The organism is Nocardia sp. NRRL WC-3656, from assembly GCF_000720265.1.
Classification (GTDB): domain Bacteria; phylum Actinomycetota; class Actinomycetes; order Mycobacteriales; family Mycobacteriaceae; genus Nocardia; species Nocardia nova.
Genome location: NZ_JOJF01000027.1, coordinates 1 through 57460, shown reverse-complemented (window position 1 = coordinate 57460; position 57460 = coordinate 1). Strand labels below are relative to the sequence as shown.

General features: G+C 67.7%; 52 protein-coding genes and 3 tRNA genes (1 of these 55 cut by a window edge). 34 read left to right on the top strand and 21 right to left on the bottom strand.

What is annotated here, in order from left to right:
- A protein-coding gene (locus IG65_RS0127590; RefSeq protein WP_030517871.1) for an amidohydrolase family protein crosses the window boundary here: on the bottom strand, positions 1–1406 show its 5' portion. The gene continues 235 nt to the left of window position 1, outside the view; 1406 of the gene's 1641 nt are visible here — the first part of the coding sequence; it begins with the start codon at positions 1404–1406; the stop codon falls past the left edge of the window.
- Between the two features lie 44 nt (positions 1407–1450).
- Entirely contained in the window at positions 1451–2608 is a 1158-nt protein-coding gene (locus tag IG65_RS0127585) for an aromatic ring-hydroxylating dioxygenase subunit alpha (protein WP_030517870.1), read from the bottom strand.
- 220 nt (positions 2609–2828) lie between these two features.
- On the opposite strand from IG65_RS0127585, the gene IG65_RS0127580 reads away from it, so the two are divergent.
- Both IG65_RS0127580 and IG65_RS0127575 read left to right on the top strand, forming a co-directional pair.
- Positions 2829–3539: a TetR/AcrR family transcriptional regulator gene (locus tag IG65_RS0127580; protein WP_231509467.1), complete on the top strand. Its 711-nt coding sequence runs from the start codon at positions 2829–2831 to the stop codon at positions 3537–3539.
- Positions 3523–3951 (top strand): nuclear transport factor 2 family protein, encoded by a 429-nt coding sequence (locus IG65_RS0127575; RefSeq protein WP_051756977.1) that lies wholly within the window; start codon positions 3523–3525, stop codon positions 3949–3951. Before IG65_RS0127580 ends, IG65_RS0127575 begins: the two co-directional genes overlap by 17 nt.
- 44 nt (positions 3952–3995) lie before the next feature.
- Here IG65_RS0127575 and IG65_RS0127570 read toward each other — a convergent pair whose 3' ends face one another.
- Both IG65_RS0127570 and IG65_RS0127565 read right to left on the bottom strand, forming a co-directional pair.
- Entirely contained in the window at positions 3996–5174 is a 1179-nt protein-coding gene (locus tag IG65_RS0127570; RefSeq protein WP_030517867.1) for a thiolase family protein, read from the bottom strand.
- Positions 5175–5292: 118 nt separating this feature from the next.
- Positions 5293–6999 carry an amidohydrolase family protein gene (locus IG65_RS0127565; protein WP_030517866.1) on the bottom strand — a complete coding sequence of 569 codons (1707 nt, stop codon included), beginning with the start codon at positions 6997–6999 and terminating at the stop codon, positions 5293–5295.
- 178 nt (positions 7000–7177) lie between these two features.
- On the opposite strand from IG65_RS0127565, the gene IG65_RS0127560 reads away from it, so the two are divergent.
- Positions 7178–7978: an SDR family NAD(P)-dependent oxidoreductase gene (locus IG65_RS0127560; protein WP_197039945.1), complete on the top strand. Its 801-nt coding sequence runs from the start codon at positions 7178–7180 to the stop codon at positions 7976–7978.
- A 24-nt stretch (positions 7979–8002) separates the two neighbouring features.
- On the top strand, positions 8003–8191 hold the full coding sequence (locus tag IG65_RS0127555; protein ID WP_030517864.1) for a ferredoxin: 189 nt from the start codon (positions 8003–8005) through the stop codon (positions 8189–8191).
- 116 nt (positions 8192–8307) lie between these two features.
- Here IG65_RS0127555 and IG65_RS0127550 read toward each other — a convergent pair whose 3' ends face one another.
- Both IG65_RS0127550 and IG65_RS0127545 read right to left on the bottom strand, forming a co-directional pair.
- The gene (locus IG65_RS0127550) at positions 8308–9516 is read right to left on the bottom strand and encodes an amidohydrolase family protein (protein WP_030517863.1); all 1209 of its coding nucleotides are present in this window, start codon (positions 9514–9516) and stop codon (positions 8308–8310) included.
- Positions 9517–9620: 104 nt separating this feature from the next.
- Entirely contained in the window at positions 9621–10697 is a 1077-nt protein-coding gene (locus tag IG65_RS0127545) for a Zn-dependent alcohol dehydrogenase (protein WP_030517862.1), read from the bottom strand.
- A gap of 234 nt (positions 10698–10931) precedes the next feature.
- On the opposite strand from IG65_RS0127545, the gene IG65_RS0127540 reads away from it, so the two are divergent.
- Positions 10932–12134, top strand: a complete 1203-nt coding sequence (locus tag IG65_RS0127540) for an amidohydrolase family protein (RefSeq protein ID WP_231509465.1) — start codon at positions 10932–10934, stop codon at positions 12132–12134.
- 165 nt (positions 12135–12299) lie between these two features.
- Here the strand turns inward: IG65_RS0127540 and IG65_RS0127535 are convergent, their stop codons facing one another.
- Together IG65_RS0127535 and IG65_RS0127530 are read right to left on the bottom strand one after the other, a co-directional pair.
- Entirely contained in the window at positions 12300–14585 is a 2286-nt protein-coding gene (locus IG65_RS0127535) for a CoA transferase (RefSeq protein ID WP_030517860.1), read from the bottom strand.
- A 132-nt stretch (positions 14586–14717) separates the two neighbouring features.
- Positions 14718–15671 carry an LLM class flavin-dependent oxidoreductase gene (locus tag IG65_RS0127530; RefSeq protein WP_036525879.1) on the bottom strand — a complete coding sequence of 318 codons (954 nt, stop codon included), beginning with the start codon at positions 15669–15671 and terminating at the stop codon, positions 14718–14720.
- A 119-nt stretch (positions 15672–15790) separates the two neighbouring features.
- On the opposite strand from IG65_RS0127530, the gene IG65_RS39355 reads away from it, so the two are divergent.
- From IG65_RS39355 to IG65_RS0127500, 6 genes are all read left to right on the top strand, one after another.
- Complete coding sequence (locus IG65_RS39355) at positions 15791–16222, top strand: Zn-ribbon domain-containing OB-fold protein (RefSeq protein WP_036525877.1); 432 nt, start codon at positions 15791–15793, stop codon at positions 16220–16222.
- A complete protein-coding gene (locus tag IG65_RS0127520) occupies positions 16219–17400 on the top strand; it encodes a ditF protein (RefSeq protein ID WP_030517857.1) in 1182 nt (393 codons plus the stop codon). Before IG65_RS39355 ends, IG65_RS0127520 begins: the two co-directional genes overlap by 4 nt.
- A 36-nt stretch (positions 17401–17436) precedes the next feature.
- The gene (locus IG65_RS0127515; protein WP_030517856.1) at positions 17437–18324 is read left to right on the top strand and encodes an SDR family NAD(P)-dependent oxidoreductase; all 888 of its coding nucleotides are present in this window, start codon (positions 17437–17439) and stop codon (positions 18322–18324) included.
- A gap of 132 nt (positions 18325–18456) precedes the next feature.
- Complete coding sequence (locus IG65_RS0127510; protein WP_030517855.1) at positions 18457–19659, top strand: amidohydrolase family protein; 1203 nt, start codon at positions 18457–18459, stop codon at positions 19657–19659.
- A 109-nt stretch (positions 19660–19768) separates the two neighbouring features.
- On the top strand, positions 19769–21229 hold the full coding sequence (locus IG65_RS0127505) for an aldehyde dehydrogenase (protein ID WP_197039944.1): 1461 nt from the start codon (positions 19769–19771) through the stop codon (positions 21227–21229).
- Positions 21230–21278: 49 nt separating this feature from the next.
- On the top strand, positions 21279–21626 hold the full coding sequence (locus IG65_RS0127500; RefSeq protein WP_156055794.1) for a hypothetical protein: 348 nt from the start codon (positions 21279–21281) through the stop codon (positions 21624–21626).
- Positions 21627–21650: 24 nt separating this feature from the next.
- Here IG65_RS0127500 and IG65_RS0127495 read toward each other — a convergent pair whose 3' ends face one another.
- From IG65_RS0127495 to IG65_RS0127485, 3 genes are read right to left on the bottom strand one after another with little or no spacing between them, the layout of a single operon-like run.
- The gene (locus tag IG65_RS0127495) at positions 21651–22343 is read right to left on the bottom strand and encodes a hypothetical protein (protein ID WP_030517852.1); all 693 of its coding nucleotides are present in this window, start codon (positions 22341–22343) and stop codon (positions 21651–21653) included.
- Positions 22340–25813 carry an indolepyruvate ferredoxin oxidoreductase family protein gene (locus IG65_RS0127490; RefSeq protein WP_036525875.1) on the bottom strand — a complete coding sequence of 1158 codons (3474 nt, stop codon included), beginning with the start codon at positions 25811–25813 and terminating at the stop codon, positions 22340–22342. The genes IG65_RS0127495 and IG65_RS0127490 overlap by 4 nt, the downstream gene beginning before the upstream one ends.
- Positions 25810–27066, bottom strand: coding sequence for an amidohydrolase family protein (locus IG65_RS0127485; RefSeq protein WP_030517850.1), 1257 nt, complete (start codon positions 27064–27066; stop codon positions 25810–25812). The genes IG65_RS0127490 and IG65_RS0127485 overlap by 4 nt, the downstream gene beginning before the upstream one ends.
- A gap of 219 nt (positions 27067–27285) precedes the next feature.
- On the opposite strand from IG65_RS0127485, the gene IG65_RS0127480 reads away from it, so the two are divergent.
- From IG65_RS0127480 to IG65_RS0127450, 6 genes are all read left to right on the top strand, one after another.
- Positions 27286–28671: an NAD(P)/FAD-dependent oxidoreductase gene (locus IG65_RS0127480; protein WP_030517849.1), complete on the top strand. Its 1386-nt coding sequence runs from the start codon at positions 27286–27288 to the stop codon at positions 28669–28671.
- Between the two features lie 58 nt (positions 28672–28729).
- On the top strand, positions 28730–29071 hold the full coding sequence (locus IG65_RS0127475) for an MmcQ/YjbR family DNA-binding protein (RefSeq protein WP_030517848.1): 342 nt from the start codon (positions 28730–28732) through the stop codon (positions 29069–29071).
- Positions 29072–29122: 51 nt separating this feature from the next.
- A complete protein-coding gene (locus tag IG65_RS0127470) occupies positions 29123–29566 on the top strand; it encodes a nuclear transport factor 2 family protein (RefSeq protein WP_030517847.1) in 444 nt (147 codons plus the stop codon).
- 111 nt (positions 29567–29677) lie between these two features.
- A complete protein-coding gene (locus IG65_RS0127460; protein ID WP_030517846.1) occupies positions 29678–30892 on the top strand; it encodes a DUF445 domain-containing protein in 1215 nt (404 codons plus the stop codon).
- 88 nt (positions 30893–30980) lie between these two features.
- Positions 30981–31056, top strand: a tRNA-Gly gene (locus IG65_RS0127455).
- 265 nt (positions 31057–31321) lie between these two features.
- Positions 31322–32227 carry an aromatic prenyltransferase gene (locus IG65_RS0127450; protein WP_030517845.1) on the top strand — a complete coding sequence of 302 codons (906 nt, stop codon included), beginning with the start codon at positions 31322–31324 and terminating at the stop codon, positions 32225–32227.
- Positions 32228–32330: 103 nt separating this feature from the next.
- On the opposite strand, the gene ectB is transcribed toward IG65_RS0127450, so the two are convergent.
- Complete coding sequence (gene ectB, locus IG65_RS0127445) at positions 32331–33584, bottom strand: diaminobutyrate--2-oxoglutarate transaminase (RefSeq protein ID WP_030517844.1); 1254 nt, start codon at positions 33582–33584, stop codon at positions 32331–32333.
- Positions 33585–33872: 288 nt separating this feature from the next.
- Here ectB and IG65_RS0127440 point away from each other — a divergent pair, with 288 nt between their 5' ends.
- From IG65_RS0127440 to IG65_RS0127430, 3 genes are read left to right on the top strand one after another with little or no spacing between them, the layout of a single operon-like run.
- Positions 33873–34679, top strand: coding sequence for an ABC-2 family transporter protein (locus IG65_RS0127440; RefSeq protein ID WP_030517843.1), 807 nt, complete (start codon positions 33873–33875; stop codon positions 34677–34679).
- Complete coding sequence (locus IG65_RS0127435) at positions 34672–35493, top strand: ABC-2 family transporter protein (protein ID WP_030517842.1); 822 nt, start codon at positions 34672–34674, stop codon at positions 35491–35493. Before IG65_RS0127440 ends, IG65_RS0127435 begins: the two co-directional genes overlap by 8 nt.
- Positions 35490–36659 carry an ATP-binding cassette domain-containing protein gene (locus IG65_RS0127430; protein ID WP_231509464.1) on the top strand — a complete coding sequence of 390 codons (1170 nt, stop codon included), beginning with the start codon at positions 35490–35492 and terminating at the stop codon, positions 36657–36659. The genes IG65_RS0127435 and IG65_RS0127430 overlap by 4 nt, the downstream gene beginning before the upstream one ends.
- A gap of 159 nt (positions 36660–36818) precedes the next feature.
- On the opposite strand, the gene IG65_RS0127425 is transcribed toward IG65_RS0127430, so the two are convergent.
- Complete coding sequence (locus IG65_RS0127425) at positions 36819–37148, bottom strand: hypothetical protein (RefSeq protein WP_030517840.1); 330 nt, start codon at positions 37146–37148, stop codon at positions 36819–36821.
- Between the two features lie 358 nt (positions 37149–37506).
- Between IG65_RS0127425 and IG65_RS0127420 the strand changes: the two genes are divergently transcribed.
- Positions 37507–38049: a DUF4254 domain-containing protein gene (locus IG65_RS0127420; RefSeq protein WP_030517839.1), complete on the top strand. Its 543-nt coding sequence runs from the start codon at positions 37507–37509 to the stop codon at positions 38047–38049.
- Between the two features lie 6 nt (positions 38050–38055).
- On the opposite strand, the gene IG65_RS0127415 is transcribed toward IG65_RS0127420, so the two are convergent.
- The 3 genes from IG65_RS0127415 to IG65_RS0127405 are packed head-to-tail and all read right to left on the bottom strand — an operon-like array spanning position 38056 to position 40656.
- Positions 38056–38376, bottom strand: a complete 321-nt coding sequence (locus IG65_RS0127415) for a hypothetical protein (RefSeq protein ID WP_030517838.1) — start codon at positions 38374–38376, stop codon at positions 38056–38058.
- Positions 38377–39531: an acyl-CoA desaturase gene (locus IG65_RS0127410; RefSeq protein ID WP_030517837.1), complete on the bottom strand. Its 1155-nt coding sequence runs from the start codon at positions 39529–39531 to the stop codon at positions 38377–38379.
- A 15-nt stretch (positions 39532–39546) separates the two neighbouring features.
- The gene (locus IG65_RS0127405) at positions 39547–40656 is read right to left on the bottom strand and encodes a ferredoxin reductase (protein ID WP_030517836.1); all 1110 of its coding nucleotides are present in this window, start codon (positions 40654–40656) and stop codon (positions 39547–39549) included.
- Positions 40657–40825: 169 nt separating this feature from the next.
- Between IG65_RS0127405 and IG65_RS0127400 the strand changes: the two genes are divergently transcribed.
- From IG65_RS0127400 to lysA, 6 genes are all read left to right on the top strand, one after another.
- Positions 40826–41443 carry a TetR family transcriptional regulator gene (locus IG65_RS0127400; RefSeq protein ID WP_036525890.1) on the top strand — a complete coding sequence of 206 codons (618 nt, stop codon included), beginning with the start codon at positions 40826–40828 and terminating at the stop codon, positions 41441–41443.
- 199 nt (positions 41444–41642) lie between these two features.
- On the top strand, positions 41643–42245 hold the full coding sequence (locus IG65_RS0127395) for a PadR family transcriptional regulator (RefSeq protein WP_030517834.1): 603 nt from the start codon (positions 41643–41645) through the stop codon (positions 42243–42245).
- 4 nt (positions 42246–42249) lie between these two features.
- A complete protein-coding gene (locus IG65_RS0127390) occupies positions 42250–44301 on the top strand; it encodes an NADPH-dependent 2,4-dienoyl-CoA reductase (RefSeq protein WP_030517833.1) in 2052 nt (683 codons plus the stop codon).
- Entirely contained in the window at positions 44301–44924 is a 624-nt protein-coding gene (locus IG65_RS0127385) for a VOC family protein (RefSeq protein ID WP_030517832.1), read from the top strand. Before IG65_RS0127390 ends, IG65_RS0127385 begins: the two co-directional genes overlap by 1 nt.
- 11 nt (positions 44925–44935) lie before the next feature.
- Positions 44936–45727, top strand: coding sequence for a mycolate reductase (gene cmrA / locus IG65_RS0127380; protein ID WP_030517831.1), 792 nt, complete (start codon positions 44936–44938; stop codon positions 45725–45727).
- Positions 45728–45873: 146 nt separating this feature from the next.
- Positions 45874–47217, top strand: coding sequence for a diaminopimelate decarboxylase (lysA, locus tag IG65_RS0127375; protein ID WP_030517830.1), 1344 nt, complete (start codon positions 45874–45876; stop codon positions 47215–47217).
- A gap of 51 nt (positions 47218–47268) precedes the next feature.
- Here the strand turns inward: lysA and IG65_RS0127370 are convergent, their stop codons facing one another.
- Positions 47269–48951, bottom strand: a complete 1683-nt coding sequence (locus IG65_RS0127370) for a helicase HerA-like domain-containing protein (RefSeq protein WP_030517829.1) — start codon at positions 48949–48951, stop codon at positions 47269–47271.
- Between the two features lie 169 nt (positions 48952–49120).
- On the opposite strand from IG65_RS0127370, the gene orn reads away from it, so the two are divergent.
- Positions 49121–49759: an oligoribonuclease gene (orn, locus tag IG65_RS0127365; protein WP_030517828.1), complete on the top strand. Its 639-nt coding sequence runs from the start codon at positions 49121–49123 to the stop codon at positions 49757–49759.
- A 54-nt stretch (positions 49760–49813) separates the two neighbouring features.
- A tRNA-His gene (locus IG65_RS0127360) sits at positions 49814–49886 on the top strand.
- Between the two features lie 180 nt (positions 49887–50066).
- On the opposite strand, the gene IG65_RS0127355 is transcribed toward IG65_RS0127360, so the two are convergent.
- Complete coding sequence (locus IG65_RS0127355) at positions 50067–51548, bottom strand: alpha/beta fold hydrolase (protein WP_036525870.1); 1482 nt, start codon at positions 51546–51548, stop codon at positions 50067–50069.
- A gap of 341 nt (positions 51549–51889) precedes the next feature.
- Positions 51890–53074 carry an Ig-like domain-containing protein gene (locus IG65_RS0127350; RefSeq protein ID WP_030517826.1) on the bottom strand — a complete coding sequence of 395 codons (1185 nt, stop codon included), beginning with the start codon at positions 53072–53074 and terminating at the stop codon, positions 51890–51892.
- Positions 53075–53422: 348 nt separating this feature from the next.
- Here IG65_RS0127350 and IG65_RS0127345 point away from each other — a divergent pair.
- Positions 53423–53495 (top strand) — tRNA-Lys (locus IG65_RS0127345).
- A gap of 141 nt (positions 53496–53636) precedes the next feature.
- On the opposite strand, the gene IG65_RS0127340 is transcribed toward IG65_RS0127345, so the two are convergent.
- A complete protein-coding gene (locus tag IG65_RS0127340; protein WP_231509463.1) occupies positions 53637–53978 on the bottom strand; it encodes a hypothetical protein in 342 nt (113 codons plus the stop codon).
- On the opposite strand from IG65_RS0127340, the gene IG65_RS0127335 reads away from it, so the two are divergent.
- The 4 genes from IG65_RS0127335 (at position 53877) to IG65_RS0127320 (ending at position 56728) form a co-directional block, all read left to right on the top strand.
- Entirely contained in the window at positions 53877–54548 is a 672-nt protein-coding gene (locus IG65_RS0127335) for an XRE family transcriptional regulator (RefSeq protein WP_255359491.1), read from the top strand. The genes IG65_RS0127340 and IG65_RS0127335 overlap by 102 nt on opposite strands.
- A gap of 102 nt (positions 54549–54650) precedes the next feature.
- Entirely contained in the window at positions 54651–55094 is a 444-nt protein-coding gene (locus IG65_RS36140) for a YbaB/EbfC family nucleoid-associated protein (protein ID WP_156055793.1), read from the top strand.
- 148 nt (positions 55095–55242) lie between these two features.
- Positions 55243–55581, top strand: a complete 339-nt coding sequence (locus tag IG65_RS0127325; RefSeq protein WP_030517823.1) for a hypothetical protein — start codon at positions 55243–55245, stop codon at positions 55579–55581.
- 106 nt (positions 55582–55687) lie between these two features.
- A complete protein-coding gene (locus IG65_RS0127320) occupies positions 55688–56728 on the top strand; it encodes a crotonase/enoyl-CoA hydratase family protein (RefSeq protein ID WP_030517822.1) in 1041 nt (346 codons plus the stop codon).
- 96 nt (positions 56729–56824) lie between these two features.
- Here IG65_RS0127320 and IG65_RS0127315 read toward each other — a convergent pair whose 3' ends face one another.
- On the bottom strand, positions 56825–57316 hold the full coding sequence (locus tag IG65_RS0127315; protein ID WP_051756971.1) for a MarR family winged helix-turn-helix transcriptional regulator: 492 nt from the start codon (positions 57314–57316) through the stop codon (positions 56825–56827).
- Positions 57317–57460 lie beyond the last annotated feature (144 nt).

Genomic DNA, 57460 nt, shown 5'->3' with positions numbered 1-57460 from the left:
AAGGCGTGAGCGGGCTGACCGGTCAGGCGCCACACTGCGTCTTCCAGTCCGATGGCTTTGCGCTCGCGCACCCAATGTCCCAGCAGATGGGTGGAGTAGCAGGCATCGCAGAGCTGACTGGCGTGCGCGCCCGCATCGGACAGGCCCAGGATCGTGCGCTTGTCGGCGAGCAGATCACCGATCTCGTCGTCGCCGTCGTTGTCGAGAACCACGCGGAAGCGCGTCGACATCCCGTCGGCGAGCGCGACGTCGAGCATCAGGTCGAAGGCGGTGGTACCGCGCTCGGCGGCCAAGCGGTCCAAAGGGATTCCCACCGCGGCCGGATCGGCGACGGTCTCCTCCACGGCGACCTTGGGCCACCGATGCGCCCACGCGGCCAGCGTCGCCGGGCGGGCCCGCTCCCGCCATGCCACGTCCCGGTAGAGCGCGGCGCGTTCCTCCCGCGGCCGGGCGAGAACTTCCTTCCACTCGTCGATCTCCCCCAGCGGCGTGGGATCGGCGAGGCTGACCTGCATCACGATGGGCCGGCAGGCGATCTGCGGGTACACCTCACCGGGCAGCGCACCGCCGCGCTCCACCGTGCGCATGGCGGCGCCGGGTCTGTCGGCGCGCGCAACCAACGCGGTCCAGGTGACCGGAATGCCGTAGCGCACGGACAGATCCGAGAACTGATTGACGAACATGCCGGGCCCGATCGACACCTGCAGGATGCCCTTGCCCACCGCGCCCAGTTCCGCCGCCAGCGCGTCGACCTCGTCGACCTCGGCGAAGCGACTGGGCACCGGGCGGCCGAACGCACCCTGATGGGCCGGTTGGCGGGAGGTGGACAGTCCGACCGCACCGGCGGTCACCGCCTCACGGACCAGCGCGCGCATGGTGTCGAGTTCCGCGGGGGTCGCGGCGCGTTCCTCTCCGCCGAGGACGAACAGCCGCAGGGGCGTATGTCCCAGGAACGCACCGACATTGAGCCGCTTGCGGCGCAGCTCGAGGGCGTCGAGATACTGCGGGAAGGTCTCGAAGCACCAGTCGATGCCGGCATTCAGCGCCTCCATCGACATACCCTCGACGTTTTCCAGTGTGCGCACGATGATTTCGCGATGCGGCGGCCGGGTCGGCGCCACCCCGAAACCGCAATTGCCCATGATCACGGTGGTGACACCGTGCCAGCAGGAGGGCGTGAGATCGCCGTCCCAGAGGATCTGCGCGTCGTAGTGGGTGTGGATATCGATGAAACCCGGTGTGAGGGTGAGCCCGTCGAGATCGACGATGCGTGTGTCCGGTCCCGGCGTCAGCTCGCCGGGCGCGCCGACCGCGGTGATGCGGTCCCCGGTGATTCCCACCTCGGCGGCCCTGCCGGGGTCGCCACTTCCGTCCACCAGCCAGGCGCGGCGCAGCAACAGATCCATGGGTCCTCCCGGAGAGTGTGAATCGGCAAGGGGGTCGGGCATTCTCACGCCCGGCGGGCGGCGGCCAGCGCGTCCTCGAAACCGCGGTGCAGATGCTGGGGCGCGGGCTCGTTGCGGCCGAACACGATGGTGTCCAGCACGCCTGCCCGGATACCGGGCTCGGTCCGCGCCGCCACCCAGAAGTCTTCCCCGTCGACCACGGTCTCGCAGATCCAGGGGGCCATCTCCACGGCCTTGGCCCGTTCGGACTCGCTCAGACCGGGCCGCAGATATGTGCTGTGCACGACCTCGGAGGAGTCCGCGTCGACCGGCACGATCTGCCACAGCTCCACATGCCGGCTGTCGAAGGTGAGGCTGGTGTTCGGAAACAGCGCGTACTGCAGGCTGATATGGCCCATCACGTCGCCCCACTGCTCGTCGGGCACCTCGCGCAGTTCGTCGATCGAGCGCAGTGCGGAGCAATTGCGCAGATGCCGGCCGAACGGGTCGAAGGTCAGCACGCCACCGTAGGCGTATTTCGCCAGGGTCCGCCGGTGCAGAAAGCGGAAGTGATAGTTCTCGCGGAAGGTGTCGAGGGTGACCTTCCAGTTGGCCCCCACCCGGTGCACGTGCGGTTCGCCGTACAACTCCCAGTCCGCGAACTCGAGCACCGCCAGCTCGTCGGCCAGGCCGGGGCCGAGATATTCGTCGATGTCCACGGCAGGCCCCGGGCGCAGCGATCCGACGATCAGCCCGTACCCCTCGCTGACAGGCAGTTCGACAAGTCCCTTGCGCTCCAGGCACATTCCGGTGAAGGCGTCATCCACGGGCACGGCGACCAGGCGGCCGTCGAGATCGTAGGTCCACGAGTGGAACGGGCAGGCGAATCGGCTGCGGGCGCCGCCGCCGTCGACCACCCGCACGCCGCGATGGCGGCAGGCGTTGGCGAAGGCGCGGACGTGGCCTTCCTCGTTGCGGGTCAACAGGATCGGGACGCCGCACAGGTCGACGGTGCGGTAGGTGCCCGCGTGCGGAAGCGCGCCGGACAGGCACAGCACCAGAGGGTGGCCGCGAAACAGGACGTCGAATTCCTCGGTGTGCCGCTGGGTCGAATAGATATCGGTCGGCAACTCGAGGATTTCCGGCGCCAGATCGGTGGTGCCCTCGTCGATGTGGTCGAGCAATCGGCGCGCGAGGCTGTGTTCCAGCGCTTGCCTGTCCATAACACACTCCACCCGAAACTCCGGACCCGAAGGACGGTCACCTCGGAGCTTAGTAGGTGATTACTTACTCCGCAAGGAAATGTGAGAACCGGGTTCTACCTGGAGAGATCGCCGTGATCACGCCGATCGGCGGATGCCGTCGCGAGCGCATTAGGATAAAGTGTGTACCCACTAACAACGCCGATCGGCACCGGCGTCGGCCCGGAGACGAGGAGGACTCGTGGCCAGAACCACGACGACCGGAAGTTCCACGATCCCGCCCACCCCCGCCAATGGCGCACCGCCGGTACGGCGCCGGCTCACCGCCGAGGCGCGCAAGAGTTCGATCCTGGCCGCCGCACGCCGCGCCTTCAGCGAGACCGGCGATATGAACGGCACCACGGTCAAGATGATCGCCGAGCACAGCGGTATCAGCGAGGGAATCATCTACCGGCACTTCGAGAGTAAGGATCAACTGTTCTTCGAAGCGGTGGTGGAACCGCTCAAGTCGGCCGTCGACGATCTGGTCGCCGCGACCGCCGTCGTCGACCGCGATCAGCCGCTGACCCCGCAACGGCAGCTGGAGACCCTCAAAGGTCTTTACCGCCAACTGATTTCGACGCTCGACGAGGTGCTGCCGCTCCTGGGCTTGGTGCTGTTCGGCGATCCACAGGTGGCCCGGCGGTTCTACCGGGAGAATTTCGCCGTCGCCATGGACCGGCTCGCCGAGGCGTGGCGCGAGGTCGAGGATCGTTACGGATTCCCCTTCGAATCGCCCGACATCTCCGCCCGCGCGGTGATGGGCATGGCACTGATGCAGGCCCTGGAAACCCGGCACGGCACCGCCAAGAAGGCCGACCGCGACCGGGCCATCACATTGATCAGCGAGGGCACGGTCAAGGGATTCTTCCCGGTGATCGAGGGTGCCGAATCCGATGAGCCCACAGCATGATTTACCGCGCGGTACTGCGTCGCGCAACGGCTTGGAGATCGTGACGGAGTTGTCGCGCCGCTTCGCCGCCGGTGACGGCGCGGGCGCGCTGGCGCTGTTCCACCCCGACATCCGCATCGAACAACCGGCCTCACTGCCACACGGCGGCAGCTACCACGGACATGCCGGGGTGGCCGCCATGGGCGAATCGTTCGGACGGTACTGGGAGCGCAGTATCGACAATCCGCGCATCTTCGGCTCCGAGGAATCGGTGGTGCAGTTGACCACCCAGACCTGGACGGCCAAGGAATCGGGGCGGCACGCCACGGTCGACGTGGTGGAGCTGTTCTCCTTCGCCGACGGCATGGTCCGCGAGATCCGGGTGTTCCAGCAGGACACCCACGCCCTGCTGGAAACGCTCGACCCACGGTGAGAACCTCGGCAGCCGAACATCTTCCGGCTGCCGAGGGCGCGAGCTCAGGGCACGTCGACGACGACCGCGGTGCCCATCCCACCTCCCGCGCACATCGCCGCGACGCCGACCCCACCGCCGCGGCGCCGCAGTTCGTGCACGAGGCTCAACACCATCCGGGCTCCCGTCATCGCCACGGGATGTCCCAGACTGCACCCACTTCCGAGGACATTGACCTTCTCCTCGTCGAGCCCCAGCGCCCTGGTCGCGGCGACCGCGACCGAGGCGAAGGCCTCGTTGATCTCCCAGAGCGCCACATCGGCCACCGACAGTCCGGCGCGCGCGAGCACCTTCTCGATCGCGGGCGCGGGCGCCAGCCCGGTGTCCGCGGGCGCGACGCCCACCGAGGCCCAGGCCCGGACCACCGCCAGCGGCTCGATTCCGCGCTCGCGGGCCACCGCGCGGTCCGCGACCACCATCGCGCCGGCCGCGTCGTTGATGCCAGCAGCGTTCCCGGCGGTGATGCCGAAGCCCTCGATCTCGGGATGCAGCGGTTTCAAGGACGCCAGCTTCTCCAATGACGATGTGCGCCGGGGATGTTCGTCGACGGCGAAGGTGACCGTACTGCCGTCGCGACGGGTCACCTCGATCGGCACGATCTCCTCGGTGAAGCTGCCGGCGTCGATCGCGGCCACCGCGCGCTGATGGGAACGCAACGCCCACTCGTCCATCTGCGCGCGCGTTATCCCGGCCTTGACCGCGGCGTTCCACCCGACCGTGATCGACATATCGCGCACGGGTGCGTCCGGAGTTTCGCGGTGACTGGGCGCGAGCCAGTCCTCCTCCCATTCCTCGGAGCCCGGAATGCGCCGATTCACCGTCGGTGCGGTCGAACTCGACTGCACACCGCCGGCCACCACGATGCGATCCATCCCGGCGATCACCGAGGCGGCCGCGCTCTGCAGCGTGGACAGTCCGGAGGCGCAGTGCCGGTTGTGCGCGATACCGGGCGCGTTCACCAGCCCGGCCTCGATGGCGACGTACCGGCCGATCGCCCCGCCGCCGTACAGCGATTCGCCGAGGATGACGTCGTCGACGAGTTCGGGTTCGACGCCCGCTCGGCGCACTGCCTCGGCGACGGCCGCCGTTCCCAGTGTGAAGGCGTCGGTTTCGGTGAGCGACCCCTTGTATGCCGTCCCGATCGCCGTGCGCGCGCCCGAAATGATCACGGCCTCATGGCTCATAGGTGCCACCCCAATTCTCAAATAAGTAAGTGTTCTCTAACTTATGTATCGTAACGACGGCCCGGCGCAGGGGCAACGGCCCGCTTCGGCGGCAGTGCGCCACCGGCCCGCGAGATTCTCAGCGCGCGGTGACCAACCGGCCGGGAACCGCACCGGTGGTTTCGTCGTGGTCGACGAGCACGTGTCCGTTGACCAGCGTGTAGTCGTAACCGCGCGCCCGCTGCACGAATCGCTGTGCGCCCAAGGGGAAATCGGCGGCCATCTCCGGGGCGAACAGATCGAGATTCGCCAGATCGACGACGTTCACATCGGCGTACGCGCCCGGTGCGAGCACTCCGCGATCGGCGATTCCGAACAGATTCGCGGCATCGACGGTCAGTCGCCGGACGGCCGGGCCGATCCCCAGCAGTGCCCGATCCCGCACCCAGTGCCGCAAGAAGAAGGTCGAATTCCCGGCGTCCATGGTGAGCGCGACGTGCGCACCCGCATCGGCGACGCCCAGTACGACGTCGGGGTTGGTGATCATGCGCGCGACCGCGTCCAGATCCTGATTGAGCACCGGGTAGTACAGCAGTCCATGGCCGCTCGTCTCGAGCGTGTAGTCGATGAAGGCGGCCGCGGCGCCGACGCCGCGCCGCCGCGCCTCGGCGGCCAGGCTGTTGTCCGCCCCGACGTCGTAGGCGGCCGAACCCGGCGGCAGCAGATACATTTTCGCCGGATCCTTCGGCGCCAGCGGACCTGATGCCTGCGAGGGCAGCTCGGCTTCGGCGATCAGGCGGTCGCGGACATCGCCGCGGGCCAGCAGCTCGAGCCGCGCGGCCGGCGGTTCGGCCATCACCTCGGACCAGGTGGGCAGTGCGTCGTACGGGGTGCGCCCGGCGATTCCGTAGACGATCGCGCTGCCGCGCACCGCGGTCATCGGGCGCAGATCGGCACCTCGCGCACGGGCCCCGGCCGTCTGTTCCATCACCCAGGACCACAAGCCCGGACGCCGGTCGCTCTGCATGATCGAAAAGGTCAGGGGCCGAGCGGAATTCAGGCTCACCTGTTCCATCCACGCCATCTCGGCGCGGGAATTGGCACGGTCGGCGCCGTCGCGCTCGCCGATGCGCGGGACCACCTGGAAGGTGCCGCGCCCGCGTTCGGCGAGGACGCCGGCGATCGCCGACAGCTCCTCCACGTCGGCGAAGGTGCCCGGCACCGGCCGCCCGTCCGGCACGGTGTGCATGTAGGTCCGGGAGGTCGAGAAGCCCAGCGCTCCGGCGTCGACGGCCTCACCGACCAGTTCCGCCATCGCGGCGCGGTCTTCGGCGGTGGCGGGCGCCTCGTCGAGACTGCGCTCCCCCATCACGTAGTAGCGCAGGGCGGCGTGACCGATCAGCCCGCCGACGTTCACGCCGAGTTCGCGGTCGCCCAGTGTTTTCAGATAGTCGCCGTAGGTCTGCCAGCCCCAGTCCAGCCCGGCCATGATCGTGTCGGCCGGGATGTCTTCCACCGACTCCATCATCGCCGCCAAGTAGCCCTCCTGCCCCGGCCGCACCGGCGCGAAGGTGACGCCGCAATTGCCCATCACCACCGTGCTCACGCCCTGATAGCACGAGGGCGTCGCGAGCGGATCCCAGAACAGCTGGGCATCCAGATGGGTGTGCACATCGATGAACCCGGGCGTCACGAACCGGCCCGACGCGTCGATCACTCGGCGCCCGGAGCCGACCGCCGGGCCGATGTCCACGATCCGGTCCCCGTCGATCGCCACCTCCGCCCGACGCGGCGGCGCACCCGTTCCGTCGACCACGTCCCCACCGCGAATCACGATGTCATGCATGGTTTTCCATCCTTCCCGGTGCGGGCCGCCCGAGCATAAATAAGCAGGTACTCACTCAACATAACCCGGGAAACGCTCGCATATCACCGGGTACCGTGAGAAAGTAGGTACTTACTTGCTAGGCCCCTGCTCCGGATTGCCGTCCGGAGCACTCAGCGCAGGAGTCGACGTGGGATCGATGGACGGCCGGACCGCACTGGTCACCGGCGCGAGCCGCGGCATCGGCCGGCGGATCGCCGAACGCTTCGCCGCCGAGGGTGCGGCGGTGGCGGTGGTGGCTCGCACCGCCGAACCGGGCGCCTCGGTGCTTCCCGGTTCCATCGAGGAGGTCGTGGCGCACATTCGCGATCAGGGCGGCCGGGCAGCGGCGATCCGCGCCGATCTGACGGTTCCCGCGGAGGTCGAGACGGTCGTGGCACGGGCCGAAGCGCTACTCGGGCCGGTCGACATCCTCGTCAACAATGCCGGGGTGAACTTCTACGGCCCGGCCCTCGACATCCGCCCGCACCGCTACGGCCTGATGTTCCAGATGATGGTGCACACCCCGTTTCGCCTGTGCCAGTTGGCGATTCCCGGGATGATCGAACGCGGGCGCGGCTGGATCCTCAACATCACCTCCAAACAGGCGCGCCACCCCCTGGGGCCGCCCTATCCGGAGTGGGCCGCCGACGGCTGCGTGCCCTACGGCATGTGCAAATCGGCGCTCGATCGCCTGACCACCGGCCTGGCGGCCGAGGTGTACGGCACCGGCGTGCGGATCAACAGTCTGGGCACCTCCGGTCTGGTCATGACTCCCGGCGTCGCCGTCGTCTCCCCGCACACGCCGGACAACACCCCGGTCGAACCGGACGACGCCATGGCCGACGCCGCTGTGCTGCTGTGCACGTCCGCCCACGACACCGGACGCATCGTCTACAGCATGGAACTGCTCGGACGGCCCTTTCCCGACGGCCCGTGGGCCCTGTCGGCCACCTACTGAATCGCCCGACACCGGAGGACAGTCATGCACGTATCCGTCGATCCCGACCGCTGCCAGGGCCACGCCCGCTGCTGGGAGATCTGCCCGGAGGTCTTCGACCTCGACGACGAAGGGCACGGCCGCGCAACGCTTTCCGAGGTGCCGGCCGACCTTCGGGACCGGACCCGCGAAGCGGCCGACAACTGCCCCGAACGCGCGATCGTCCTGAGCTGAGCCACCCGCTCTCGGCTACCGCCGGCGCATTGCGCGCCCGGCCTATACGTAAAGGTCCGCCCACCGTCACGGGGGCGGACCTCGACATACGCGGGCCGCAGCCGGCCCGCGACATGTCAAGACTCGGGAATCGAGGCCGGATCGGCGGGGGTGAAGTTGTAGACCCGCGACGCATTGCCGACGGTGATCTTGTCCTGCACGTCCTGCGGCAGATGCCCGAGCCACTTGCCGGCCATCTGCACGGTGTCCGGCCAAGTGGAATCCGAATGCGGATAGTCGCATTCCAGCATCACGTTGTCCTCACCGATGATGTCCAGCAAGCGAATTCCCGCTTGGTCCTCGATGAAGGTGCCGTACACGTGGTCGCGGAACAACCGCCGGATATCGGTATCGAGATCGAAGGTCGCTTCGCCCTTCTGCTCGCCGCGTTCGTGCGTGGCGTTCATGCTGATATCGAACCGCGAGGCCCAGAACCGCTGTTTGTCGACCACCTGCTCGGCGCGTTCGAGGAAGTACGGAATCCAGCCGATGGACCCCTCGGAGAGGGCGATCTCGAGATTCGAGTACTTCACGAAATTACCGCTGAACAGCCAATCCAACAGTGTCCCCGCCTGATTCGCGGCCGCGGAGTAGGCCATGAAGGCCAGCGTCGGCATATCCTCGGAGGTCCGGATCATATTCGAGGACGATCCGACGTGCATCGAGATCACGAATCCGGTGTCGTCGCAGGCGCGAAAGACCGGATCCCAGAAGTCGGTGTGGATCGACGGCAGGCCGAGTTTGGTCGGATTCTCGGAAAAGGCAATGGATTTCGCTCCCAGCGCCGCGGTGCGCTCGATTTCGGCCGCGGCGGCGATCGGGTCCCACAGCGGGATGATCATCATCGGGATGAATCGGCCGGGATAGGCCTGGGCGAATTCCTCGAGAATGAAATCGTTCCAGGCCCGCACGCACAGCAGTGCGAGCTCCTTGTCCTTCGCCTCGTGGAAGATCTGGCCGCAGTAGCGCGGGAGCGAGGGAAACAGCATCGACGCCAGCACGTGCCCCTGGTTCATATCGGCGACCCGCGCCGCCGGGTCGTAGCAGCCCAGCCGCATCTCCTCGTAGGTGATCGGCTCGGGGGAGAATTCCTCGCGCTTCTTACCGGCCACGGCGTTGAGGCCGGTGGTGACGATCTGGCGATCCTCGTAGATCCAGAATTCCGACTTGTCCTCCCGGACGATCCGGGGGCCGGTCTCGCGCCACTTCTCCGGCAACCGCTCCTGCCACAGCCGCGCCGGCTCGATGAGATGGTCATCAACCGATATGAACCAGCTGAACGACATGGGATCTCCCAACTCCGGTAACAAAGCGAATACTTACATACAAGGTAGCCCGATGCCGGGGCGGGCGCCAGGGTTGCCGGCGATTCGTTGCCCGGTCAACCGGTTCACACGATGACGGTGCGCACGCCCTCGGCCCGGGAGAGCAGCTGCACGCCCTTGTTGATCTCGTCGAGCGAAATGCGATGGGTGATCATGGATCCCAGATCCAGGCGCCCCGCCTCGGCGAGCCGAATGAAGCGCGGGAAGTCGCGCAGTATCTGCGCTCCGCCGACCACCGATCCGGCGATCCGCTTGCCGGAGAACACCGTCGAGATCGCGGGCAGCGTCAGAACATCCGCGGTCGAGGGCATGCCGACCAGCGTCACCACACCCTCCACCCGGGCCATATCGATGGCTTGGGTGACGAGTTCGGGACGGCCGACCACCTCGAAGGTGAAGTCGGCGCCGCGCCCGCCGGTCAGCTCCCGCACCTGCGCGACCGGATCGCCGGCCTGCGGGTCGACGGTGTGGGTGGCGCCCACCCCGATGCTCGCATCCCGGCGGCCGGGCATCGGATCGACGGCCACGATCGTGGCGGCACCGGCGATATGCGCCCCCTGGATGACCGACTGCCCGACCCCGCCGCAGCCGATCACCGCCACCGACGAGCCCGGGGTGACACCGGCGGTATTGAGCGCGGCCCCGAGGCCCGTGGTCACCCCGCAGCCGAGCAGGGCGAGCTGTTCATCGGCCAGATCGGTCTGCACCGCGACCACCGACGCCTCGTGTACGACCATCGCCTCGGCGAAGGTTCCGCAGCCGCACACCGCAGCGGCACTGCGGCCGTCGGCGAGCCGGAAGCGTTGCCGCCGTTTGACTTCCGCGTTCAGTTCGCAATGGTTCGACATGCCGTTGACACACGACCAGCAGTGCCCGCAGGCCGGTGTCACCGAGGCGAGCACCCGATCGCCCACGCGCACCCGGCGCACCTCGGCGCCCACCTCCTCGACCACCCCGCACCCCTCGTGGCCGGGCACGATCGGCAGCGGCAGCGGCGAGAGCCCGTTGATGACGGTGAGGTCGGTATGACAGATGCCGCTGGCGCTCAGGCGCACCACCACATCGTGGGGCCCGGGTTCCGGCAGGGGCAGATCTTCGATTTCGAGCGGCTGGCCGACCTCGTAGGCGACAACGACTTTCACTGCGTACCTCTGACGATCGATTCGGATGGGCCGCGACTCCCGCCGCGCCGCCACGCTTGTCAAGCGAGTGCTTACTCATCTTAGGAGCGCGGCGAGTGTCCCGGCGCCGATTCGCCACACCGGAGCGGCGAGGCCTCCGTCCGCCGCGGAATGCGGCGCGACCTTGACATCTTCTACCGCCGGTGCGAAGTTAGTAACTGTGTGCTCACTTACTCAAGGCACACTTTCCTAACCGTGGGCGATCCCGGAGGTAGCGCAGCGATGGAATACGGGTTGATCGATGCCGACGGGCACTACTACGAGCCCGACGACTGCTTCTCGCGCCACATCGAGTCGCGCTTCGCCGATCGCACCATCCGGGTGGAACGCGGCACGGACGGACTGGGTCGCATCTTCCTGCGCGGGCAGCGCACCTTCATGAGCGTGATGCCCGGCGACTACGCCTCGGCGCCGGGTGCGCTGCAGGGACTGTTCGTCGGCGGTGTCGCCGACGGATTCACCCATCGCGAGGTGGTGACCTCGAAGGACCACCCGGAATTCGCCGAGCGCGGTGCGCGTTTGGCCGTTCTCGACCGGCAGGGCGTGGATGCCACGATCATGTTGCCGACACTGGGTGTCGCCGTGGAATACGACCTGCGAGACGACATCGAACTTACCTACGCGAGCCTGCGGGCATTCAACCGCTGGCTCGAGGAGGACTGGGGATACGGCGCCGACGGGCGACTGTTCGGCGTGCCGATGCTCTCGCTGCTCGATATCGACCAGGCCGTGCGTGAGCTGCACCGGGTGCTCGACGCCGGTGCGCGGATGGTGCATCTGTGCCCCGGCCCCGTCGCGGGCCGCTCCCCCGCCGACCCGATCTTCGATCCGTTCTGGGCCACCGTCTCCGATGCCGGAATACCGGTGGCCTTCCACGTATCCAACAGCGGCTACCAGCATTTCTACGGCACGCACTGGTCGGAGAACCCGGACAATCCGTCGCATCAGCAATCACCACTGCAATGGGCGCTGTGCAATACCGAACGCCCGGTGGTCGACACCTTGATCGCGCTCACCCTGCACAACCTCTTCGGCCGCCACCCGGGGGTAAAGATCGTCTCGATCGAGAATGGCTCGAATTGGCTTCGCCCCCTGTTCAAAACGATCGACAAGGCCGCCGCACTCGGCCGCCGCGGCCCGATGATCGGCGGTAAGTTGCCACCCCGCCCGAGCGAAGCACTGGCCGAACACCTGTGGGTCTGCCCCTTCCCCGAGGACGACGTGCACGACCTGATCGACGCCATCGGCGCCGACCACGTCCTGTTCGGCTCGGACTTCCCCCACCCCGAGGGTCTGCGCGAACCACGCGACTACCTGCCCCGGCTGGAAACCTGCGACCCCACCGTGCGCCACCAGGTATTGCGCGGGAATACAGCGGGACTACTCGGACTGAACTGAACATTCGAGCCTGCCACAACGGCAGCCGACGCCCCAGGCATTGTGCCGAACCAATCGTGCAAACCCCGCCGCATAATGCGGTTTTCTCCGATTTTCACCGAGGTTGCACGATCTGTTCGGCACCCGACCCGACCATATGGGCGTGCCGGTCGCGAACCGATCACGTCAGTCCAGCTGGCGCGCGACTTTCGTGGCGAGCAATTCGTCCACCTGAGAATCATCGAATCCCAACTCGCGCAGCACTTCCGCAGTGTGCTCGCCGACGCCCGGGATCATCAGGCGGGGGCCGCCGGTCACGTCGGGGCCGGTGCGCAGCAGGGGGCCGATCTGTTCGAAATAGCCCCAGTCGGCGGTGCGATAGCCGACGATCCGGCCGAGTTGGTGGTTCACGGGGTCGTCGAGGATGGCGTGGCGGAAGCGGTTGCGGTCCATCGGCTCGATGAGTTCGGCGAGGATGCCGAGTTCGCGTAGCCGGCGCACCCAGTCGGCGGCGGGGGCGGTCGCGAAGGTGAATTCGAGTGTCGCCTCGGCCGCACGGGCGGCGCTGTCGTCGTCGCTGCGTAGCGGGACGTAGTCACCTAAGCCCGAGCTCGGGCCACCGGCGGCGGCAGCGACGAATCCGTCCAGCTTCCGCCAGGATTCGGCGTCGGCGACCACGAGCGCGAACCACTCGCCGTCCGAGCCCTCGTATATTCGATAGCCGGGACCGTACCCGGTCTGCCGCTCGTCCAGTGCCGGGCCGGCGACGAGTTCGCCGTCGCGCACGAAAACGCCGCAGTGCATGAGCATTCCGGCGCCGAGCAGACTGGTGATCACCTGCTGACCGTGCTGCTGGGTGGCTCGGGCGTAGAGGCCCAGCGCGATGCCGGCGGCCGCGACCCAGCCGCCCGCCATATCGATCGGTATCCAGGTCGCGGCCAGCGGCTCGTTGCCCGCGCCGCCGATCGCCCGCTCGAAACCGGTCAGCGCCTGCATCAAGGCGTCGTTGCCCGGGTAGGCCGCCCGCGGGCCGGTGGCGCCGAAGGCACTGGCGTGGCAGTACACCGCGTTCGGGTTCAGGCGTGCCACGGTGTCCGCGTCGATGCCGAGCCGTTCCGCGACGCCGACGCGGAAGTTGTGCAGCACCACATCGGCGCAGGTGAGCAGCTTCTGAACCACCGGCCGCGCCTCGGGAGCGTTGATATCCAGTGCGAGACTGCGCTTTCCGCGTTGGCAGGCCGCCACCGCATAGGCGGCGGCCCGCATGGCCTCGCCACTCGGCGGCTCCACCTTGATCACATCGGCGCCCAGGTCCGCCAGCACCTCGGCGGCCAGCGGCCCGGCGACGAACGCCGAGAAGTCCACCACGCGTAAGTCCTCGAAAAGCCCTGCGGCAGGGCGCGTTCGCGAGGCGCGAGGCAAACCCGAGGCCGGACGCAGCGGGTGGATCTCGAACGGCGAGCCGATCATCAGATCCTCGTGTCCGTGGTCGGAGCGGGTGACGGCCAAACCGGTTGCGGCGGTGTGCGGATCGCGCAGCACCTCCCCCGGCCCGAGCACCGGCTCGCAGGCCACCCCGGCGGCGCGCAGCCGCTCGACCCACTCCTCGCGCGGTCGTGTGGCGAAGAACGACGTCCACCGCTGCGCGCGCGCCCGCAGTTTGCCGGTGGTCTGGTCGGTGTAGTACCCGTCCGGACTGGGTTCGTCGCCGAGGACCTCGATCACCGCCTGATACATGCCCTTACCGCCGAACCACACCTGCAGCAGTTCGCCGTCGGCGCAGCGGTAGAGGAAGTTCGGAAAGGTCGAGCCGTGTTCCCAATACGATTCGACTTCGGGCGCGGCGCGTTCGGACCGGCCGATCATGCAGCCGAGGGTGGCCAGCATCCCGTCGTAGAGCGAGGTTTCGCTCCAGCCGCCCGTACCGGTGCCGACACGGCGACGCAGCAGCGCGAACACCGAGGTGAGCAGCAGGAAGGCAGCCCCCATGCCGGACGCGCGCACCTCGGCGAAGATCGGCCCGGGACGATGACCCCGCAATTGCGTGCAGAAGCCGGCCCGCGCCTCGACCAGGAGTCCGAAATCCTCGACCGTTCCGGCTGCGGTGCGACTCGGCCGGCAGCGTGCGTACACGAGCGCGGGATTACTTGCGGCACACTCACGAAACCCCAGTCCGCGCGCCTCGACGAGCTCCTCCGGTCCGTAGGCCAGCGCGATGTCGGCCGTCCGCAGCAACTCGGAAATTTCCGCCGCCTCGTTGGTGGTGACGATGCGCTTGTCGCGATGCCAGACGCGGCCCCACGGCACCGCGGCGTCGATCGGCGCATCCTCGCCGACCACCCGCACCACACCTGCCCCGAGATCGGCCAGCAGCATTCCCGGCAGCCCACCGGCCAACCCCAGCCCGAGATCGCTGACCCCCACCGCGATCTCGACCACCGTCAAACCCGTGCAGGGACCTTCGCCACTCATATCAGAGCCCTTTCGAACAACCATCCGACGTCGCCGGGACCGCCGGACAGGCCGGTGAACCGAGAGCCGGCGCACTCTTCGCGAGCACCCTTGCCGGAGCCGAAATGCTCTCGGCACCAGCACATTCGGTGTTCACCGCCCGACCCGAACGGGCAGTTCCAATCTCGGCAGCACCTCTTCGGTGGCCAGCCGAACCACGTCCAGCGTGTCCGATCGCGTCGCCGGCGCGATCACAAAATGCCGCACGCCCGCGTCGACGTATTCCTGCAGCCGCACCGCGACCTCGTCGGGTGTACCGGCCGGCGCGATTCGCTGCAGCATGTCGCCCGGTTTGCCGCCGTAGGCGCCACCGAGGAAATCGGCCACCTCGGCGCGGGCGCGGTCACCGTCGCGGCGGATCGAGCAGTACAGATACATCGTCCACTCGAAGCCGGTGAGGTCGCGGCCGATCGTCGCCGCTTCCTGCCGAATCGCGGCGACCGAGCGGGCATACGCCGACGGCGACACGAGATACGGCATCCAGCCGTCTCCCCGGCGTGCGGCGCGACGCATCGCCGGAGCTTTGCGCCCGGACACGATCAACGGCGGGCCGCCGGGCCGCATGGTGGAGCCGTCGGGGCTGCGGACCGGGCGCAGATGCAGATCGCGGAATCGGAAGAACCGGCCCTCGTGATCGACCGGTTCGTCGCGCCACAGTGCGCGCAGCACATCCATCGCCTCGTCGGTGCGGGGGCCGCGTTCGGACAGCGGCACAGCGACGGCCTCGAATTCGTGCCGGAACTCCCCGCCGACCCCGAGCCCCACCGACACCCGCCCGCCGGAACGGGCATCCAGATCGGCGAGTTGTTTGGCCACGATCACCGGCGGATAGAGCGGCAACAGCAGCGTCGCCGTTCCGACCCGGACACGTTCGGTCCATGCGACCATCAGCGACAGACGGGTGACGGCCTCACCGGTAGGACTCGGCGGCAGGATGTGGCCGCCCTGCCAGACGGATTCGATGGGCAGGCGTTCGGCAGCGGCCAGCCAGTCCCGATCCGGTTCCGGCATCGCGGCTGCCCCGAAGACGATGCGGTCGGCGGACATCCGACTCCTTCGGCGAGCAGTGCGCCGATGCCCGATCGGCACCGACCACACGAAGATAGCAAATGCTCACTTATCATGATAGTGGTTATAGGCAGCAACGACTCGCTCCTGGAGGCCGGATGAACGCGATACCGGGTATCCCGCCGATGGTCACCGAGGAGACCGAGCCCTTCTGGGTAGGGGCCGCCGCCGGCCGTTTGCTGGTCGAACATTGCCCCGCCTGCGGAGCCGATTCCTTCCCGCCACGGGGCATCTGCCGCCGATGCCGGCGCCGCGCACCCGAATTCGTCGAAATCACCGGTCCCGGAACGATTTACAGCTTCACCGTGAACTATCAGCGCTGGCTGCCCGACCTCGAGGTGCCCTATGCGATCGTGCTGGTGGAATTCCCCGGCCACCCCGGCGTGCGGATCCCCGGACGGGTGCGCGGCTGCGCGCCGGACGAGGTAGCGATCGGCATGCGGGTCGACATCGGATTCGAGCCCGGCCCGGGCGGATACGCCGTCCCCAGCTTCCTCGCCCGCGACGACGCGACCGGGGTCACGCGATGAGTACGGACCTGTTCGAGCATCGCGCCGTGATCTCCGGCATCGGTCAATCCGCGATCGCCCGCCGGCTCGACCGCTCCGGCCTGCAACTGACCCTCGACGCCATCCTCGCCGCCGTCGCCGACGCCGGGCTGACCGTCGACGATATCGACGGCCTCGCCATGTTCCCCGGCGGAGGTGTTGCCAATGTGCCCGGCTACGCCAACGGCAATCTCTACGAGGTCCAGGACGCGCTGCGCCTCACGACCCGCTGGCGCCAGGGTCTCGTCGAAGGTATGGCACTGCCGTTCTACGGTCCGGCGCAGGCGATCGCCACGGGCCAGGCCCGCCACGTGGTGATCTGGCGGACCGTGAAGGAGGGCAGCGCCGCCCGCGCCGCCGGTGGGCGCCCGGCCTACGGATCCACCAAACCCGCGGCCGAAGGCCCGCAGGCATGGCTGCTGCCGATCGGGATGCTGTCCCCGGTGTGCCAGATCGCCCCGTTCGCCACCCGCTACATGTACGAATTCGGGCTCACCCGAGCGCAATTGGCGTGGATACCGGTCACCCAGCGCGCAAGCGCCGCCCACAATCCCGACGCCGTCTACCGTTCGCCGCTCACCGTCGACGATTATCTGGCCGCGCGGATGGTCTCCTCCCCGCTCTGTTTGTTCGACTGCGATGTGCCGGCCGACGGCGCGACCGCGATCGTGGTGTCCGCGGTCGAGACGGCCCGCGATCTACGCGCACCGGTCCGCATCGAGGCGATGGCCGGCGTGGTGGACGGGCGCCCGGCCTGGGATCAGTGGGAGGACATGGGCCGGGTGGGCTACGCGACCGCCGCGGACCTGTGGGCGCGTACCGCGCTGACTCCAGCCGATGTGGACACCGCCCAGCTCTACGACGGTTTCAGCATCGAGGCGGTGTGGTGGCTCGAGGCGATGGGCTTCTGCGGCACCGGCGAGGCCGGGGACTACATCGACGGCGGCAAGCGCATCGCGCTGGGCGGCGAGCTGCCGCTCAATACCTGGGGCGGTCAGCTCTCGGGCGGGCGATTGCACGCCGGATTCGGCCACACCGCCGAGGCGGTGCGGCAGCTGCGCGGCGAGGCGGGCGCGCGGCAGGTAGCCGGCGCCGAGGTCGCGGCGGTGACGAATGTCGGCGGAATCGAGTCCGGCGCAGCGCTTTTGACGCGCTGGTGAGGCAGCAGCACCGGTGACGGCGAAGGAGAGATGATCATGGTGGAGCGTCCGGGCCGCGTGGACGGCAAGGTGGCAATCGTGACGGGTGCGGGATCCACGCCCGGGCCCGGCATCGGCACCGGGAAGGCGACCGCGGTGGCACTGGCGCGGGAGGGCGCGGCCGTGCTGCTCGTGGACCGGTATGCCGAGCGCGCCGAACAAACCCTGCTGATGATCGAGGAGGAGGGTGGCAAGGCCGCGGTCTTCGCGGCCGATCTGACCGAGGCCGCGGCGTGCGAGGCCATGGTGCGTACCGCCGTGGACTCCTTCGGCGGACTGGACATCCTCGTCAACAATATCGGCCTGGCCGCGGTCGGCACGGTCGTCGACGTCTCCGAAGCGGACTGGGACCGATCCTTCGACATCAATCTGCGCACCGCGTTCCTCTCCTCGAAGTACGCGGTGCCGGCACTGGCCGAACGCGGCGGCGGATCGATCGTGAACATCTCCTCGATCTCGGCACTGCGTGGCGACGGCACGGTCGCCTACTCCGCGGCCAAGGGCGGCCTGCTCGCGATGACCGTCGATATGGCGTATTCGCACGGCCGCCAAGGGATTCGGGTGAACGCGATCGCGCCCGGGCACATCACGACGCCCATGGTGCTCTCGGTGTCGGCGCCGGGGCCGCGGGCCGAATTCATGAACATCATGCGATCGGAGGCGGGTCTGCTGGGCACCCCCGGCGACGGCTGGGACGTGGCGTGGGCGGCGACCTTCCTGGCCAGCGACGAGGCCCGCTGGATCACCGGCACCACCCTGCCGGTGGAATCGGGCGTGCTGAGCGTGACGCCGCTGATGATGGCGCCGCACCTGCGCGGGGTCGCGGACCCGGACCGGCCCGAGCCGGGCGAATCCACGCCGCCCGCCCCCGAATCCGGCCACTGAGCCGCCGACGCCACCGAGGGCCGATCCCGATCGGGCGCGACAGACGGTTGTACATCGCCCTCGCGATCTCTAGAGTAAGTAAGTGAACACTCTCATAGTTGAATAATCTTCCTGGTACAGAAGGAGTTCGGGATGGCTGACCCCGATGGCGCCGGAGCCGCCCTGTGTGAGCGATATGCGGTCGCCGATGTCGACTCCCACATCATCGAACCGGCCGACCTGTGGACCTCGCGGATCTCGAAGAAGTGGGGCGATCTGGTTCCGCACGTCCGCTTCCACGAACGGCGGCAAGAGGATTACTGGTACATCGGCGACAAGAAGCTCTACGGCGTGGGCGCTTTCGCACAGGCAAAGTGGCCGGAGTTCCCGCCCTCACATCCGAAGAAGCTCTCCGAGGCCTTCCCCGCCGCACTCGACGCCAAGGCGCGGCTCGCCTACATGGACGAGGTCGGCATCTACTACCAGGTGATGTATCCGAATATCCTCGGCTTCCACAGCCACGTCTTCCTGAACCGGATGCCGCACGAGCTGGCCACCGAATGCGTTCGCGCGTACAACGACTGGCTGGTCGAGTGGTGCTCGGCGGATTCGCGCCGGCTGGTTCCGATGATGATGCTGCCGTTCTGGGATATCGACGAATCGGTCACCGAGATGAAGCGGGCCTACGAGATGGGCCACAAGGGTGTGCTTTTCGCCGCTCGCTACGACAAGGTCGGCCTGCCCCGCCTGGTGGACGACTACTGGGAGCCGCTGCTCGGCCAGGCCCAGGACATGGGACTGTCGATGAATTTCCACGTCGGCTTCCTCAACTCCCCCGACGATCTCAAGGGCGCGGTCGACCAGTCGCAGAAGCTCGACTTCACCAAGGAGAGCGCGCTGGTGCTGCTCGGGAATGCGCAGAACATCGCCGAGGTGGTCGTCAGCGGCGTCTGCCATCGCTACCCGAAGCTGAATTTCGTCTCGGTGGAGAACGGCGCCGGCTGGCTGCCCTTCCTGGGCGAGAGTATGGACTGGCAATGGCTCAATGTCGGTGCGCACCACGAATATCCGGATCGGCTGCTGCCGAGTGAATACATGCGCCGCCAGATCTACGGCATGTACTGGTTCGAAAACCGTTCGCTGCGACCCGTGATCGGCGAACTGGCCGACAATCTGATGTTCGAAACCGATTTCCCGCACGCCACCAGCCTCTCGCCGGGGCCGGCCTCGGAATCACCGAGCCCGCGCGACATCATCGATCGCTCACTGACCGGAATTCCGGAGCAGACGGTCGCGAAAGTCCTGCAGCACACCGCGACCCGGCTCTATCACCTCGATCCGCCGCAGCGGAACTGACCCGGACGACACGACATCGGAGGGCGGCGTGAGCGACCATCGCGGCTCGCGCCGCCGACCGGACGCGGGTGTCCCGCATACGACAGGAGGCGGCGTGACCGATCGGCTGATGTACCGGCGTGAGTTCTACATCGGAGGCGGGTGGGTACCACCTGCGCGCGACGAACGCTTCGCCGTGATCTCACCGTCCACCGAGGAAACCGTCGGCGAGGTGCCGGTGGCCCGCACGGCCGATATCGATCGGGCCGTCGCGGCCGCGCGCACCGCCTTCGACGAGGGCCCGTGGCCCCGGCTGTCGCCCGGCGAGCGCGCCGGCACGCTCGCTCGCGCCGCCGAACTCCTGCGCAAACGCGAGGCCGATATCGCGGCCGTGACGGTCGACGAGATCGGCTGTCCGGTCAGCCAATCCAGACAGGCGCAGACCGGTATGGTCGCGGCGCTGTTCGACTATTACGCGGAGCTGATCCGCGACTTCGACTTCGAGACCGTCGTCACCGCCGGTGACCGGTCCGGCCTGCTCACCAGGGAACCGGTCGGTGTCGTCGCGGCCGTGGTGCCGTGGAACGCCCCGGTGACCCTGGCGGCGTGGAAGACCGCGCCGGCACTGGCCGCGGGGTGCACGGTGGTGATCAAACCGCCGCCGGAGTCGCCGCTGAGCAACTTCGTGCTGGCCGAGGCACTGGACGAGGCAGGAATACCCTCCGGCGCAGTCAATATCGTGCCCGGCGATCGAGAGGTCGGCGAGTATCTGGTCACCCATCCGGACACGGACAAGGTGGCCTTCACCGGGTCGACCGCCGCGGGTAAACGCATCATGAGCGTGTGCGGTGAACGGGTGAAGCGGGTGTCGCTCGAGCTGGGCGGCAAGTCCGCGGCGGTCGTCACCGACGACGCCGATCTCGCGAACGTCCTGCCCGCGATCGTCAAGGGCGCGATGCATATGTCCGGTCAGGTCTGCGGTGCGCACACCCGGGTCCTGGTGCCGCGCAGCCGTTACGCCGAGGCGGTCGACGCCGCGGCGGCGGCAGCGGCAGCCGTCCGGGTCGGCGATCCCCACGATCCGGCGACCCTGGTCGGTCCGCTGGTGGCGCAGCGGCAGCGCACCCGCGTCGAGCACTACATCGCTCTCGCCCGCGACGCCGGTGTGCGGGTGGTCACCGGCGGCGGCCGCCCGGCCGGGCTGCCGCGAGGCTGGTACGTGGAGCCGACGATTCTGGCCGGCGTCGACAATGCGATGCGGGTGGCGCGAGAGGAGATCTTCGGTCCTGTGCTGTGCCTGATCCCGCACGACGGCGACGACGACGCCGTGCGTATCGCCAACGATTCGCCCTACGGCCTCTCCGGCGGGGTGTGGTCCGCGGACGCCGAGCGCGGACTGGCGATCGCCAAGCGGCTGCGCACCGGCAGCATCGCGATCAACGGCACCTATCCGCCGTTTCCCCGGGTGCCGTTCGGCGGCTTCAAGGAATCCGGACTCGGTCGCGAACTGGGGCCGGACGGACTGCACAGTTTTCTCGAACCCAGAAGTATCGGACTGCCGGCCGCACTGCGCCCGGATGCCGGAAACTGAACGGCCGCAGCGTCGTTCGGCAGTCGTTGCGCGAAGGAAGTGGTATCCGATGCGAACCGGATCACGGATGTGCGGTACGGCGTTCGACGGCGAGTCGTTCGTCCGCGCCACGGTCGAATCGGCCGGACCCTGTCCCGCACGCGCGGACTACATCGAAATCTGTTTCGCCACCACCGAGGGTCGCTGGAGGTGGTGCTTCCCGGAACCGGATCCGGCGGACTGCCCGGCGGAGCCCACCACCGACCTCGCTTTCACCCTGGACAACTACGGCGCCCAGGCACATCCGATCGTCGGCGGCCGCATCCAACCGGCGATCCTCAGTGCGGCGGCGCTACCGATGGTGCTGGCCGGGACCCCGGTGCACATCTCCCGGCGCCTCGTGGTCATGTGCCGCTGACCGGCGCGGCGGCACACCGTCCGCTCAGCCGGACAGCACTACCTCCCGGGCGGCGAGAAACCACGAACGCTCGAACAGTCCATCCGGCCCGGTCGGGCCGTGCGCGCGGAACCAGTCGATGCGCGTGCGCAGGCCGGTGACGTCGTCGAAGTAGACCTCGTTCACCGCGTCGTAGGCGGTGCGTGTCGCGGCCGCCGGATGGTTCTGCACATAGGCACGGCCGCGGGCCGCGTCGGGTATCGCCACTGTCGCGGCGCCCGGTCGCCGCACGGTGCCCGCATGTGCGGTCCAGCGTGCCGCGAACTCCTCCGGCGTCAGGTTCGCCGCCCGCACCGCGACCGCCATATGTTTCAGTCGATCACCGCCGTCGTCCCATCGGTGTCGCAGCCAGTCGCCGCCGCGCAGAACCTGTTCGCGGGCAATCACTTCCGTCGCACGGGCCGGGAGCGTCACCGTCTCGGCGGCATCGTCGCGTCGCGAGCGCCACCGGTCGTGGCGCCGCAGATGCCGCATATCGCGAAACCATTCGGCGACCACACCGTCGTGCCGGGCATCCGGCCCGGTCAGATCGGGAAGGACGGTGCAGACCGCCACCCGGACCGGTCGCAGTCCGCTGGGCGCGTCGGCCGCCGCGGCACACAGCAGCGGCCACTGCCGGGCGAAACCGTCGAAGGACAGCTGGGGGGAGCGGGTGGCGAAACGCAGACGTTTGATCACGGCAGCGCCCCGCTCACCTCGGAAACCGCTCCCGCCGAACGGTGTTCGGCCCGCCATGCCGCAATCCCGGCGCGCCACCGCTCGATACCGCGTTCCTTGATCGGGCCGTAGCCCTTGATCGTCGCGGCCGAGGCCGCCAACTCCACCTGCCGGTCGTAGGGCACATCCGCGCCGGGATCGGTGATCTCGGTGACGAGCCGCGCGTACTCCACGATGACGGCGCGTTCGGCGCGCCGGTCGCGGTCCCATCCGAACGGGTCGAACGGTGTGCCACGCAGGCGCTTCATCCGTCGCAGTGCACGGAAGGCGAGCGCGTAGGTCCGGCCCGCCGGCAGCTTCCGCGCCATTCCCAGACGCCGCAGTATCGGCGGGTGCAGATGGTAGGTCAGCGCGTAGCCGCCGTCGAGCCCGAGTTCGGCGGCCACCGCGTCGTAGTCCGCGGCCAGATGCAAACGCGCGACCTCGTATTCGTCCTTGTAGGTCAGCAGGGCGAACCACGACTCGGCGACAGCGCGGGTCAGTTGCCACTCCCGTGCGGCATCGTCGCGCGCGGCCGCGTAGTCGACGAGTTCGAGGTACCGGCGCGCACGGCCCACGCTCTGGTAATCGATCACCTGAGCGGTCCGGCGACGCAGCACATCGCGGAGCTCGGACGGCAGATTACGCTGCGCTACAAGTCTTTCCGCCGATGTAGTGGCCGCCGCCGTCGGCTCGTACCCCTGCGCGGTGGATACCACGCGCTCATCCCCCAACGCCGCCGCGACGGCCGCTGGGTCATGCACCAGCCAGCGCCCCCAGTCGAACGCGAGCCGGTTGTCCGCCGCCGCCCGGCCGCGCCCGGCCAGCGCCTGCGCCATATGGGCCGCCGTCACCGGCACGCCACCCAGCTGGAAGGCCGCCCCCAGCAACACGACGTTCGCGGGAAGGTGGTCGGCGAAGACGCGCTCGGCGACGCGTCGCGCATCGATCACCGAGGTCCGCGGCGCGCCGATCCGATCGGCGATCGCGGCTTCCAGTGCCGCCACATCGGGGGCCGCGGTACGGCTCTGCAACATCGCCGCGGTCGGCGTGACGGTCCGGTCGACCACCGCAACGGCCTGCCCCGCACGGGCTTTCGCGAGGTGTTCGGCGGTGGCGGCCTGCAGGATGTCGCCGGACAGGTACAGATCGGCGCCGCCACCGCTCACCGCCGCCGCACTCAGTCCCGCGCGATCGGCCGCCAGATGCAGATGTGACACCACGGCCCCTGCCTTCTGCGAGAGCCCGGTCTGATCCATCCCGCCGACCACCCAGCCCGCCGCCTCGGCGGCCCGCACCAGGATCCGGTTCGCGGTGACGATTCCGGTGCCGCCGATCCCGGTGAAGTAGATGCTGTAGCGCTCGCCGACCGCCGGCGGCACCGGCTCCGGCAACGATCCCGCCGGAAGTCGCGGCCGCTCACGCGGTGCTCGTTTCCGCCGGCGCCCAGCGGCTTTCGGCTCGATGGTGACGAAGGACGGACAGTCGCCGTCCAGGCAGGTGTAGTCACGATTGCACGAGGAATCGTGGATACGCCGCTTGGTGCCGAATTCGGTGTCCACGGGCAGCACCGACAGGCAGTTGCTCTTCGTGCCGCAGTCGCCACAGCCCTCACAGACCGCCTCGTTGATGACGACCCGGCGGGGCGGCTCCGGCAGCAGACCGCGCTTCCGCAGCCGCCGCGCCTCGGCCGCACACCGCTGGTCGTAGATGATCACCGTCACGCCGGGCACCGTTCGCAGCCGCTGCTGCACCTCGGCCAGCCGATCGCGGCCCAGCACCTCCACGCCCGGCGCCCATCGCGCGCGGCGGCCGTAGCGGCCGGGATCCTCGGCGCACACCACGATCTCGCGCACCCCCTCTGCCTGCAGTGCCCGGGTGAGGGCGGGCACGTCCTGCAGTCCGGTCACCTCCTGACCGCCGGTCATCGCGACCGCCGCGTTGTAGAGGATCTTGAAGGTGATGTCGGTTCCGGCGGCCACACTCGCGCGAACCGCGAGGATGCCGGAATGGGTCAGGGTGCCGTCTCCGAGATTCTGGATCAGATGGGGCGCCGCGACGAACGGTGCCAATCCGATCCAGGGCACCCCCTCGGCGCCCATCGGCGTCGGCGGCAGCGTCGTCAGGTCGCGGTTGCGGGCCTCGAAATACATGATGCCGTGACAGCCGACCCCGCCCCCGACCAGCGCGTCCTCCGGTACGACGGTGGACCGATTGTGCGGGCAGCCGCTGCAGTACGCGGGCGCGCGGGCCGGCGTCACCAGCAGCGGCAGATCGAGCCGAGGCGGCGTCGCCGGGCGCAGCGCCGGAAGAACACGGTCGAGAATGTCGCCCACGGCCTTCGGATCGAGTACACCGGATCCGGGCACCAGGGGCGCACCGTCACGATCCCGCTTGCCCAGCACCGGAATTCGATGCCGGGCCTCGTGCAGCACCGCGCGCAGTTGCGTCTCGACGAACGGCCGCTTCTCCTCCACCACCAGCAAGCGCCGCACCGAATCCGCGAACTCGACGACGGTCTCCTCGACCAGGGGGTAGGTCATGCCCAGCCGCAGGATGCGCACACCCGCGGCAGCGAGATCGGCAATGCGCACTCCGCGCTCCGACAACGCCTGCACCACATCGAAATACGTGGCGCCCGCGCACACGATCCCGAGCTCGGCAGTGTCCGGGCCGACCGTCCGGTCGAGGCCGTTGTGCCGGGCATAGGCGCGGGCCGCACGCAGCCGATGTTCGTTGATCAGCTCTTCCTGGCCGGGCACCGCATGCGGCCCGATGGTCGCCTGCGGTCGATGCGTCCAGGTCCGTCCCGCGATGGTGATGTGCGGTTCGGCCGGGTGGTGCCGCGCGAGATCCGTGTCGACCGTGCCGATGCCGTCGGCGACGGCGGTGACGATCTTCAGACCGACCCAGCATCCGGCATAGCGCGACATCCGGAAGGCATGGATGCCCAGGTCGAGGACGTCCTGCTGATCACCCGGAAACAGCACCGGCATGCCGGCATCGGCGAAGGTGTACTGGCTGTCGCAGGCCAGGGTGGACGATTTCGCGGCCGGATCGTCACCACAGAACGCCACCGCCCCGCCGCCCGGACCGGCCCCCATCGCATTGGCGTGTTTGAGCACATCGCCAGAGCGATCCAGTCCCGGCCCCTTGCCGTACCAGGCGCCCACCACGCCGTCGACACCGTCGTAGGCGAGGGCGGCGCCCATCTGGCTGCCCCAGACCGTGGCCGCCGCCAGCTCCTCGTTCAGCCCGGGCCGGTGCACGATGCGGTAGCGCAGCGGTTCGCGCTGTTCCAGTTCCAGATCGAAACCGCCCAGCGGCGACCCCGGATATCCGGAAACCATGGTGGCGGTGGTCGTCCCGTCGCGCAGGTCCAGTTCGTGGCGCAGGGCGAGCAGCCGCACCAGCGTCTGGACTCCCGAGAGCACCGGCGTCTGCGCCGTCACGGATAGACCCGGGGGTCGATGTAGGCGACGTCGCCGCCTTTGATCACCGCTCGCAGCTTCGAATGATCTTGCAGCACAGTGATATCCACGGTCGGGTCGCCGTCGACGACGATCAGATCGGCCAGCAGTCCGGACCGGATCTCACCGGTGTCCAGACGCGCCGCCGGACCCATGTTGCGGGTGGCGGTGTGGATCGCCTCGATCGGGGACATGTCGATCAACTCGACATAGCGCTGCAGTTCCGCAGCGTAGGTGCCGTGCCGGGTCCACTGATGCCCGAAGTCGCCCCCCGAGAGAATCGGAATACCGGCGGCCTTCAGCTTGTGCAATCCGTCTATCTGAGCGCGCAATTCGTCGCGATAGCCGGACGCGTCGACCCGGTCCCGGGTGATGCCCCATTGCTCTGCCCGGCCCGCGACCACGGCGTACAGATAGTGCAGGCCCGGACATACCCAGACGTCGTCGCGGCGCGCCTCCAGCGCGCTCAGCGCCTCGTCGTCGAGGAAACAGGCGTGATGGATGATGCGGACGCCGGTGCGCGCGGCCATCGCCACACTGGCCGCACCGCGGGCGTGCACCGTGACGAAGGCGCCGTAGCGGTCCGCGACTTCCACTGCGGCCGAGAGCATCTCGTCGTTCATATAGACGTCCTCGGACGGATGCTCGGGCACCACTCCGTCGCCGGAGATGAACAGTTTGAGCGATCGCACGCCACTGTCGCACTGCCGGGCGACGACCTCGCGGATATCGCGGACCCCGTCCACGACCTCCATCAGGCCGCCCTCTTCGCCGCCGAGGCCCCCGCGCTCGGCGATCATCGCCCCGCAGGGAATCAGGCGCGGCCCCGCGATCAGGCCCCTCTCCACCGCATCGTGGATGAGCAGATCGTCCTGCGGCTGGGTGGCTCCGGCACCGATCAGCAGCGTGTAGCCGCTGTGCAGATAGGTTTTCGCCACGGCGGCGACGTCGAGGATGTGCCGCGCCGGCGGTGCCGCCGCGACGGCCGCGTGGTCGAAGACGAAATCCAGCGGCCAGCTGATATGTGTGTGCGCGTCACCCAGACCGGGCAGCACCGTGGCGCCGCGCAGATCCACCACCCGCACGGCTCCCGGATCGACCGCGATGTCCGCACCGATCGAGACCTCGGCGATCCGATCCCCCTCGATCAGCACCGATCCCGCGCGCGGGCGTTCGGCTAGATCACCACCGCAGGTCAGGATCCGCCCATTGGTCAGCAGCATTCGCTCCGTCATCAGCGACCTCCAGTACTGAGCGAGTACTTACTTTATCACCGTAGGACTGGCACGAGAGTCGAATTCTTACTTTCGAGAATCATCCATCCACCCGTCAGCGCGCGCAACGGAATCCCGCAATGGGTACTTGTCGATCCCCCACCGGCAGCGTCCCAGCTGTCACCATGGTCTGCGGGACCCCGCCGTCCCCACCGAGTCGAATCAGAGGAGCGTGATCGCATGCCCGCCGAAACCCCGGCGACCGAATCCGTGGATGCCGTCGTCATCGGCATGGGGCCCGGCGGCGAGGCCGTGGCGACCGAATTGGCGCGCGCCGGACTCGCGGTGGTCGGCGTCGAAGGCCGGTTGCTGGGCGGCGAATGCCCCTACTACGCCTGTGTGCCGACCAAGATGATGGTGCGCGCCGCCGAGACCCTGGCCGAGGCGCGCCGGGTCGGCACCCTCGCGGGAAGTGCCCAGGTGCACGCGGATTGGGCGCCGGTGGCGAAGCGGATCCGCGACGAAGCGACCGACAACTGGGACGACAAGGTCGCGGTCGAACGGTTCGAATCCGCCGGCGGCACCTTCGTGCGGGGGTGGGGGCGCATCACCGGTCCGGGCCAGGTCCGCGTCGATACCGCCGACGGACCGCGCGACTTCCGCGCCCTGCGGGCGATCGTGCTGAATCCCGGCACCGCCCCGTCCGTACCGCCGATCGAGGGTCTGGCCGACACCCCCTACTGGACCAATCGCGAGGCGGTGACCACCACCGAGGCGCCGGAATCGCTGATCGTGCTCGGCGGCGGACCGGTCGGCGCGGAATTCGCCCAGATCTTCTCGCGGTTCGGCGCCGAGGTGACGATGGTCGTGCGCAGCCGGCTGCTCCCGCGCGCCGAGCCCGAGGCCGCCGACCTGCTCGCGAAAGTCTTTGCCGAAGAGAGTATTTCGGTACGCACCGGCGTCGAGGCCACCCGGATCGACCACGACGGCAGCTATTTCACCGTGCGGCTGAGCAACGGCGATCCGATCCGCGCCCAGCGCCTGCTGGTCGCCGCCGGCCGCTACACCGATCTGTCCGCACTGGGCGTCGGCGCCATCGGCCTGGACGAACAGGCGCACGGCATCCGGGTCGACGACCGGCTGCGCGCCGCCGAGGGGGTCTGGGCGATCGGGGACATCACCGGGCACGGCGCCTTCACCCACATGTCCATGTACCAGGCGCGCATCGCCGCCGCGGACATCCTCGGTTCTCTTACCGAACCCGCGCAGTATCACGCGGTTCCCAATGTCACCTTCACCGAACCGGAGGTGGGCGCGGTCGGGATGACGGAGTCGCAGGCCCACGACGCCGGACTGAGCGTCTGGACCGGACGGGCCGAGGTCCCGGATTCGACCCGCGGCTGGATTCACGGGCCCGGCAACGCCGGATTCGTCAAGCTGGTCGCCGACGCCGATCGCGGCATTCTGGTCGGCGCCACCTCGGTCGGCCCGGTCGGTGGCGAGGTGCTGAGCGCCCTGGCCGTCGCGGTGCACGCCCGGGTGCCGGTCACCACGCTGCGGGAGATGATCTACGCCTACCCCACCTTCCACCGCGCGATCGAGGCCGCCCTCGCCGACCTCGGCTAGTCCGGCCCATCTCGCCGAACCGGACGCGACGACGCGGATTCGGCCGCATAATCGGCCCATGGCCGATGCCGACGACGTCCGGCGAATTGCGCTGGGGCTACCCGAGTCCACCGAAGCGCCGCATTTCGACATGCCGTCGTTCCGCGTCCGCAAGGCGATATTCGCGACCCTGCCCGACCCCGCACACGCCCACGTGATGGCGAGCGAAGCCGATATCCGGGAGGCGGTCGCGGAATATCCGGACTGCTGCGCGGAAAAGTGGTGGGGCAAGCGCCTGTCGGCGGTCCGCGTCGACCTCGGCGCCGCCGACACCGGCCTACTGAGCGAATTGCTCACCGACGCCTGGCGACACAAGGCGCCGCGCACCCTGGTGCGCGCCTTCGACGCAGCTTCCGGATAGTCCGCATCGTCTGGTCCGCATCGTCGCCGAGCTGCTACCACTGGAGGAAAAATGCTGTCGCTGCAAGAGATTTCGGATCGGATCGAGATCGAGGATCTGATGGTCCGATACTCCCATGCCGTGGACACCCAGCAGTGGGATCTGCTCGACGACGTCTTCACCGCCGACGCGCAGATCGACTACTCGGCCATGGGCGGCGCCAGCGGGGGCCTGCCCGAGATCAAGAAGTTCCTCGCCACGGTGATGCCGAACTTTCCCGCCTTCCAGCATCTGATCAGCAATTCCTCCATCACCGTCGACGGCGATACCGCGACCGGCCGCACCATGTGCCACAACCCGATGCTCGTCGGCGAAGCGGAGGGCAAGCAGAACCTCATGCTGTGCGGCCTGTGGTACCTGGATACCTTCACCCGCGTGGACGGCGCCTGGCGGATCGCGCGGCGGGTCGAGGAGAAGAGCTACATGTTCCTGGCCGCCACCCCCGGCTCCCGGTAAACGCCTCTATAGAACCTGTTACTGTTCGCGCGTGCGGCTCGACATTTCCCCACCGTTGCAGCGCTGTTCGCCGAACCACCGCTGGGCGCGGGCTCCCCACAGGGCGGACGCGTGATCGCCGATTTCACCGAGCACTGGCTGCTCTACTGCTCGATTCCGGTGATCGCGGCCTTCATCGGCTGGACCACCAAACTCGTCGCCGTCGAAATGCTGTGCCGTCCATTGGAATTCCGCGGCATCCCACCCTGGTTCGGGTGGCAGGGCGTGATCCCGAAGGCGGCACCGCGGATGGCGACGATCGCGGTGGACCTGATGTTCTCGCGGCTGATAGATCCGCAGGAGATCCTCGGCCGCATCGACGTCGCCGAGCTCACCACCACCCTGCGCGAACCGCTCGACGACGCCGTCGCGCACACCGTCGACGAGCTGATGATGCGCTACGAACCGCGGCTGTGGGTGACCATGCCGCAGTTCGCCCGCGAGGCGATGATCCGCCGGGTCCAGCGCGATGTCCCCGACCTGATCGACGAGATCGTCACCGACCTGCGGACCAATCTCGACCAGATCATGGATCTGCGGTCCATCGCCATCGACACCCTGGTCAACGACAAGGCGCTGCTGGTGGAGATGGTGCGCCGGGTGGGCCATCACGAACTGCGCTTCATCGTGCGCTCCGGCCTGTTGTTCGGCACCCTGCTGGGCTTCGTCCAGATGATCACCTGGGCCTTCACCCACTCCTCGTGGCTGATGCCCCTGTTCGGCGGATTCACAGGCCTGGTCACCGACTGGCTGGCACTGCAGATGATCTTCCGGCCCGTGCGGCCGTGGCGGATCTTCGGCCGGGTCGGCTGGCAGGGCTTGTTCCACAAGCGCCGCGAACAGGTCTGCATCGACTACGGCGATCTGATCGCCACCGAAATCCTCACCCCGGCCAAGATGCTCGAGGCGGTCCTCAACGGCGAGCGCTCGGACCGGCTGGCGTCGATTCTGGCGCGACGGATGGACGAATTCATCGATATGCAGTCCGCACCCGCGCGACCGCTGGTGATGCTGGTCGCCGGCGATTCCATCACCCGGGTCAAACGCGAGATCGTCCCCGAGATGCTGGCCTACATCCGCAGTGCCGCAGCCGGATTCGAAGATCACGCGATGCGCACGCTGGATCTGCGCAATCTGGTGATCGAGAAGACCCGCCAGCTCACCGACGACGAATACGAAGGGTTGCTGCGCCCGGCGTTCAAACAGGACGAGTGGAAACTGGTCGCCATCGGCGGTGTGCTCGGCTTTCTGGTGGGTGAACTGCAGGTGCATCTGCTGCTCAGCTGAGGTCCCATACGCAGCGCGCTGACCTGCGGATTCGCGGTTGCGCGCCGCCATCGGCTATTGTTTTTCTCGCACCGCCGCGAGGCGGGATGCGGATGTAGCGCAGTTGGTAGCGCATCACCTTGCCAAGGTGAGGGTCGCGGGTTCGAATCCCGTCATCCGCTCCACGAAAGTACCGGACCGGTAGCGTCGAGCCATCCTGCTCGCAGCCGGAGTCCACATCTTCGAGCGCTTCTCCTTGTTCGGCAGGGACGAAGTTCCGATCCCGACAAGCTCCCAGCAGCGGGCAGTCGATCGCAGCCTCTCGGCGACCTCGATTCGTAAAATCCTGTGCGCGTTCCGCATTCGACTCCGCCGGGGCACCACTCACTGCCCGGCCGGCGTCTCGGCGAATCGCGATGTTGCTCGTAGCACCCACCTCAGGAAGGACGCATGTCCACCACTACCGAATCCGCGCTGGACGATCTGTATGCGGCCATCGAGAAATCCGCGCGGCTGGCGAACGTCGCCTGCACTCCGGACGCTGTGTGGCCGGTCCTGAGCGCATACGGCCCGATGCTCACGCAATCGGTGATCTCTTTCCGGGTGGTCACCCAAGCCCGTCGCTCGGGCGACCTCGACTATCGCTTTCTCACGCTGCCGAAAGACATCGACCCGTACGACATCGCGCGTTCGAACGGGCTGATCCCGGAGACCGATCATCCGATCGGCTCACTGCTGGACCAGGTCCGCACGCAATTCCCCGTGGACAGCTACGGCATCGACATCGGTGTCGCCGGCGGCTTCAAGAAGATCTGGCCGTTCTTTCCCGCGGACGGTGTGCAGAGCGTGCCGGAACTCGCCGCACTCCCCTCCATGCCGGCCGGTCTCGCCGACCACGCCGATATGTTCGCCCGGCACGGCCTGGCGGACAAGGTCGGCCTACTCGGCATCGACTACCACGACAAGACGATGAACGTGTACTTCCCCGGGCTTCCCGCCGACCACTTCGCACCCGACGCCGTCGCGTCGCTGCATCGGGATGCCGGATTCCCGGACCCCAGCGCGCAATTCCTCTCGCTCACGGCGAAGGCATTCGACATATACGCCACGTTCAGCTGGGAATCGTCGCGGATCGAGCGCCTGTGCTTCCCGGTCATCACATCCGACCCGGCCGCCCTGCCCGTCCCGATCGACCCGCGCTTCCTGGAACTCGCCGACCAGGTTCCCTACGCCACGAACGACCGCCGATTCACCTATGCCGCCACCTCGTCGCCCGAGGGCGAGTCCTACAAATTCAGCTGGTTCTACCAGTGGCAGCCCAGGATCCTGGACAAGATGAAGACATCCGATTCGTAACCGTTCGCGGCACACATGAATGTGCGGGACCGGGCCCCGCAGCGGAAACCCGGCCCCGCGGTCGGCTACCGGGTGTGGGTCGGCAGCCGACAGTCCGATCCCCCTATGTGCGCCCGCCGCAGACGATGTCGACAGCGCGCGCCAGGATGTCGAGTCCGTGATCCAACTCGGAATCCGTAATGGTCAGCGGCGGAAGCAGTTTCACCACCTCGTCGTTGGCGCCCGAGGTTTCCACGAGCAATCCCTCCTCGAAGGCGACCCGGCTCACCTTGCCCGCCTCGGAGGCGTCGTCGAAGACCAGGCCGTGCACCAGACCGCGGCCCCGCGTGGACAATCCGCCCACCGCATCCGTCACCCGCGCCAAGGCGGCGCGCACCCGCTCGCCGCGGGCCAGCGTGGAGAGCTCGAGCCGGTCGTCACGCCAGTACTCCTCCAGCGCCACCCGCGCCGTGACGAACGCGGGATTGTTACCGCGGAAGGTGCCGTTGTGCTCACCGGGCGCCCACTGGTCCAGCTCGCGTTTCATCAGCACCAGCGCCATCGGCAGGCCGTAGCCGCCGATCGACTTCGAGAGTGTGACGATATCCGGGGTGATGCCCGCGGTCTCGAAGGAGAAGAACGGTCCGGTCCGCCCGCAGCCCATCTGCACATCGTCGACGATCAGCAGAATTCCGCGCGTCGCGACCAACTCCGCGAGCCGGCGCAACCACTCGGCGCCGGCGATGTTCACCCCGCCCTCGCCCTGCACCGTCTCCACGATCACGGCCGCCGGTTTGTCCACCCCCGAGGACGTGTCGTCGAGCATCCGCTCGATCCACGCCAATTCGTCAGCACCACCCAGGTAGCCGTCGTAGGGCATCGGATGGACGTGCGGCAGCGGCACGCCGGCCCCGGCCCGCTTGGCGGCGTTGCCGGTCACGGCCAGCGCACCCAGCGTCATGCCGTGAAAGGCGTTGGTGAAATTCACCACGTTGCTGCGCCCGGTGATCTTGCGGGCCAGCTTCAGCGCCGCCTCCACCGCGTTCGCCCCGGTCGGGCCGGGGAATTGCACCTTGTAGTCGAACCCGCGCGGGACGAGGATCAGATCGCGCACCGCCTCGAGCAGATCACGCTTGGCGACCGTCGACATATCCAAGCCGTGAATGAGCCCGTCGCGGGACAGATAGTCCAGCAGGGCCGCCTTCAGGATCGGATTGTTGTGCCCGTAGTTGAGCGCGCCGGCTCCGGCGAAGAAGTCGAGGTATTCACGACCCTGCTCGTCACGGAGCCAGGCGCCGCGGGCGGTGTCGAAGACCGTCGGCCAGACCCGGCAGTATCCACGCACATCCGATTCCAGCGTTTCGAAAACGGTGGTCATAGGCGGTCCTCAGGGGCGGGAGCCACCGCGGCGACCCCAGTGTGAAACATGACTGTTTCTAACACTGCGATGGAGGTCGCGGCAAGGTTTTGCGCGAATCCACATCGACCCCGGCAACGGCCGGGACATCGCCCGGCGTGCCGCGACAGGCGGTGCCGGCAACCGTCGAGCATCCGAGCACGCCCGGCCATCGGGTGCGACGACCATACCGACCGCCCGGACTTCCCCACTCCGGTTCTTCGAAATTCGCTCGCCGAGTGAGCGACCACGTCGTATTCTGGACGACTTGTGCGCGCACTCTCGGGGGTTTATTCACGTCTGTTCGGCGCCGGCTTCAGGCGCCAATGGAATTACCGGTCGGCCGTCTTCGCGGGCCTGGCCGCCAATGTCGTCTTCGGCCTGATCCGCGCCGCGGTGATGATCGCGGCGGCGCGCTCCACACCGGGCTTCGGCGGCTACACCGGTGCGTCGATCGGCGCCTACGTGTGGTTGTCGCAGGCCATGCTGGGCGCCCTGCGGGTGATGGGGCCGCCGCACGATATCGCGGAGCGGGTACGCACCGGCGATGTGGCGGTCGATCTGCAACGTCCCATCGATATCCAATTCTTCTATCTGGCAACCGATCTCGGCGGTTCGTCGTGCACACTGGCACTGCGCGGCCTGCCCTCCGTCGCCACCGGTCTGATCACGGCGCAACTGGTGTTGCCCGGCACCTTCGCGCCGTATCTGCTCGGGGCCGTCAGTGTCGTTGCGGCCGTGACGCTTTCACTGCTGCTGTTGTTCTCGGTGAGCCTGCTGGGATTCTGGCTGATCGAGACGCGCGGGGTCAGAATGCTCTACCAGATCCTGTCCACGTTCCTCGCCGGTCTTTACGTACCCATCCACCTGTTTCCGGCGCCGTTGGCCGCTGCCGCACGATTGACCCCGTTTCCCTGGCTGCTCCAGGGCCCGGTCGACGTGATGTCCGGTCGCGCAACGGGTTCGGCGGCCTGGACGGTGATCGGCATGCAGGTGCTGTGGATCGTGATCGCGATCGGCATCGGCCGGGCTCTGATCGCGGCGGGCCGGCGCAAACTGGAGGTGCAGGGTGGCTGAGCTCGCACCGTACGGCAGCAGGCTCACACCCTATGTGGCCGTGCTGCGCTCGCGGATGCGCTCGCAGCGCGCCTATCCGCTGTCGTTCGCCACCGACCTGTTCTCCTCCCTGCTGATCGGCGTGGTCGAATTCGCCGAGATGTGGCTGATCTACCACAACGTCACGGCCTTGGGCGGGCTGAATTCGACCCAGATGCTGCTGCTGTTCGGCCTGTCCAACCTGAGCTTCGCGCTCGCGCAGATCGCCGTCGGTCACACCGACACCCTGGCGACCTACATTCGGCTGGGCACCCTCGACGCCTTCCATCTGCGACCCCAGCCCCTGCTGCTCCAGCTGATCACCAGCGATGTGTCGCTGCGGCGTCTGTCGCGGGCCACCGTCGCGGCGGCGGTCCTGACCGCCGGGCTGATCGGCAACGATATCGAGTGGAGCCCAGCGCATATCGCGCTCGCGGTGAGCAGCGTAATGAGCGGGATCGCCATCTTCGCCGGACTGTTCGTGTGCGCCGCGGGCCTGCAATTCCACCTGGTGGACGGCTCGGAACTCACCAACAGCTTCACCTACGGCGGATCCTTCGCCGCCCAGCAGCCGAGTTCGGTGTTCTCCGGACCGCTGCGGGCGCTGTTCGGATTCGCGATCCCGGTGTCGTTCGTCGCCTATCTGCCCACGATCGCGCTGCTCGGCCTGTCCGGACCGCGGTGGCTGCCCGCCGAGCTCGCCTGGTTCGGACCGCTTGCGGCACTGTGGGTTTGGATAATGGCCTCGACGCTGTGGCGCATCGGGGTACGCCACTATCAGGGAGGGGGCGGATGAACACCGTCGAAGTATCGGAACTGACCAGACAATTCGTGCTCCGGCGCACTGCGCGGGGCCGCCGCAGACGCGTGCGCGAGGTACTGACCGCCGTGGATTCGATGAGCTTTCGCATCGAATCCGGTTCGGCGGTCGGCTATATCGGTGCCAACGGAGCCGGCAAATCCACCACGATCAAGATGCTCACCGGCATCCTGGTGCCGACCTCGGGAACGGTGCGCACCTGCGGACTGGATCCGGTGCGCCGGCGGCGCGAACTGGCCGGCCGGATCGGCGTGGTGTTCGGACAGCGGTCACAGCTGTGGTGGGATCTGCCGCTGCGCGAATCGTTCACCATCCTGGCCGCGATCCATCGCCTGGAACCGGCTGCGGCCCGCCGCCGCACGGACGAACTCGTCGAACAGCTCGAGATGGCGCACACCCTCGACACCCCGGTCCGTCAGCTCTCCCTCGGTCAGCGCATGCGCGCCGAAATCGCCGCGGCGCTGCTGCATCGCCCGGAGCTGCTGATTCTCGACGAGCCGACCATCGGATTGGACGTACTGTCCAAACAGCGGCTGCGGGAGTTCCTGCGCCGGGAACGGGCGGACAGCGGCACCACCCTGCTGCTCACCACCCACGATATGGGCGATATCGAGCGCCTCTGTGACCGGGTGCTGGTGGTCGACCACGGCCGTCTCGCCTACGACGGCACGCTGCCGGGACTGGCGCGCACCGTCGGCGCGCGGCGCGTCCTGGTCGTCGATCTGGCCCGGCCCAGCGACGATCTCACCGACCTCGCGGGGGCGACACTGCTGGCGGCCGAGGCCGACGGCATGCGGCAGCGGCTGGCGTTCGATCCCGAAATCACCACCGCCGCCCAGCTTCTCGCCGCCATCTCGAACCGGGTCGAGGTGCGCGACCTGTCCATCGAGGAACCCGATATCGAGGATGTGGTGCGCCGCATCTACTCCGCCGGAGACGGCACCGCCCCGGCGCCGTCGGACGCCGGGGCGGTTGCCCGGGGCGCGATCCCCGGGGACGAGGCGGAATCAGCCGCCGAACGACCCGGTGAACAGGGTGTTCAGCACGCCGCTGAGGGCGGCGCTGCCGGTGTCGAGAAGGCCGTTCAGCGCGGCGCTACCGGTGTCGATGATGACCGGAATCATGCTTCTACCTCTCTCTAGGGGGCATAGGCCGTCGACGCCCTTGCCGGGCGATCGACCAGACCCACCCTGCTGGCCGGAGCTTAATCGCCGCTGGCCGGTAGCTGAGAGGGACGTAAGAGCCGCTGTGTGGAGTGTCTCCGTAACGAAAACGATTGCGGTGCCGATGGGAAATCGACTCTAGCGCTTGTCGTCTGGGCGATTGCTGTCCGACGAGTACAAGCTGACCTCACCGCCCTCGCCGAGAAATGCGTTGACCAGCATGATCCGCTCGGCCTGTATGGCGTCGGCGTCCGGTGCGGCGGTGGTGATCGAAATCTGCGGAATGGCAGCCCAGTTCACGACATAACGCTCGGGCGGACCTTCCGCGCCGGAGACGTGCGCGAGGCGAAAGACCGAGACTGTCCGACGTTCCATCAGATCTCGCACCACCTCGGCGATTCGCTCGGGATCTTCGAGAGCGAACAGGAAGCCGAAGGTCAGCTCCGGCGAAGAGACATAGGCGGGCACAAATCTTCAGGCTAGCCACCCGTGACCGGTCGCGCAGGCGCCGCGCCGCCGATGGTGGATCTTCGCGATCATGTGATCCCGGCGTGATGCGTATAACGATTGTCCGGCACCTTGGAGGTTCCGCGCGTCAACCGTTGCATGCCAAGTCAGGACACGCTTTCCTGAATATGTCCCCGCATTCGGACACGTCTTTCGCATCGTCGCGGATATCCCGGTTCGTACACCCGTGAGCAGTGCGACCGAACAGCCGGCGTCCGATTCCGCGGGACTACGCCGGAGCCGAGGGGAGCCCCTCCCCGAAAACCTCCTCGGCCCTGGCGTAACCAGATTCCGACCGCTGAGACGAGGGTGGGAGACGATGGCGACCGCATACGCCGGTGACAACGACGCGACCGGCGCACTTCCGTCGGTATCCGCACTACTGCGCGCATTCCGGTCCACGACGCCACCGCCCGGCGACCATCCGGTGCTGGAGGTGGCCCGGCAGCTGGTCCACTGCCACGAACTACGCCGGCACGCCTACCGGGAGGCGCAGGCGCCGAAGGCGTCGAGCGCGCGGGTGGCCGGCGCCAGCCGCCTGGTCGACCACATCGATCGCGAACGCACCCGGCTGGTCGAATGTATCGACGTCTGGGTGGCCGACAACATCGCGCACCGCGAGGGCGCCTCGCTGCATACCGAAACCCTCGGTGCGGTCATCGACCGGATGGCCGGAAAATGGGTCGCCGCCCATCATGCGCTCGGACTGCCCGCCTCGAACCATCCGACGGACGAACTCCCCGCCTCCACACCGGACGGCGAGGCACACCTGCACTGGGTGCGCCTCGCCGAACTGGCCGACGGCTACAAGGATCTGATCACCGATATCGCCGAACACCGGCGTCGGCTGCCGGTGTTCTGACTCCGCTCAGTGCTTCGGATCGACGATTTCCACATCGGCATCGATGATGGGCTGAGCCGCATTCACATTCGCCGCCGAGTCGGGCTCGTCGATCAACACATCCGGTTCGTCGCGACCGGTGTTCACCCCGGCCGCCGCCTCCCGATCACGGTGCGCCGCGGCCGCGGCCTCCCGCATTTCGATGGCGTCGGTGATCCAGTCACCGATTTCGCGCGTCACTTCCGAAACCGTGCCGGTAATGATCGTTGCGATATTGCCGACGTGTCGTGCCCCGGAGGCCGTCAGCTCCTGGATCAGATCCTTGTTGCTCTCGAATTTTCCGATCATCTACCCGCCCACCTCGCTCGGCTCGACCTGCCGCTCTCGCATCACGATAACACCAGGCTGCGAGCCTTTCCCGACGATGGCCGGGGGAAGGGCGAGCGTGCAGATCTTGAGCCAGACCGAGCCGACCTGCTTGCTGAACCGGCCGGTGTTGTAGGGCAGGCCGTACTTCTCGCACAGTGCGCGCACCTCGGGTGCGATCTCCGGATAGCGGTTGGCCGGCAGATCCGGGAACAGGTGGTGTTCGATCTGGTGGGACAGGTTGCCCGACAGGATGTGGAACAGTTTGCTGCCGCTGATGTTGGCCGAGCCGAGCATCTGCCGCACGTACCACTCGCCGCGCGTCTCGTTCTCGGTCTCCTCTTCGGTGAACGTCTGTACGCCCGACGGGAAGTGTCCGCAGAAGATGATCGAGTATGCCCAGACGTTGCGCACCAGGTTGGCGGTCACGTTGCCGGCCAGGGTGGAGACGAACAGCGGGCCGCTCAGCAGCGGGAAGACGATGTAGTCCTTGAGCACCTGCCGGCCCGCCTTGCGGATCTGCCCCTTGGCCAGGCGCTTGATATCCGACCACTTCCGCTTGCCCTTGACGATGTTGTCGGCCTCGAGGTCGTGCAGCATCACGCCCCATTCGAACAACAGCATCAGCGCGAGCGCGTACACCGGGTTGCCCAGGTAGTACGGGTTCCACTGCTGGCCCTCGTCGATACGCAGCACGCCGTAGCCGATGTCGCGGTCACGACCGTGGATGTTGGTGTAAGTGTGGTGCATGTAGTTGTGCGAATGCTTCCACTGATCGGCCGGGCACACCGTATCCCATTCGAACACACGGGAATTGAGGCCGGGTTCGCGCATCCAGTCCCACTGGCCGTGCATGACGTTGTGGCCGATCTCCATATTGTCCAGAATCTTGGACAGGCTCAGCGCCGCCACCCCGGCCAGCCAGAACGGCGGCAGGAAGCCCAGGTACATCAGTCCGCGCCCGGCGATCTCGAACCCGCGCTGCGCCTTGATGATCGAGTAGATGTATTCGCGGTCGCGCTCCCCCAGATCAGCGGTGATGCGGTCGCGCAGCGCGTCCAGCTCCCGGCCGATCTCGGCGACCTGTTCCGGCGAAAGGACCAGCGGTCCGTTCTCGGTTTCGGTGAGTATGGTCATGACGGTTCTCCCCTTTCAGATTTCGATGTCGACGTCGCCGACCGCGGCGCTGATGCACAGCTGGATCGGCTGGTCGGGATCGCTGTCCACTTCGCCGCTGCGCAGATTGCGGGTGCAGCCGGACCGCTTGACCGCCGTGCAGGAGAAGCAGATACCCATCCGGCACCCGAACTCCGGCGTCAATCCGGCCGATTCGGCCTGTTCGAGCAGGCTCGCACCGGTGTTCTCCGACTGCTTGCCGCTCACCGAGAAGGTGGTGACGCCCTCGACGTCGGTGGTGTCGGCCGGCGCGGCGGTGAGGACGAATTCCTCACTGTGCAGCCGGTCGTCGAGGCCTTCGGCCTGATAGATGCGGCGCACGGACTCCATCAGCGGCGGCGGGCCGCAGACGTAGGTCTGAGCGGTCGCGAAGAACGGCGCGATGCGCGACAGTTCGTCGTAGTCGAGGAACTTCGCGCCGGGCACGGTCGCGCAGTTCCACGGTGCGCCGTCCAGCCGCTCGGATCGGGCCAGTTCCGGATAACCCAGCACGATGTCGACGTTGTCGTGGCGGCGGGCGATATCGGCGAGCAGGTCCCGATGCGGCACCTCCTGGGGTGAGCGGGCGTAGTGCAGGAATACCACGTCACCGCGGTACCCCTCGGCCACCAGGGTGGACAGCATCGACAGCACCGGCGTGATGCCGCTGCCACCGCTGATCAGCACCACCCTGTCCGGTCGCCGCTCCGGCAGCCGGAACACACCGGACGCGGGCGCCAGGTCCACGACCATGCCCCGCTTCGCGTGCCGGTGCAGATACTGCGACACCAGCCCCTCCGGATGCGCCTTCACGGTCAGCGTGAGGGTGCGGCGCGGGCCGGCCTCGGCATCGATCGGCGAATAGCAGCGGGTGTGCTTCACTCCGTCGATCAGCACGCCCACCTGCACGAACTGACCGGCCTCGTGCCCGGCCCACTGCCGGGTCGGACGGAGTGTGAGGGTCACCGAACCGGGCACCGACCGATCCACGCCGATGATCTCGGCCCGCATATCGCGCAGCGTCAGTGTCGGTCGCACCAACTCCAGATACCGGTCGAGCGGGTGCGGCGAGGTCAGTGTCTGGACCAGATCGAGCAGTCCCACCATGCGGTTCTCCCCAGCCTTCGTCTGTTGATCACGTGCACCTATTTCGGTGCACATCTGTACACTCAACTAGTGTGCCTGGCGGTACCGCAATAGTTCAACCTGCATCTGCTGTGACCGATGCAACATCTCCATGAATGGACCAATCGTGAACGGATGTATGCTCAGCGAGATGAGCGAGCAGGCCGAAACCCGAGTCGAGCGCAAGGAGCGCACGCGGCGAGCGCTGCTGGACGGCACGCTGGCCCTGGCTGCCGAGCGCGGATTCGCGGCGCTGAGCCTGCGTGAGATCGCCCGCTCGGCCGGGATCGTGCCCACCGCCTTCTATCGCCACTTCGATTCCCTCGACGAATTGGGAACCGCCCTGGTCGACGAGGGCGTGCGACAGTTGCGCCTGGCGCTGCGGCACTTGCGCCGCACCCCGGACGCACGCCTGGCCGAAACGGTGCGATTCGTCTTCGCTCAGATCGCCGGCCGCGAGGACCTCTACGGCTTCCTCATCCGCGAACGCCACGGCGGCGCACCGGCGCTACGCTCCGCGATAGCCTCCGAAATGCAGTTGATCACAAGGGAATTGGTGGTCGACATGTCGCGGATTCCGGCGCTGGACGCATGGCCGACCGATGATCTGGAACTGGCCGCCGACCTGATCGTCTCCACCGTCGCCGACCATATCGCCGACTTCGTCGCCGTCCCCTTGCGCGACCGCCCGCAACTCGTCGATCGCACCGTCGGTCAGGTGCGGATGATCGCCCTGGGCATGGCCGCCTGGAAACCGCATACTGCCTGAGCGCCCCTCGGACAGAAGGACGCCCCGCGGACCTCGCGGTCATGCGAGGCGCCCTTCCCGTATCCGAGATAGTGCAGAGCACCGCGGGTGATGATACAGAAAACTGCACGTCCTCACAGGATTCTCGCAGTTCCGGCTCCCCTGGCCGGGAATATGCACCACGTTGCATAGTACAGCGGGTATCGGTTAACCTCACCGCATGGCCCTCGAACACGCGCTGCTGGTATCGCTGAGCGAGCGGGCCGGTTCGGGGTACGAACTGGCGCGCCGATTCGACAAATCGATCGGATTCTTCTGGAGCGCAACGCATCAGCAGATCTACCGGGTGCTCAAGCGCATGGAGGAACGCGGCTGGGTCACCGGCGAGGCGATCGCTCAGGACGGGCGGCCCGACAAGAAGGTCTACACCGTCAGCGCCGCCGGAGATGCCGAACTGGCGCGCTGGATTGCGGAGCCGACCGACGATATCGGCCCGCTGCGCAGCGAATTGGGCGTGAAGATCCGCGCCGCCGCACACGGCGATCCGGACGCGTTGCGCGCCGAGGTCGAACGTCATCGCGATCACCACGCCCAGCGGCTGGAGCTGTACCGCCTCATCGAGAAGAAGGACTTTCCCGCCCCGGACCGGCTCACCGGCACCGCCCTGTACCAGTACCTGGTGCTGCGTGGCGGTATCCGGGTCGAGGTCGGCTTCGTCGAATGGTGCGACGAGGTACTGGCCGGTCTGCGGGGTGTGTCGCGCTCGTCGTCGCCCGATCCGGAAGCCTCAGCCCCGCAACCGGATTCCGTTTCCGAAAGGTAATCCCATGACCGCGAATTCCGATTCGCCGCATTCGTATCCGCATCTGTTCGAGCCGCTCGACCTGGGCCACACCACCCTGCGCAACCGGGTGGTCATGGGTTCGATGCACACCGGCCTGGAAGATCGCGCCTGGGATACCAACCGGCTGGCCGCCTATTTCGCCGAGCGCGCCCGCGGCGGCGTGGGCCTGATCATCACCGGCGGTTACGCTCCCAACCGCGAGGGCTGGCTGCTGCCGCTGGGCGCCAAACTCACCAACAAGACCGAGGCCTACCGGCATCGCGCGATCACCCGGGCGGTGCACGCCGAGGGCGGCAAGATCGCCCTGCAGATTCTGCACGCCGGGCGCTATGCCTATGTGCCGTTCAGTGTTTCGGCTTCCTCGATCAAGGCGCCGATCAACCCGTTCCGCCCTCGCAAACTCTCCGACAAGGGAGTCGAGCGCACCATCGAGGACTACGTGCGGTGTGCGCGGCTGGCGAAGTTCGCCGGATACGACGGCGTCGAGATCATGGGTGGCGAGGGATATCTGATCAACCAGTTCCTCGCGCCGCGCACCAACAAGCGCACCGATCGCTGGGGCGGGTCGGCGGAGAACCGGCGGCGGTTCCCCTTGGAGATCGTGCGCCGGATCCGGGCCGCGGTCGGCGCGGACTTCGTCATCGTGTTCCGGCTGTCGATGGCGGAATTCGTCGAACACGGCCAGACCGAACCCGAAATCCTAGCGCTGGCAACCGAATTGGAGACAGCGGGCGTCAGCATCATCAACACCGACATCGGCTGGCACGAGGCACGGGTGCCGACGATCGTCACCTCGGTGCCGCGCGCGGCCTTCGTCGAATTCACCGCGAAAATCACCGCGCGCGTGAACATTCCGGTCTGCGCCTCGAACCGGATCAACATGCCCGAGACCGCGGAGGAGATCCTCACCCGTGGCGACGCCGATCTGGTGTCGCTGGCCCGGCCGTTGCTGGCCGACCCGGAGTGGGCAGCCAAGGCCCGCGCCGCCCGCGACGACGAGATCAACACCTGCATCGCCTGCAACCAGGCCTGCCTGGACCACGCCTTCGTCCACAAAACCGTGTCCTGCCTGTTGAATCCGCGGGCCGGCCACGAAACCGAACTGCGCCTGCTGCCCACCCGGCGGATGCAGCGCATCGCGGTCGTGGGCGCGGGGCCGGCGGGACTGTCGGCGGCGGTGAACCTGGCCGAACGCGGCCACAAGGTGGATCTGTTCGAAGCCGACGACAAGATCGGCGGACAGTTCGATATCGCGCGGCGGATTCCGGGCAAGGAGGAATTCAACGAGACGATCCGGTACTTCACCCGCAAGCTGGAACTCGCCGGGGTGCGAGTATTCCTGAACCGCCGGGTGAGCGCCGTTGAGTTGATCGAAGGCCGCTACGACCACGTGGTGCTCGCCACCGGCGTGCGCCCGCGTATCCCGAACATTCCGGGTATCGACCATCCGAAGGTGCTCACCTACGCCGAACTCGTGCGCGAGGAGAAGCCGGTCGGTAAGAAGGTCGCGGTGATCGGGGCGGGCGGAATCGGTTACGACGTCAGCGAATTCCTCACCGTCGAGGGGCATCCGGCGCTGAAGCTCGACGAATGGAAACAGGAGTGGGGTGTCACCGCCGACGATCCGGAGGCCCCGGGGCAGCTGACCGCCGCGCGTCCCTCGCCCGCGCCCCGCGATGTCGTACTGCTGCAACGGAAGTCGACTCCGTTCGGCAAGAGCCTGGGCAAGACCACCGGCTGGGTGCATCGTGCGGCGGTGAAGGCGAAGGGCGTCGAGCAGATCGGCGGCGTCAACTACGAACGCATCGACGATCACGGGTTGCACATCAGTTTCGGTGACAAGCGGAATCGGCCCACCGTCATCGAATGTGACAACGTGATCCTCTGTGCCGGACAGGAATCGGTGCGGGATCTGGTCGATCCGCTGCAGCAGGCGGGGGTGCGCATCCATCTGATCGGCGGCGCCGATGTGGCAGCCGAACTCGATGCCAAGCGGGCCATCGATCAGGGCACCCGCCTGGCGGCGGCGCTGTAATGGCGATTCTCACCCGTCTGGGACTTCCGGGCGACGAGAAGTCCTGGGCCGCATTGGGTTTCGAGGTCGAGGACGGGATGATGCGGATCGGGCGAATCTCCTGCACGCTCGGCGTCGGCACCGGCTGGGGATTCGAGGGGATCGAGTCCGACGCGGCGACACTGGGTGTGCCCGAGCTACTGCACGACGTCGAGACCGAGACGGCCCATCCCAACGGGGTGACCTTCGTCGACCACGTCGTCTACTGGGTACCGGATCTGGACGAATCCGTGACCGCGCTGAACGCCGTGCTGGGGATCGGCCCGCGACGGCGCTTCCACCCGCGCGGTCCGGACGGCCCCGAAATGGCGTTCTATCGGGTCGGCGAGGCGTTCCTGGAGGTCGTCGCCGCCCCGACGAAGCGGCCCGCGCTGGTCGGCGTCGCCTTCGGCACTCCGGATCTCGATGCCACGGTGACGGCGGTGCGTGCGGTCGGCGGCCCGGTCGGGGATCCGAAGCCGGCGGTGCAGGGTGGCCGGATCGCCGGGGTCTGGCACGGGCATATCGACTGGGGGGTCGCCTTCCTCGAGCCCAAGCCCCGCGGCGAGGGGAAGTCCGGCGCCGCGGATGAGGGCACCCGGTAGGCTCGGCGACCGTGAGCTTGCCTGCACCCACCGCCGACAATCGTGCCGTCGTCACCGGAGCGTCCTCCGGGATCGGAACCGCTCTGGCCGAGGAGCTCGCCAAACGCGGCTATTCGGTCATCCTGGTCGCCCGGCGCGGCGACCTGCTCGCCGAGCTGGCACAGCGGCTGACCGACACCTACGGGGTGACCGCCGAGGTTCGCGCAGTGGACCTGTCCGATCGCGAACAGCGTGCACCGCTGGTGGCCGAGCTGGCCGGCCGGGAGATCGCCATCCTGTGCAACAACGCCGGTGTCGCCACCTTCGGCGCCGTCGCCGACCTGGACGCCGACGTCGAGCGCTCGGTGATGGAACTGAACGCGGTCGCGGTCCACGATCTGACCCTGGCGGTGCTGCCCGGCATGCTCGCCCGCGGCGGCGGCATCCTCATCACCGGTTCGGCGGCCGGGAACATGGCCATCCCCAACAACGCCACCTATGCCGCGACCAAGGCCTTCACCAACACCTTCTCCGAATCGCTGCGCGGCGAGCTGACCGGCAGCGACGTGCATGTCACGCTGCTGGCGCCGGGCCCGGTGCGCACCGACAACCCCGACCAGGAAGAGGTCGGCAGCAAGATCCCGGACTTCATCTGGGTATCGGCCGCCTACACCGCGAAAATCTCCATCGACGCCTTGGCGCGCAACAAGATGCGCGTCGTTCCCGGCCTGATCAGCAAGGGTATGAGCGTCGCCGGCCAGTACGCGCCGCGGGCGCTCACCGCGCCCATCGTCGGCTCGTTCTACAAGAAGCTGGCCGGCTGATCCGCAGGGTGTCAAAGCGGCGTCAAGATCGCGGCGCCGCTGGTCAAGACGGCGTATCGAGACGGTTCCGGCACCATTGCGCGGCGTAGTCCTGAGAGTGACCCCCGCAGTCGAGGAGGAAAGCGGGGAACCACAGGAGACACGCCGTGACGTTGCTCGAGATGTTCCCGTCCTTACGTTCGGGGATCGCATCCCCGCGATTGGACACCACCGTGTGGCCGTGCCGGACGCACTACGACCAACTGGGCCGCATCACCGTCGACGGGGTCGCCCTCGACGATGTCGCCGACCGCTACGGCACACCGACCTATGTGATCGGTGAGAGCGAGATCCGCACCCGCTGCCGGTCGTACCGCAAACACTTCCCCGACGCCGAAATCGTCTACGCCGCAAAGGCTCTGCTGACTCGGACGATCGCGGCGCTGGTGGCCGAGGAGGGTCTCGGCATCGATGTGTGCTCGGCCGGCGAACTGGCGATCGCCCTGTCGGCCGGGGTGGACCCGCGGCGGATCATCCTGCACGGCAGCGGGAAACCTTTCGCCGAACTGGAATACGCGGTCGGCGCCGGCGTGGGGCGGATCGTGATCGACTCGCTCACCGAGGTGAGTCTGCTGGGCACGGTGGTCACACGGCCGCAGCAGGTTCTGCTGCGCCTGACACCCGATATCGACGTGCACGGACATCCGGCCGTCCGCACGGGGGTCAGCGATCAGAAATTCGGCTTCGGCCTGCACGACGAGACCACCGAGGAGGCGATCCGGACGATCATCGACCATCCCCTGCTCGATCTGCGCGGTTTCCACTGCCACCTCGGCTCGCAGATCCACAACCCCGACCATTACGGGGAAGCGGTGCGACGGCTCGTCGCGCGGATGGCCGAGGTCCGGCACGACTACGGCGTCGTGCTGACCCAGCTCGATCTGGGCGGCGGGCATGCGGTGGCCTATCGCACCGGCGACGCGGAACTGAATCTCTCGGAGCTGGCCGACATCATCGACGACGCCCTGGACGCGGCGTGCGCGCGAAACCGCTTCCCCCGCCCGGTGATCGCGATGGAACCGGGCCGCGGCATCGTCGCTCGCGCCGGCGTGACGATCTATCGCGTCACCGCGATCAAGCATGTGCCGGGCGGACGAACGTTCGTGATCGTGGACGGCGGAATGAACGACAATCCCCGGGTCGCCCTCTACGGGGCGCGCTACGACGCGGTGGTGGCGGACCGGCATCCCACCGGACCGACCATCACCGCCACCGTGGCCGGACGCTACTGCGAGGCGGGTGACGTCCTCGCCGCCGATATCCGGTTACCCGCGGATCTGCACGTCGGTGAGTTGCTGGCGATTCCATGCACCGGCGCCTACCACCACAGCCTGGCCTCGGCCTACAACGGCGTCGGGCGGCCGCCGATCGTCGCACTCCGTCACGGCCGGATGCGAGAGCTGGTGCGCCGCGAGACCGTGGCGGATCTGCTGCTGCGCGATCTCGGTTGAGTGGCACCTCCGCGCGCGGGCCGGTGATGCCTGCCCGGCGTCCGGGGGCGCTCAGCGTTTGCGGGTGCCGAAAAGGCTGCGGCTGATCTCGCGGCCCGCGGCCGAGGCCGCCGAACGCAGGAAACTCTTCACCGCCGGATTGCTCATGATCCGTTCCGCCGCCGAGACGTCCGGCTCCGGTGCACGCCCGCCGGAGCCCTGCGGCATCGCCTGCGGTTCCGGTTCGGCCGCAACCACTTTTGCGGCCAGCATCTCGTAGGCCGATTCCCGGTCCACGGTCCGGCCGTACTTCTCGAACAGCGGGCTCGACTGTGCGCGCGAGCGGATACCGTCCTCGCCGATGGTGTTCATCAGCGACCGCGGCGGGCGCAGCCGGGTCCAGGCCACCGGCGTCGGCGCGCCCTGTTCGGACAGCACCGTCACGATCGCCTCACCGATCCCCAGAGTGGTGAGGGCGTTCTCGAGGTCGTAGGCCGCGGTCTTCGGATAGGTGCGCACCGTCTTCGACAACGCCTTCTGGTCGTCGGGGGTGAACGCGCGCAGTGCGTGCTGGATCCGCGCACCCAGTTGCGACAGCACCGCATTGGGCACGTCGGTGGGCAACTGCGTGCAGAAGAACACGCCGACCCCCTTGGAGCGGATCAGTTTCACCGTCTGCTCGACCTGTTCCAGGAACGCCTTGGACGCCTCGGCGAACAGCAGATGTGCTTCGTCGAAGATGAAGACCAGCTCGGGTTTGTCGACATCGCCGACCTCGGGCAGGGTCTGGAACAGATCGGCCAGCACCCACATCAGGAAGGTGGAGAACAGCACCGGCCGCGCCGCCTGCGATCCGAGTTCGAACAGCGTGATCACGCCCTGGCCGCCGGCGGTCCGCAACAGATCGGCGGGGTCGAGTTCGGGCTCACCGAAGAAGGTGTCGCCGCCGTCGGCCTCCAGATTCACCAGCGCACGCAGGATCACCCCGGCAGTCGCGGCCGACACCCCGCCGATCCCCTTCAGATCCTCCTTGCCCTCCGGACTGGTCAGGTGCTGGATCACCGAACGCAGATCCTTCAGATCCAGCAGCGCCAGCCCCCGGGTGTCGGCCCAATGGAAGATCAGGCCGAGAGTGGATTCCTGAGTGTCGTTGAGCCCCAGCACTTTACTGAGCAGCACCGGGCCGAACGAGGTGATGGTCGCGCGGATCGGGACGCCGATTCCCTCGGTGCCGAGGGAGACGAATTCGATCGGGAATCCGTGCGGCGCCCAGTCGGTATCGCCGGTCTGGGCGGCACGGGCGGCGAGTTTGTCGTTCGATTCGCCCTGCTGCGCCAGCCCCGACAGATCGCCCTTCACATCGGCGAGCACCACCGGCACACCCGCCGCGGACAGCTGTTCGGCGATGCCCTGCAGGGTCTTGGTCTTCCCGGTTCCGGTGGCGCCGGCGACGAGACCGTGGCGGTTCAGCGTTCGCATCGGGATCCGGACCCGCGCGGCCGGATCCACCTCCCCGCCGACGACTACCGCACCCAGTTCCAGCGCGGCACCCTCGAAGGCATAACCCGCGGCGATCTGCTGGGCGACCGAATCCGTCTCGGCGGCAGCCGTTTTCGGCTCGGGCACCTGCTCCGCGGCGACTTCGGCCTCGGCCGCCTCCGCCGCGGCCGCCGCCTCGGCCGCGACCCGGGCCGCTTCCTCGGCCACCTTGCGCGCCGCCGCCGCCTTCGCCGCCTTGTCCTCGGAACTGGTCATCGCCGATCCTCCGTCGCCCTGCCCACCGCTGCCGACACCACTGGAATCACGCATATACCTGGGCAAACTGTAGCGGGAGGTTTGCCGGAAAGCGGCCGCAACGGGCCGGACGGCACGCATCCGGTGCGGTCGGTCCGATTCGCACCGTCCGCGCACTAAGGTTGCCGGAGTGTCCGACAAACTGATGGTGTGGATGGATTGCGAGATGACCGGCCTGCGCCTGGACAGCGACAAGCTGATCGAGGTGGCCGCGCTCGTAACCGATAGCGATCTCAATATCCTCGGCGACGGCGTCGATATCGTCATCCACGCCGACGACGACGCGTTGGCGGCGATGCCGCCGGTGGTGCAGGAAATGCACGCCAAATCCGGCCTGACCGACGAGGTGCGACGGTCCACGGTCACCATGGAGGAGGCGCAACAGCGGGTTCTCGACTACGTGCGCGAGTGGGTTCCCACCCCCGGCACCGTGCCGCTCGCCGGCAATTCCATCGCCACCGACCGCGGCTTCATCGCCCGGGACATGCCCGAACTCGACGCCCACCTGCACTACCGGATGATCGACGTGAGCTCGATCAAGGAGCTGTGCCGGCGCTGGTATCCGCGCATCTACTTCGGTCAGCCGGAGAAGGGCCTGGCCCACCGCGCCCTCGCCGATATCGAGGAGTCCATCCGGGAGCTCCGGTATTACCGCCGGACCGCGTTCGTTGCCGCCCCCGGCCCCTCGACCGCCGAGATCGCCGAGATCGCCGCGCAGGTCAGCGCCGGTTCCGCCGGGTCCGAGCCCCCCGCCGCACCCGCCGATTAGGTTTCCCGGCGGTCTTCGCGCTACCATCTACCGCGCCGGTCGTTACCGGCAATGGTGACCGTAGTTCAGTTGGTAGAGCACCAGGTTGTGATCCTGGCTGTCGCGGGTTCGAGTCCCGTCGGTCACCCTGCAAGGGGCAGGTCCGGAAGAGATTCCGGACCTGCCCCTTCGTCATGAGTCGAGTCGTCGACTTTCCGTCCGGTCCCCCGACCCGATCGCGATGCGCGGACGTGGTGCGCGTCACGGTTGCCGTCCAGTCCATCCGGTTGCCGGCCGACCCCGATCGAGCACACACCGGTCTGAGGACTCATTCGATCAATGTGGTGGGCCGGCAGATGCGATCGTCTTCCGGGAAGTCCCCGTCCCGGAAGTAGCCGTTGGTCGTGTCGAGAATGCAGGTGCTCAAACCCGGACGCAGCACCATGTGGATCCTGGTGTCGGCCAAGGTGATCAACCGAGACCCCGACATCTGCCGATGCAGTGCCAGTGAGTGCGCATGGGGCGTCCGGTTGTCGCCCGTGGCGGACAGGATCAGTGCGGGCACGTCGTTGTCGACCACGGTGGGCGGTTCCACCGGCGGTGGCCAGAAGGCACAGGGCTGGATGTTGTCAGCCAGTGCGGCGAAGATCGGCTGGGTCGGGCGAGCCGCCTCGATCGCATTCCAGTACCACGCGGGATCGGCGGGCATCGGTGCGTCTGCACACCAGATCTGCACCATCACCGAATCTTCGTCGTGCTCGTAGTACTCGATCTGCTGGTGCAGCTGCGCGGGCACCTCGGGCGCGCGGCCCTCCGCCGCGTCGGCAACGGCTCGCACCGATGCCGCCAGCGCCTCGTTCAATCGCGCATCCCGCAACATCGTCCACAGCAGATTCGGCAGGACATGATCGTCGAAGCCGAAGCCCTCGACCACGATCGGCGACCGCGCCGCACGATCGATGAGAGCCTCGACTCGCCTGCGTACCTCGGGCGCGGAATCGCCGAGGTGGTACTGCCGATCGCGAGCCGCCACCCAGCCGGCCCAGTCGTCGAAGGCCGCTTCCACCGCCGGGCCCCAGTCCTGTTGCAAGCCGAGCCAGTAGCGCTGCGGATCGATGGCACTGTCGAGCACCATGCGGTCGGATCGGCCGGGGAACAACTGCGAGTAGACCGCGCCCAGATACGTGCCATAAGAGACGCCGTAATAGCTGATGCGGTCCTCGCCAAGTGCCGCACGGATCACGTCCATGTCGCGGGCGGTGTTGCGCGTGCTGAGCTGCCGCATCCAGTTCGGGTCACCGCCCACCAGACAGTCGGCGGCGAGCCGTGCCTGCAGGGCCGTTTCGGTGACGAAGCCCGGTAATCCGATTCCTGCCGAGCGGATCGGGGTGGCGACCGGCCATCCGCATCGCTGGTGCCGCCCGGAGTGGGCGACGCCACGCGGATCGAATCCGATCAGGTCGTAGCGGCTCAGCACATCCGGTTCGAGAACATCACCGACGAGTTCGAACGCATCGAGCCCCGGCGTACCGGGTCCGCCAGAATTGGTCAGCAGCACACCGCGACGGTGAGCCGTATCGCTCGCCGGGATCCGCGAGACCGCGATACTGATGATCGGCCCGTCCGGACTGCCGTAATCGAGTGGCACCGCGACATCCGCGCAGACCGCACCCTCCGCTACCAGGGCCGCATCATCGCATACACCCCAGTCGAGACGTTGCCGATGAAAGCGCGCCAGCGGGTCTGCGGGTTCGGCGACAGCGATACCGGAAGCGGAGGCCACCGTCACCGCGAGTACGGCAACGATCACCGACGCGACAGCCCCGCCGACCTCTCGCAGCCGACCACGAGAACGACGACACCCAGGGGACGTGACCGCGTACCGCTCTCCACCACCCATGAGGACCTGACCCTTCAGCAAGCCGAGACCGAATCACACGGGAGCCACCGCCAACCACGCAGCGGAGCGGCGATCGCTCCGGAAGAGCCACGAACACAGGCGATTTCGGGGAGCCGGGGTGTTGTGCGCCTCGGCCCCGGATTTCGCGGGAGTGGATTGGCGGAAGCAAGTGTAGCGTCCGATCACCGCGTGGGGCCCGAACGACGAGCGGGCCTTCCGGATATCCGGAAGGCCCGCTCCTCTCGCCGTCGTCAGCGGTTGGTGTCGGCGTTGCCCGCCTTCCATTCCGCCCACGGGATATTCCAGTCGCCGAGTCCGTCGACGCCGGACAGGGTGTCACCGACGGTGTTCTTGACGATCGCGATATCGCCGCGTTTGGCGTTCTCGTACACCCAGCGGGCATCGGCCGGGCTCAGGTTGAGGCAGCCGTGGCTGGTGTTCGAATAGCCCTGCTGACCGACCGACCACGGCGCCGAATGCATGAAGATGCCGCTGTAGGACATGCGCGTCGCCCAGTCGACCGGGGTCCGATAGCCGTTGGGGCCGGTGGCGGCGACACCGTAGGTGGACGAATCCATGATCATGTGGTCGAACTGGTCGCCGATGGTGTAGATGCCGTTCTGGGTGGGCGTCGAATCCTTGCCCATCGAGGTCGGCATGGTTCGTATCACCTGGCCGTTGCGCTCGACGGTGACCATCTTGGTGGTGTCGTCGGCGGTGAAGACCATCGGATCGCCGATGGTGAAGCTGGAATGGATATCGGAGTCACCGACCAGCCCGCCACCCAGATCGCGGCCGTAGGTGTTCACGTCAACCGTGACACTGGTTCCCGGGGCCCAGAAATGCTCGGGGCGCCAACGCACTTCGCGATTGTTCACCCAATAGAACGCGCCTTCCACCGCCGGCGTCGTGGTGATCTTGATCGCATCCTGCGCGGCGCGTCGATCCGGGATGTTCTCGTCGAACTGGATCGCGACCGGCTGACCGATTCCGACCACCGCGTTCTCACCGGGCAGCAACCACGGATGCGTCTTGTTGCGCGGCGCGAGAGTGGTGAAACTGATTGTCGTCGAGGTGGTGCCGCCGATTCCGACCGCATCGGCCTGCAGGCGATACCTGCGGTCGAAGCCGAGCTGTTCGGTCAGTTGCCACGAGGTCCCGTCCGGGGCGATCTGCCCCGCCACCGGATTGCCCTCGGGTGTGAGCAACGTGACAGCGGTCAATTTCCCGTTGTCCACCTTCACCGGAATCGGATCGCCCGGCGACACCCCGACCGCCCCGTCGGCGACCGGCGTCAGCACCTTCGGTTTGACCAGGTCGATGGCCGAAGCCGCCTCGATCGCCGGTCCGTTGTTCGTGGCCCCGGAATCACTGCATCCGGTCACCGCGAGCGCGAGCATCGACATCACGCCCAACCACGCCGCCGGCGCTCTCATTCGCCGCGAGCCTCGACGTCCGCCCATGTGCAACCCCGTTTCATGCCTCGTACGCAACCGGGAAAACCGGCCACGCTGCTCAACCCACCACGCATGCGGGGATCGGTCGAGACCACGCCCACCTATTCTGCCAGGTGGAAGGGTCGCAACCGGTTGAACACGACGCGCCGGCCCCGCACACTCTCGTCCGATTCATCCCTTCCGGCCCGCCAACCGTTACCGCATTCACCCAAGATCACGATGCCTTCTCGAATAGCCCTTGAACAGGCGATTTCACTTTCCACGCACCCAACTGTTATGGTTTCTCCCGCACCGGAACGGAGCCCACAGCCCGATCCGGAGGTCCAAGCGCCATTAGCTCAATTGGCAGAGCAGCTGACTCTTAATCAGCGGGTTCGGGGTTCGAGTCCCTGATGGCGCACTCCACGAAGACCCCTGACCAGGATTCCCGGTCAGGGGTCTTCTGCGTTCCCGGCCCGGTCGACCAACGAATTCCACTCGGTCACAAAGGGATTCCATACGCTGTTGCACACGCGCTGCGGCCCCGAGACGCCGAGCTCGATCAGCCGATCGGTGGTGCCAGATATTCCAGCGCGTAACCGGAGCCGGCGGGGGTTACGCGGGCGATGCCGGGTGAGTCGAGGTGGGCGCCGGCGACGAAATGGTGTGGCCGGGTCAGTTGTTCGAGGAGAGCCGCCCGCGCAGCGCGGGCCTGGGACTGGTTGCCGTCGAGCTCCCAGGAGACCTTCGGCCGATCGAACTGGAGGGCCGGGACGTGGACGGTGTCGCCCCAGACGAGAAGGTGGGCGGTGCCACTACTGACGTCGTAGACGGTGTGACCGGGAGTGTGACCCGGTGTCGGGATCGCGGTGACCCAATCGGTGATCGCGATTTTCTCCGACACGGGGACGACCCGGCCGGCGTGTTCGGCGGCAATGTGCGGCGACGCCGCGAGGAGGCGGGCTTGACGCTGGAGCAGCTGTCGACACAGTCGTCGGTCAGCCGGGCGATGCTGTCCAAGGTCGAACGCGGTGAGAAGAGCCCGACGATCGGCGTCGCGTCCAGGATCGCCCACGCGCTCGACGCGTCGCTCTCGGACCTGGTCGGCGGGTCGGCCGCTGCCGCATCCGGCGTGGCCGTCGTCCTGCGCAAGAGCGATCGCCCGGTTTTCCGCGCCCCGGAAACCGGCTTCGAACGACACATGGTGTCCGCGGCTCCGGGCGCGGGAACAGGCGAGATGATCGTCCACTACCTGCCCGCACAGGTCTCCACCGGGCTGCTGCCCGCGTATCCGCCGGGTACCGAGAAGCAACTCGTGGTGCTCGACGGCGCCCTCACCGTGTTGATCGGCGGGATCAGCGAAACCCTGAACACGGGCGACTCCCTGTTCTTCCAGGCCGACGCGGACCACGGCTTCGCCAACCGGACGAACGCTCCCTGCGAATACATCATGGTCATCTCGCGCAGAACCTGATCGGCCGCCGATCCTCCCACCACCGAGAAGGCAGCGTCCGGCCTGGCACACAGGGTGGAGGACAATCGTCTCTCCCGGTTCGGCCGACGAGAGGACACCGATATGGACCGGTGGCGGCGGGATGCCCTGCGGTCGGCCAACAGCGGACTGCGTAACCAGGTCGAGCGGTTGCTCGACTCCTACGAGCAACAGCACTCCCGGCTCGCGGAGATCAATCAGCAGCTGGAAAACGTTCGGGTGAAAGCCGATTCCGCCGACAGTTCCGTCACGGCGACCGTCGACGCCGGCGGCGTTCTCACCGATCTGTCGCTGTCGGCCGCAGCGCTGCGCAAGCCCGCGGCGGAACTCGTCCGCACCATCGTGGAGGCGACACAGGAGGCCGCCCGCCGGGCTCGCAGGCAGAGCGAGGCGGCCGCGGCGTCGGTCGCGGCCGACCTGGACGACCAACCCGACCTCTCCGACATCTTGGATGAGTCGCCGACACTCCGGGACATCCGTGAATTCTTCCGGGGAACCGACACGTCGGCAGGCGGGGCTGCGCCGTAGCCGAGTCCGGCAGACCACGGAACCGGTGACCGGCTCGCAAGTGCGCTGGGCCGATCATGCCGACGATCGACCGGAGTGGCTCCTCTGGTTCCGCTCGGCGGGGACGTGGCTAGGCTCGTGGGCAATTCGCTCGCGATCGGGAACCGATATGGCCGACTACGCACATACCGACCATGCCAGTAAGGGCCGCGCCGAGAAGGCGCGACGGCTCGCGGCCTATCTGTGGCAGCGCGGAATCTCCGGCGCCGAACTCGCGACGATCCCGGCAGCCACGCGCCGCAAACTCGCGCGGGCCGCCGATACCAATCCGCCCAGCACCGACGAAACGTGGGCGCTGGTCGCGCGGCTGCTCGACGAGAAGGACGGGTGGGCCGCCCGTAACCCGAATCATCCTGCCGCACAACGCGATCACACGGACGAGAAGATCCTGTGGATCAAGCCGCCGGTGACGCCCTGGCTCGCCGACGACGGAAAACCGGCCCCCTGAACCACCGGTCCGACGCGCCTCGCACGCCGCAACCCCCACTTCCTCCGCCGATCGGCAGCCGCGACACCCCTTGACAGCAAGAAGTGAACTGGAGTTCACTTCTTGGGTGACCGACGACGCGCACCACTCCGGCACCCGGCCCGCGGCCTGGCGCGAGGACCTGACCAGCGGCGAGGACTCGCTGTTCGCCGACCGACCCGAACCGGAACAGGGCCCGGCCTACCGCACCCTCACCTACGACGTGACCGGCCGGATCGCACGCATCACCTTCGACCGGCCTGAGCACGGCAATGCCATCACCGCCGATACTCCGATCGAACTCGCCCACGCGGTCGAGCGCGCCGACCTGGATCCGCGCGTGCACGTGATGGTGGTCTCCGGGCGCGGCAAGGGATTCTGCGGCGGCTACGACCTCTCGATCTTCGCGGAGAACGGCCTGTCCCCCACCGTGTCGGCCCAGCCCACGACCGGAACCGTTCTCGACCCGGTGGTGCAGGCGCGCAACCACAACCCCTGGGGCACATGGGATCCCATGGTCGACTATCAGATGATGAGCCGGTTCAACCGCGGCTTCTCCAGCCTGCTGCACGCGAACAAGCCGACGGTCGCCAAACTGCACGGATTCGCCGTCGCCGGCGGGACCGACATCGCCCTGTTCTGCGATCAGATCATCTGCGCCGACGACACCAAGATCGGCTATCCACCCACACGCGTGTGGGGCATTCCGGCGGCCGGTATGTGGGCGCACCGGCTCGGCGACCAGCGCGCCAAGCGGCTGCTGTTCACCGGCGACTGCCTCAGCGGCAAGCAGGCCGAGGAGTGGGGCCTGGCCGTGGAGTCCTGTCCGGCGGACGAGCTCGACGAACGCACCGAGCAACTGCTGGAACGGATTTCGAGCATGCCGATCAATCAGCTGATCATGGCGAAATTGGCCCTCAACAGCTCACTGCTGGCCCAGGGCGTCGCGAATTCGGGCATGGTGAGCACCGTCTTCGACGGCGTCTCCCGGCACACGCGCGAAGGATATGCGTTCCAATTGCGCTCGGCCACAGTCGGCTTCCGGGAAGCGGTGCGCGAACGCGACGAACCGTTCGGCGACTGGAAGCGGGCGCAATTCGACCGGTCGGATCGCGCCGAAGACAGGTAAATCCCGCGGCCGCGACGAACAACCCGAGCATCGAACCGGCCGCGACGACTTCGGAGCCTCGGTACCGGAAACTCGGACGTCCGTCCGCTGTGCGTCTCAATCCGCGTGCGCGACGCCACCGATCGCCGGCGGCATATCCGATTCGCTCTCCGCACGCGCGCTCACCTTGTCCGCCAGCGATAGCAACGCCCGCGCCTCCGCGTCGGTCAGCTGGTCGACGAACAGCCGCCGCACCAATTCGGCGTGCCGGGGCGCGGCCTTTTCGAGCGCCCGGCGACCGGAGTCGGTGAGACAGATCAGCCGGCCGCGCGCATCGTCGGCGGCCGGACTCCGCACCACCAGCCCGCGCTTGTCCATCCGCGCCAGATGCTTCGACAGCCGGCTCTTGTCCCAGCAGATCTGCGCGGCGAGGTCGCGGGCGCGCACACTCCCCTCGCGCGCGTCGGACAGCGTCACCAGAATTTCGTAATCGGAGACCGACAGCCCGTCGCTCGCGAGTCCGGCGGCCATCGCGGCGTCGAGACGCTGACGCAGCCGGATGTACGCGGACCAGGTCCGTTGTTCCTGTTCGTCCAGCCACCGCACCATGGGAATGATCCTACCGAGTATTTGGTTGACATGGACACCAACCGGCCTAGGAGGAATCTCAATGAGGTTGTCAAGTCCTACTGGTGATTTCCGGGTTTGCTGATGGGGTCAGGTTGCGGGGGCGGGCTGGTAGGTCTTGTGGTC

Bases quoted from the DNA above. Each gene is read 5' to 3' on its own strand.
- IG65_RS0127585 (WP_030517870.1), bottom strand. From the start codon at position 2,608: ATGGACAGGCAAGCGCTGGAACACAGCCTCGCGCGCCGATTGCTCGAC.
- IG65_RS0127575 (WP_051756977.1), top strand. From the start codon at position 3,523: ATGAGCCCACAGCATGATTTACCGCGCGGTACTGCGTCGCGCAACGGC.
- IG65_RS0127570 (WP_030517867.1), bottom strand. From the start codon at position 5,174: ATGAGCCATGAGGCCGTGATCATTTCGGGCGCGCGCACGGCGATCGGG.
- IG65_RS0127565 (WP_030517866.1), bottom strand. From the start codon at position 6,999: ATGCATGACATCGTGATTCGCGGTGGGGACGTGGTCGACGGAACGGGT.
- IG65_RS0127560 (WP_197039945.1), top strand. From the start codon at position 7,178: ATGGACGGCCGGACCGCACTGGTCACCGGCGCGAGCCGCGGCATCGGC.
- IG65_RS0127555 (WP_030517864.1), top strand. From the start codon at position 8,003: ATGCACGTATCCGTCGATCCCGACCGCTGCCAGGGCCACGCCCGCTGC.
- IG65_RS0127550 (WP_030517863.1), bottom strand. From the start codon at position 9,516: ATGTCGTTCAGCTGGTTCATATCGGTTGATGACCATCTCATCGAGCCG.
- IG65_RS0127535 (WP_030517860.1), bottom strand. From the start codon at position 14,585: ATGAGTGGCGAAGGTCCCTGCACGGGTTTGACGGTGGTCGAGATCGCG.
- IG65_RS0127530 (WP_036525879.1), bottom strand. From the start codon at position 15,671: ATGTCCGCCGACCGCATCGTCTTCGGGGCAGCCGCGATGCCGGAACCG.
- IG65_RS39355 (WP_036525877.1), top strand. From the start codon at position 15,791: ATGAACGCGATACCGGGTATCCCGCCGATGGTCACCGAGGAGACCGAG.
- IG65_RS0127520 (WP_030517857.1), top strand. From the start codon at position 16,219: ATGAGTACGGACCTGTTCGAGCATCGCGCCGTGATCTCCGGCATCGGT.
- IG65_RS0127515 (WP_030517856.1), top strand. From the start codon at position 17,437: ATGGTGGAGCGTCCGGGCCGCGTGGACGGCAAGGTGGCAATCGTGACG.
- IG65_RS0127510 (WP_030517855.1), top strand. From the start codon at position 18,457: ATGGCTGACCCCGATGGCGCCGGAGCCGCCCTGTGTGAGCGATATGCG.
- IG65_RS0127505 (WP_197039944.1), top strand. From the start codon at position 19,769: ATGTACCGGCGTGAGTTCTACATCGGAGGCGGGTGGGTACCACCTGCG.
- IG65_RS0127500 (WP_156055794.1), top strand. From the start codon at position 21,279: ATGCGAACCGGATCACGGATGTGCGGTACGGCGTTCGACGGCGAGTCG.
- IG65_RS0127485 (WP_030517850.1), bottom strand. From the start codon at position 27,066: ATGACGGAGCGAATGCTGCTGACCAATGGGCGGATCCTGACCTGCGGT.
- IG65_RS0127480 (WP_030517849.1), top strand. From the start codon at position 27,286: ATGCCCGCCGAAACCCCGGCGACCGAATCCGTGGATGCCGTCGTCATC.
- IG65_RS0127475 (WP_030517848.1), top strand. From the start codon at position 28,730: ATGGCCGATGCCGACGACGTCCGGCGAATTGCGCTGGGGCTACCCGAG.
- IG65_RS0127470 (WP_030517847.1), top strand. From the start codon at position 29,123: ATGCTGTCGCTGCAAGAGATTTCGGATCGGATCGAGATCGAGGATCTG.
- IG65_RS0127450 (WP_030517845.1), top strand. From the start codon at position 31,322: ATGTCCACCACTACCGAATCCGCGCTGGACGATCTGTATGCGGCCATC.
- ectB (WP_030517844.1), bottom strand. From the start codon at position 33,584: ATGACCACCGTTTTCGAAACGCTGGAATCGGATGTGCGTGGATACTGC.
- IG65_RS0127430 (WP_231509464.1), top strand. From the start codon at position 35,490: ATGAACACCGTCGAAGTATCGGAACTGACCAGACAATTCGTGCTCCGG.
- IG65_RS0127420 (WP_030517839.1), top strand. From the start codon at position 37,507: ATGGCGACCGCATACGCCGGTGACAACGACGCGACCGGCGCACTTCCG.
- IG65_RS0127415 (WP_030517838.1), bottom strand. From the start codon at position 38,376: ATGATCGGAAAATTCGAGAGCAACAAGGATCTGATCCAGGAGCTGACG.
- IG65_RS0127410 (WP_030517837.1), bottom strand. From the start codon at position 39,531: ATGACCATACTCACCGAAACCGAGAACGGACCGCTGGTCCTTTCGCCG.
- IG65_RS0127405 (WP_030517836.1), bottom strand. From the start codon at position 40,656: ATGGTGGGACTGCTCGATCTGGTCCAGACACTGACCTCGCCGCACCCG.
- IG65_RS0127400 (WP_036525890.1), top strand. From the start codon at position 40,826: ATGAGCGAGCAGGCCGAAACCCGAGTCGAGCGCAAGGAGCGCACGCGG.
- IG65_RS0127395 (WP_030517834.1), top strand. From the start codon at position 41,643: ATGGCCCTCGAACACGCGCTGCTGGTATCGCTGAGCGAGCGGGCCGGT.
- IG65_RS0127390 (WP_030517833.1), top strand. From the start codon at position 42,250: ATGACCGCGAATTCCGATTCGCCGCATTCGTATCCGCATCTGTTCGAG.
- IG65_RS0127385 (WP_030517832.1), top strand. From the start codon at position 44,301: ATGGCGATTCTCACCCGTCTGGGACTTCCGGGCGACGAGAAGTCCTGG.
- IG65_RS0127370 (WP_030517829.1), bottom strand. From the start codon at position 48,951: ATGACCAGTTCCGAGGACAAGGCGGCGAAGGCGGCGGCGGCGCGCAAG.
- IG65_RS0127350 (WP_030517826.1), bottom strand. From the start codon at position 53,074: ATGAGAGCGCCGGCGGCGTGGTTGGGCGTGATGTCGATGCTCGCGCTC.
- IG65_RS36140 (WP_156055793.1), top strand. From the start codon at position 54,651: ATGGACCGGTGGCGGCGGGATGCCCTGCGGTCGGCCAACAGCGGACTG.
- IG65_RS0127325 (WP_030517823.1), top strand. From the start codon at position 55,243: ATGGCCGACTACGCACATACCGACCATGCCAGTAAGGGCCGCGCCGAG.
- IG65_RS0127315 (WP_051756971.1), bottom strand. From the start codon at position 57,316: ATGGTGCGGTGGCTGGACGAACAGGAACAACGGACCTGGTCCGCGTAC.